This is a genomic window from Arthrobacter sp. ISL-48, from assembly GCF_018613805.1.
In the GTDB taxonomy this organism is placed as follows: domain Bacteria; phylum Actinomycetota; class Actinomycetes; order Actinomycetales; family Micrococcaceae; genus Arthrobacter.
On sequence record NZ_JAGGPL010000004.1, the window covers coordinates 112,067 to 162,994 of the forward strand.

The window sequence follows — 50,928 nt, forward strand, 5'->3', positions numbered from 1 at the left end:
GTCAGGCAAGGCCCTGGCGCCGGCAGACCTGGACGTCCTGCTGCTGGAACGCGCGCACACCCTGGGCTCCCACCCCGGCCAGGTGGCGTTTCCCGGCGGCGGCATCGACCTTGAGGAATCCCCAGTGGCCGCGGCGCTCCGTGAGGCCGAGGAGGAAACCGGGCTTGATTCGGCCGGAGTGGAAGTGCTGGGCGCCCTCCAGGAACTTGGACTGGCCCACAGCAACTTCCTGGTTACTCCCGTGCTCGCGTGGTGGGCGTCGCCGTCGCCGGTGCGGGTGGTGGACTACGGGGAGTCCGCGCAGGTATTCCGCATTCCGGTCCGTGACCTGCTGGACCCTGACAACCGAGTGACGGCCACCATCAGCCGCGCCGGCCGGACGTTCAACAGCCCGGCTTTCACGGTCAACGGCGTTCTCGTCTGGGGATTCACCGGGATAGTGCTTGACGGTCTCTTCGAGCAGCTGGGCTGGGCCGTGCCCTGGGACCGCCACCGTCTGCACCCGGTCGCCGTCTAGTCCGTTTGGCGCTCCAGCCGGCTGACTGCAAGCGTTGGGCCTGGAACGTTTGGGCTGCCGCAAGGGTCAGGCCGGTTTTCCCTACCCTTGGTTCCTAAGATCCACCACTATCCCGGTAGCGGCATTTTCGCGTACTGCATTGATCCCTTCAATCAGCGCGCCGATGTGTTTGAAGTTTGGCGAAACCGCCACAATATTCCCCTCCGCGTCTGTGAGCCGGAGCCTGTAGGACTCGTCGCCAACACGGTGAATTTCGAACCTGCCCGCCATATGCCGGACCTCCCCTGGTCATGCTTCTTTGCAATAGCCGCTGGACCGTTCTGCTACAGTCGCGTCTTGACTGTAACGCCGGCCACGTGTCCCGGGCGAGCTACTGCCGGGTACGTTACCTTTCTCGGGCAGATTGGGTCTTGCCTGGCGGTGTGACTGGAACCGGGCTGGGAAACTCGATATGGTCCCTGGCCGTCGGGCCGTAGCTGCCGGCGGGCTGTCCCACATCACCGCTCATGTCGCCCGTTTCCCTCGCGGTGCACACGGCGGCAAGGGCATCACCTGCACGACCCGGAGCCGCTATTTGGCGTGGTCATAGGAATCGACCACGGCCACACTCACGGGGAACTCGACGGGGATGGGGCCGAACAACAGCTCCTTGGCGGCGTTGGCGGCGTCCTCGATTGCCCGGATACACTCCTCAACGCCTGCCTCAGGAGCGTGGACCATCACCTCATCGTGGAGGAAGAACACCAGTTCCGCATGAACGGAACCGTCCGTGCGCATGGCGCGCAGCCGCCGTCGTAATTCTGCCAGCCAGCAGGCTGCCCAGTCCGCTGCTGACCCCTGGACCACGAAGTTGCGGGTGAAGCGGCCGCGGGAGCGGGCGATCGAATCGGCACGCCGCTGCTCCTCCGCCGTTGCGGACTGCTGGCTCTGGAACCACCGTTCGGATGGCGGCGGGCTGCTGCGGCCCAGACGGGTTGTCACCGTGCCTCCCGCCTCGCCGTCGCGCGCTGCCTGCTCCACAAAGCCCACGGCGCGGGGATAGGTCCGTGCCAGCTGCGGCATCAGGCGGCCGGATTCGCCGGTGGTCGCGCCGTAGATTGCGCCGAGCAGTGCCACTTTTGCCTTGGCACGGTCGCCGCCGAAGCCCTGTGCGGCGATGCCTGCGTACAGGTCCTTGTCCCTCGCGGCCTCGGCCATCGTGGAGTCCTGCGCCAGTGCCACGAGGACACGGGGTTCCAGCTGAGAGGCGTCCGCAACGATCAGCTTGTGTCCTGGATCGGCGTGCACGGCACCACGGATCTGGCGGGGGATCTGCAACGCGCCGCCGCCACGGGAGGCCCAGCGGCCGGAGACGACGCCGCCCACCACATATTCGGGCTGGAACCGGCCGTTGTTGACCCACGCGTCCAGCCAGGCCCAGCCGTTGGCAGTATGAAGGCGGGAGAGTTTCTTGTAGGCAAGGAGTGGTTCGATGGCGGGGTGGCTTGATTCTTTGAGCTCCCACTGCCGGGTGCTCTTTACTTCGATGCCGTTGCGGTGCAGGGCGCGCATCAGTTCCTGCGGCGAATCAGGGTTCAGAGCGGGGGAGTCGAGCAGCCGGCGGAGTTCAGTGTTGAGCGCCTCAAGCTTCGCCGGCCGGTGGCCCAGGGGCGGCCGTGGACCCAGGTAGTCGGCCAGGATCTGTTCGTGCAGGTCCTCCCGCCAAGGGACGCCCACGTGTTGCATCTCCGCCGCGATCATGGCGCTGGCTGATTCCGCGGCGAGGAGCAGCTGAAGCCGGTTCCGCCGGTTTTCGCCGGGGCTGACTGAGGCGAGGGCCGTCTGCTGGGCGGCGTATTCGGTACGCAGTTCCTGCACGGTGTGCCGAGGCGCGGCGCGGTGGCCCAGATCATCAAAGAGGGCCCCCTGCTCGGCTGGCGGGGGAGGGGGCTGGAGCAGGCGGGGCGGCTGCTGGGGATCGTCCAGCGTGATCTTTTCTGCGTTATGCGCGTATTCGGTGTGGGCTGTGAACTGCGAATACGCCAGGATGTTGGCGCACAGGCTCAGGTCATAACAGCGGTCCAGATCCACACCTGAGGCCAGCAGCGCCGGGTACCAGTCCTGCGTACGGTGCCAGATCCAGCGCGGCGGCCCGCCCTGCGGCCGGTGTTCGAGCTGGCGTACGACGGCGGCGAGCTCGCCTGCGCTGACCAGGCGGGGCTCCGGGTTGTTCGGATGCGGATCGCCGGCCTGGGTGACTTGCTGGAGGGCAGCACCGTGGGGGTGGGCAGCGAGCAGCAGGTACATGGCTCCAATTCTGCCCTGTGCAAGAGGTGCCTCTGACCCGGCCTCCACACAGGTGCGGCCCCACGTTTGTCCACATAGGGTGGGCTGCCCCTGTCCCCTGACTGTGGCCGGGGGGAAAGTGGCTCCATGAGCAGGCACCAGCTATCTCCGTCTCCCTTCGAACGGACTCCTACTGAACGGGGCACCTCACGTGGCGCGGTGCGTCATGGGTCGCCGGCCGGAGGGGTTACTCCCGGCGGGATGTTCTTGGCCCGAGGCCCGGATCCGACTGCGGAAGCGTGGCTGCCGGATGCGGCCGGCGAAGTTCTGCTCGTCACCGGGTTGCCCTTTCTCCATAGCGAAGTGGAACGGATTGTGGCTGCCGCCGGCGGGCAATTACGGGTGGTCGCAGATGTTTCTGACGCGGCAAGATATTGGGACTCGGCGGCTGCCGTCCTTGTGGGGAGCGATGTCCGTGAACTTCCGCCACGGCGGCGGGCGCCAGCGGTGCTGGTGGGGTTGAATGGGGAAGGCGACAGCCTCTGGCATCTGGCAGCGTCCCTCGGTGCGGAACGGGTGGCTGTCTTGCCTGACGCGGCCGGTTGGCTGGCGGAACATCTGAGCAGGTCGCGCTCGCCTGAGGCCGGTGGCCTGGTGCTCGGGGTGACTGGCGGATGCGGAGGCGCAGGAGCCACCACCGCCGCCATCTGGATCGCCCAGGCGGCCGCCGCCCTGGGTGCGAGCGTGCTGATGATTGACGGGGATCCCTGGGGTGGAGGGCTTGAACTGGCGCTCGCCGCAGAGGAGACGCCCGGGCTCCGCTGGCCAGACCTTTCAGAGGCCAGTGGAAGCATCGATCCGGAGCAGTTGTCCGATTCCCTGCCCAGCGCCGGAGGCTTCTCCTTCCTCTCCTGGCCCGGCAGCCGCGAGCGTCCCGCCCCGGTGGATGCTGCCGCGAGCGGGGGCGTGCTGGATGCGGCCCGGCGCGGGTATGAGTTGGTGGTCGTGGATATCGGCCGCGGCAGCGAGCCGCTGCACACCTTCGCCTGGGACTGCGACCGTATCCTGGTGGTGGTTCCGGCCCAGCTGAAGGCGGCGGTGGCCTCGGCCCGCCTGGCGCAGGAACTGCCGCCTGTTGAGGCTGCGCTGCTGGTCAGGGGAAAGGCAGGCGCCGCCCTCGACCACGCGCTGATTTCAGACGCCGTGGGACTGCCTGTCCACGGAAGGGTCCCCGAGCTACGGGGCGTGGGTGCCGCCTCGGAGAACGGGCGGCTCCTGGAGCTGGGGAAACGGCGCAGTGTCAGGCACTTTGCGGCGTCGGTGCTGGACCTGCTCGACGGTGAAATCCCGGTGGGTGAATTTCTGTGAGCGCCCGGCCCCCCATTCCGCCGTCGGCTCTGCTCCCGCCGTCGGTTGTGCGCCGGCGCCAAGCCCGCGTCCTGGATCCCCGGGTCCTTGATTCCAGGCTGCTGGAGACCGTCCGCGAATCAGTGATGGCCGACGCCGGACCGGTCACCCCGTCACGGGTGGCCGCTGCCGTCCAGGCGACCGGCAAAGTGCTGGGAACAGCCGGCTCCCTGGCCGCCGTGGAGCGGATCAGCGCCGAGCTGAACGGGCTGGGTCCCCTCCAGGAACTGACCCGCGACGTGTCCGTGACTGACATCTTTGTCAACGCCCCGGACTCCGTGTGGGTTGACCGGGGTCAGGGAATTGAACGCAGCGCGGTGTCCTTCACCAGCGAAGCGCAGGTGCGGGCGCTGGCGTCACGGCTCGTCGCGGCGGGCGGCAGACGGCTCGACGACGGGTCTCCGTGCGTAGACGTCCGGCTCGTCGGCGGATACCGCGTGCACGCCGTGCTGCCGCCCATTTCAACCGCCGGCACGCTGCTCAGCGTCCGGATCCGGCGCGAGCAGGTGTTCACCATGGACGAGCTCCGGTCCGGCGGAATGTTCGGCAGGCTTGTCCAGGACGTGCTTGAGCGCGTTGTGGAGTACCGGCTGAGCTTCCTCATCAGCGGGGCCACGGGTTCCGGCAAAACGACGCTGCTTTCCACGCTGCTGGGTCTGTGCTCTCCGGCGGAACGGCTGGTTTTGATTGAGGACGCCTCCGAGCTGAACCCTATCCACCCGCATATCGTGTCGCTGGAATCCCGGCACGGAAACCTGGAAGGAGGCGGCGCGGTGGATCTGAACGAGTTGGTCCGTCAGGCGCTACGGATGCGGCCCGACAGGCTGGTGGTCGGCGAATGCCGCGGCGCAGAGGTCCGGGAGCTCCTCACCGCCATGAACACCGGCCACACCGGCGGAGGGGGAACCATCCACGCTAACACCGCCACCGCCGTGCCGGCCCGTCTGACAGCCCTCGGAGCACTTGCCGGGCTCGGGCAGGATGCGGTCAGGCTTCAGGCGTCCAGCGCACTCGATGTCGTTATCCATGTGGAGAGGTCCGCCCAGGGCCGCCACATCGCCTGCATCGGCCTGGTGGACGACGGACCTGGCGGCCTTGCAGTGGTTCCCGCACTGGAGAGCCGAAGCGGTGCAATCACACACGGACCTGCGTGGGCTCCGCTGGCTGCCCGGCTTGGACTCGACAGCGTGGAAGCCGCGGCATGATCGTCCTTCTGGTCGCGGCGCTGACGCTGGCCGTGTTTCTGGTCCTGAGGCCGCCCGGCGGAACCGCACGGCGCTTCCGCCGGGCCACGGGTGGCAGAGGAGCGGGCGGGCTGGGATCGAACAGGAGGGCTGGCGGCCGCGGACGTCCCGCTGCCCGCGGTGCTTTCCGTCCGGAGGCCGGTCCGGTCCCTGCAGGCAAAGGCGCCGCCAGTATTTCCATGACTCTTGTGGTGCAGCAACTCGCCGCTTTGCTGAAAGGGGGCCGTACTCAGGCGAGGCTATGGGAAGAGTTGTGGCTGGTCTACGCCTCCGGCCTTGAGACCGCGTCGAATCGGCCGGCGACGATACCGGCCGGGACTTCGGGGACTTCGCCTTCGTCGCCGGGACGGCCCCGCCCGGGGCTAAGCGCGGGGTCGGTGGCCATGCTTGGAGCCGCCCAGTCCGCCGCTTTCCGGGGCTCGCCGGTTTCCGACTCCATCAGGATCTCCGCCCCGGCCGCCTTTCCACGCCTCAATACGACAGAGCCGCGGATCTGGTTTGAACTTGCCGCGTGCTTTGACATTGCCGAGGCCAGCGGCTGTCCACTGGCCGACGTCCTGACCCGGTTCGCCGCCCAACTCGAAGTGGAGGACGACGCTGAGGCCGCGCGGCAGACAGCCCTTGCCGGCCCGAAAGCAACAGTCAGCCTGCTGACGTGGCTTCCGCTTATGGGTCTCGGCCTGGGAATCGCCCTGGGGGCCGATCCGCTGGCCGTTCTCTTAGGAACGCCCCTCGGTTTGGCCGCATTGGCTGCAGGTGCCTCTCTCACCGTGGCGGGAAGGGTCTGGTCTGCCCGTTTGGTCAGTGCTGCCGCCGGAGCAGGCGTGCCATGACGGACGCCTTCCTGCCCGGACTGGTTCTCATGGTTGCCCTAATCGCCGCGTCTTGCCTGGTCCATGCGGACCACGGCCGGGTACGGAAACGGCTGCGCCACCTACAGATGGGGCAGGAGTCCGGCCGATTCGGGGACCGTCTGAACAAAGCAGGCAGCCTGGACCACGCGGACAGCAGGGACACACGGCCAAAAGCGGTCCAGGGCGGGAGCCTGCACGGTCTGCGCGACACCGCCATGATGCTGGAACTCGTGGCCGCGATGCTCGACGCCGGGTCCGGCATCGGGCGCTCCCTGGAGCTCCTGGCAGCCTCAGCATCAAGTGACTATGCCAGATCCCTTCGTCCTGTCGTGTCGGCGCTGGCCATCGGGGCCGACTGGGAGACGGCCTGGCGGAGCTCTGAAGTACGCCTGCCGGAGATCCTGGAATTGAGGGACGCGCTGGGTTTCGCTGCAATGACCGGTGCCCCATCCTCTGCCATCCTTTACGCTCAGGCTGCCAGGCTGCGCCGCGAGAGGTTCCGGGCAGCAGAGAAACGCGCAGCCTCACTGGGTGTAAAGCTGGTCATTCCCCTCGGGCTTTGTTCGCTTCCTGCCTTCATCTGCCTGGGCGTGGTTCCGGTCCTTCTTGCGCTGGTTCCCTCCGGATCCTGAACACGTCCCGCCTGGAGGTTCCCTCCCGGCGGGCGCCGTGCAGCCATCCATGGTAAATCCGGGCTCCGGGGCCAGCTGTATGAGGGGCCGGCCTCCCGGGCCAGCCGTACGAAAGCCCCGGGGCCACTGTCGTGCCTTCCTGGCCCGGAGCCGCCCAGCTGCCCAACCAGTCCTCCACAGCCTGTTTCAGCACACTCTTTTCCACTTGGGACACCTGGGCCCTTACCGCCTCCGGCGACGCCGGGAAGAGTCGAAGTAGCCGGCAACTGGGCCGGACGACAGGAAGGAACACCATCATGACAACCAACCAAAAAGGCGTGGGAGCGGCCCGGGACTCCCGGGCAGTCAGCGTGGCGGAGGGCGAGGAGCCTTTCACTCCACTGAAGGCGGAGGGCAGCGCAGACCGCGGCAACGTGGTTGAGCTCTACCCGGGTGCCAGCCGCCCGCGGCGCCGCGGCCGTACCCGCTTCATGGGTACGGAGGTCGGAATGGCCACCGCTGAATACGCCATAGCCACGCTGGCGGCAGTGGGTTTTGCCGGACTGCTGGTTTTCATTCTGCGCAGCGACGAAGTCCGCGGTTTCCTGCTGAACCTCATCCGCACGGCGCTGGCCTTGCCATGACCACGGCACCGACCGTCTCCACCTCCCGTTCCCGCGGTAACTGCAGGGGCGGGCCGGATACGGCAGCAGGAATTGCGGGCCGTTGCAGGGATCGTGGGCCGGGGCATGAGCGCGGTGCCGTGACGGCTGAGTTCGCTGTGGCGCTGCCGGCAGTCCTGCTGCTACTGGCGCTACTGCTGGCAGGCGCGGCTACTGGAATTACGCAGCTTCGTCTGGAAGAGGCAGCACGTGCCGGTGCCAGAGCCTTGGCGCGCGGTGAAGACCCAGGCGCTGTCGAGGGGATCGTCAGGAGGCTGGCCGGAGCTTCCGCCACCGGGGCTGTGGCCGCTGACGGCGAGTGGTTTGACGTCACCGTGACTGATCGCACCGGCGGCCCGCTCGGGTCAGCCATCCCCTGGACCTTGACCGCCCGGGCTTCGACTCGCAGCGAGAGTGCCGTTGCCCTGCAGCTGCCAGGGCAGTCCGCTTCATTGCCGGAGGCCGCGGGATGAGCGGTCAGATACGGGACCACCCGGAGCGGGGCTCGGGTACCGTCCTGGCGGCAGGTCTGGCCTTGTTGGTGATCACGGCGATAATGCTGATGCTTCTGTTGGCGCAGTCAGCGGTGATGGCCAGCAGGGCGGCGGCCGCAGCGGATCTGGCAGCCCTTGCCGGCGCGGATGCACTGCGCGGACTTACCGCCGGGGAGCCGTGCCTGGTGGCCGCGGATGTGGCGGGGCGCCACGCTGCCACCCTCGTGAGCTGTACACCGGGGGCCGGCCAGACCATCGAAGTCCGGACGGAACTCCTGGCCCGGACCGTGCTCGGTGCAGGCACCGGCCAGGCGCGTGCGGGACCTCCGCCCTAGCGGAGTTCGACCTCGCTTGGAGTCACCTCGATAGCATCCTTGAGCAGGACGTCGATCAGGGTAACCGCTGCGGCCTTGTCCAGCGGATTGTTCTTGTTACCGCATTTAGGGGACTGGACGCAGGACGGACAGCCGGATTCACATTCGCAGGCTTTGATGGCGTCCCGTGTGGCGGAGAGCCACACCTTGGCCTTGTCGAAGCCGCGTTCGGCGAAGCCCGCGCCGCCGGGGTGACCGTCATACACAAAAATGGTGGGCACCCCGGTGTCGGCGTGGATGGCCGTGGACACCCCTCCGATATCCCAGCGATCACTGGACGCCACCAGCGGCAATAGGCCGATAGCCGCATGCTCAGCGGCGTGCAAGGCCCCGGGGAACTGAGCCTCGATGAGCCCGGCACCCGTCAAGGAGCGGTTTTCCACCACAAACCAGACGGCTTTCGTAAACAAGTCCCGGGCTCCCAGCTCCAGCGGCTCCTCACCCAGGATCTCGTTCGAGATCAAGGCCTTGCGCTGGAAGGACACCACCTGGGTTGTCACTTTTACGTCGCCGAAATGGACTGCAACATCGCCCCACTGGACCGTCCGCTGAGTCTCAAGCACCTCGATCTGCGTCACGTCCCGGGCTGTGGTGTAGTAGTCCGGGTTAGCCCGCCGCACCACCACGCAGTGGTCATCTTCGTTCAGGTCCTCAACGACGTAGCTGTCGCCCTGGTGGACGTAGACGGCTCCTGTGTGAGCCTGGTAATGGGTCTGGGGTGAGTCCATGGTGCCCAGCAGGGAGCCGGTGTCTGCATCCACGATGCTCACCGGGCCACCGCCGTCTGCCCTCAAATTAACCATGGCGGCAGCGCTCTGGGAGTGCGTCCAGAACCAGCCTGCGGGACGCCGGCGAAGGTACCCCTGGGCCACGAGCTGTCCCAGCAGTTTCCCGGCAGTACTGCCGAATAGTTCGAGTTCGGCCACGCCCAGGGGAAGCTCGTCCGCCGCCGCGCAGAGATGGGGTCCAAGCACATATGGATTCGAAGGATCGAACACCGTCGCCTCAACCGACACGTCGAAAATTGCCTCGGGATGGTTCACGAGGTAGGTGTCCAAGGGATCGTCACTGGCCACAAACGCGGCGATGGCGTCCTGGCCCGCCCGCCCCGCCCGGCCTATCTGCTGGAACAGGGACGCCCTGGTACCCGGCCAGCCTGCCACCAGCACGGCATCCAGCCCGGAGATGTCGATCCCCAGCTCCAAGGCGGAGGTGCTGGAGACCCCCAACAGCTCGCCGGAACGCAGGGACCGTTCCAGGGCGCGCCGCTCTTCCGGCAGGTAGCCGGACCGGTAGGCGGCCACCCGCTGCGGCAGGCTGGGATCCACCTCGTCCAGGAGGCGTTTGGTGATCGCCGAGATCGTCTCTGCTCCGCGGCGCGACTTGATGAAAGCGATGGTCCGGATCCGGGAGGAGACCAGGTTCGCGAGCAGGTCAGCTGTTTCAGCGACGGCGGTCCGCCGCTCCTTGGCACCGTTTTCGCCCTTGAGCTCGGTCAGGGCGGGCTCCCAGAAGGCCACCGTGGTTGAGCCGTGCGGGGAGCAGTCCTCCGAGACTGCCCGTACCGGCGCTCCGATCAGCCGTCCGAAGGACTTGGCCGGCTCCGAGGCTGTCGCTGATGCTGCAATGAATATCGGCTCCGGGTAGGACGTTCCCGCACCGTAGTACGCACAGATCCGGCGCAGCCGGCGCATGAGGTTGGCCACATGCGAGCCGAACACTCCGCGGTAGCTGTGGGCCTCATCCACGATCACATACCGGAGTCTGCGGAAAAATCCCGCCCACCAGGCGTGGTTCGGGAGGATGCCGAAGTGGAGCATATCCGGGTTTGCAAGGATGAAGTTGGCGTGGTCCCGGATCCAGCGGCGGGACGCGGGGTCGGTGTCGCCGTCGTAGGTCTCGGCCCGGACGGTTGGCAGCTTCAGGGAGCGGATCGCTTCGAGCTGGTCCGCGGCGAGAGCCTTGGTGGGGGAGAGGTACAGGGCTACGGCGCCGTCGTCGTGGATCTTTCCGGGTTCGGACAGCACCCGGAGCTCCGAGCGGTGGATGGCATCCAGTGCGGGCAACTGGTAAGCGAGGGACTTTCCTGAGGCGGTACCGGTCGCGATGACCACGTGGTTACCGTCATGGGCAAGATCGGCCGCCTGAATCTGGTGGCGGTAGGGCTCGTGGATGCCGACGGCGCTGTAAGCGGCGACCAAATCAGGATGCACCCAGGCCGGCCACGCTTCATGGAGAGCGGGACGGGCAGGAATGGTGCGGACATGACGGAGCTGTTCCGGATCCGGGCCGCGGCCCAGCAAAGGAATCAGGGAGTCATGGGGGTTCACCCCAACATTCTTTCACCCGAAAAATAATCGGCCCGAAAACTAAGGAGTCCGGATCACGAGGTCCGGGTGTATCCAGCCCCGGTCATTCCATCCGTGTCATGCAACAGAAAGATCAGAACCCTCTTCGGACGCGGACAGCATCAGCACGCGGCAGACAGCTGACCAGCCCAGGTGGGAATACAGCTTCTGCCCGTCCAGGGACGCCAGCAGCAGGCCGTTCTCCACATCGTGCGCGAAAGCCTGGGCGGCCAGCGCCTTCATGATGAAGCTGCCCAGGCCCCGGCGCTGGAAAGCCGGCTCGGTGACGATTTTGTCGAAGATGGCCGTCTTCCCCAACACAAAGACCCTGCCGCTGGCCGCAACAGTCTCACCTGAGCGGACCACGGCGTGATGCACGCCGTCCAGCTCGGACGTGGTGAGGGAGAGGTCGTCGTCGGAGAGCCACGGATCTTCCGCATCCTGGGTTTCCATATCCACGATCATCATCGACTGCGAGGCCGAGGTGACGTTCAGCCTGTGCGTCTCGGCCAGCTGCGTGTAACGGGCGGCGTCGTTGCTTAGGATGGTCAGAACCCGGGCCGGAGCTTCGGCGGCCTTTGCTGCCAATGCGGCGAACTCGTCGTCGGAAGGGTCGTGGGCGAAATACTCCCATTCCCCGGTGGTATCAGCCCGCAGGGCAGCGGGAAAGCGGCCCTCCGTGGCAGTCTGGTAGCCGCGGCAACCGGCCCAGCCGGCCACCCAGACTTCAAGAAGGCGGGTAATGTCTCCAACCATGGCGTCCGGACTCATGTGATGAGACTATTCCAGCCCTGCCACAAGCAACAGAGTTTCACTGCGTGGATGTGACCCCTTATGCAATTGTGATGCGGGCAAGCCAGTACCCTTAAATACGTGGCTTTGAACCGAATTGTGCTCTTTTACGGCTTTACCCCCATCGCGGATCCGGACGCGGTCCGGCTCTGGCAGCGCGCCCTCTGCGAGAAGCTCGGGCTCACGGGACGCATCCTTATTTCAAAAGACGGCATCAATGCCACAGTCGGCGGCGAGATCGGCGCCGTCAAGCAATACGTGAAAACCACCCGCGAGTACAGGGGCTTTCACGGCATCGACGTGAAATGGTCCGACGGCGGCGCGGGGGACTTCCCCCGGCTCAGCGTTAAGGTCCGGGACGAGATTGTCTCCTTCGGCGCCCCAGGTGAACTCAAGGTCGATGCGACCGGCGTGGTGGGCGGCGGCACGCACCTCACGCCCGAAGAGTTGCATGAGCTGGTGGACGCCAGGAAGCAGGCCGGGGAGGACGTAGTGTTCTTCGACGGCCGCAACGCCTTCGAGGCGCAGATCGGCCGGTTTAAGGACGCGGTGGTCCCCGATGTGGCTACCACGCATGATTTCATCGAGGAGCTCGACTCGGGTAAATACGATGCGCTCAAGGACAAACCGGTGGTCACCTACTGCACCGGCGGCATCCGCTGCGAAGTACTCTCCAGCCTGATGGTGAACCGCGGCTTCAAGGAGGTCTATCAGCTGGACGGCGGTATTGTCCGCTACGGGGAAACATTTAAGGACCAGGGCCTGTGGGAGGGCTCGCTGTACGTCTTCGACAAGCGCATGCACCTGGAGTTCAGCGAGGATGCCAAGACCATCGGCGAATGCGTGCGTTGTGCCGCGCCGACCAGCAAATTCGAGAACTGCTCCAACCTCAGCTGTCGCACCCTTACGCTCTACTGCGCCGAATGCGCTTCGAGTCCGGAGACCTTGCGCTGCCCAGAAGGCTGCGCTGCCTGAACCTGTGCTGCCTGAACCTGCGCTGCCTGAAGAGGCACACCCCGGGAGCACCCTCAGAACCGTGTCAGCCTGATTGCGTAGTTGGCCGCGTACCGGGCCTCCACCCGGAAAGTCAGCGCCGATTCCCGCGAAAGGTAAACCACGTTCTCCCGGCTTAATCCGCAGCGCAATCCCAGATCCACCAAGGTGTATTCGTCGGTCCGGACGGTGAAGGTGACCCGCCGGTGGCTCTTGCAGACCAACGCCAACGCGTACGTTCCGACCGGCAGGTCCTGGGCTTCCTCCGTCCGGACCTCCCCCGGGGTCAGCAGGCCTGCTGCGACGTGGATGACCTCCCGTTCCGTCTCGGGCAACGCTTCCTTCAGCCAGTCGCCGAGTTCAGCCTCGGTGACAGGCTCGTCCTCCAGGGCGTCATTGAGGAACGCAGGATCCGGAACGGCCGGCGCCGCCGTGCTGCGGTCAAGACGGCTCGGGCCCTCGTCGTAGCTGTATTCACACCCCGTCAGCGATGCTCCGGCCACCAGGGCGCCAGCGGCCCAAAGCGCGACGGCGGCCCTGGCACGGGGGCGCGTCCGGGCCATTCGCGGCGGGCAGGAGCCCGGGAGGGGAATCCCATTGCGGCGCGATGGCGCCCCTCGGGCGGCGGGCATACTCCGACTGTAGGCCGGGCGCTGATGGTAAGCCAGAGGTGTGCCTACCCTCGACAGGACTAGGGGGTACCAGGCGTATTGCCGGTACCCGCCGAGACCGGGCCCGACCGCAAATCTACGAGCAATTCCCTCGGGACACCGCAGGCAACACTGAGCCTAAGCGCTACCCGGACTCGACGAGCTGGTAGGCAAACAGTACGGGCGCATCCACGCTGGATGCACTGATTTCCAGCGGTCCGGATTCCGCAAGAGTGACCTTCACACTCTCCCGGGTGCCGTAGCAGGCCGCCCCGAGATCCACTACCTCACGTCCGCCCGAGGTCACAGCCAGGAATGCCTTGCCGCCGCCTTCGCACGCCAGCGTCAGGGTATAGGTGCCAGCGGGCACATCCCGGTTGCGGACCACCGGCTGCGCGTTGAGGATCTTGCCGGAGTCCTCCGCCACGGTTCCCCCAGCGGACGGCAGCGCAGTGGCCTGCCAGGCCGGAACATCCGCATTCTCTACCGAAAGCTGCTGGGCGCAACCGGAAACAGCCACCAGGAGGCCGGCAGCAGCAACCGCTGAGAGGGCGCGCGGAAGGGAAGGAGGAACCAGAACCATGCCTCCAACTTACCCGGCAATCGCTACCCGGCGATCAGCTCCTGCACCTCGCCCTGGTGCAGTGCCACATAAACGCGGTCCCGTAGCGCATTGGCCTCCTGGTCCGTTAGGGTCCGGTCCAGCGGCTGCAGTACCAGCCGGAGCAGTACGTTCACCTCGCCGGGAGCCATACGCAGGCGTTCGACGGCGGCCGGCGGCAGCACCGCCGTCGGCGTCACAGCTTTGACCTCCAAGGCGGCAAGTATCTCAGCGTCCGCTCCCAGGGCTGTGCGGGCCAGGTCGCCGAGGAGCTCGACGTCGGCCCCGGCTTCCGAGGACAGCACGAGTGAGAGGTCCCGCCGGATTTCCGGCATGGCCGAGACGGGACGGTACGGCGAAAGGTCCAGCAGTTGCGCCCTGACGTCTGGATGGCGTGAGCGCAGGAGCCGGATGTCCGTGATCCCCTTCCGCAGCATCAACGCCCGGTCCAAACCCATGCCGAGGGCAAGGCCCGCCCAGCGGCGGGGATCCAGGCCTGAACCACGCAGGACCGGCGCGGCAACAAGCCCGCACTCGGCCATTTCCAGCCATTCGCTGCGCCCGTCAGGCTGACTCACCAGCACATCCAGCTGCATTCCTGCCGCGGTGTAGTTGTGCCGGGCCGGGGTGGCGCGCCACTGGACGCCGGGGTGCTCGGAGGGTGGGAGCACGGCTTCCACCACGGCGGCCATCATGGTCTCGAGGTCGGACGGTCCCAGCAGCCCGCGCGCCTTGAGCCGCCAGAGATCCAGCTGGTGCGGAGCCCCCACGTGGGTGCGGTCAATCGCGTCGCGGCGGTACACGAGCCCCGGAAGCACATGCAGCATGTCGTAGTGGCCCAGCTCGCCGCGGAGTGAATCCAGCAGGGCGGGAATGCCGGCGGACGTATGGCTTCGCAGCATCACTGTAGGGCTCACATGGCGGGAATAGCGCGAGTCCCGGGTAACGTCGTCGGGCGAATATCCGAGCCGGTCATAATTGTCGGCCGTGGCCACCAGCGGATTCAGCCGGTGGGTGACCGACGGAACGCCCCAGAGCCGTTCCAGTGCTGCAACGACGTCGGCGAGGAGCAGCTGCATGGCGTGCGGGCCCCCGTCGGGATTGGAAAGGTCGCGCAGGGACAAAGCGGAGTCGAGCTGGGCAAGTGAAAGGTAGTTCTTCATGTCGGGTCCTTGATTCATCGGTTGCGGGAGGGGGACATCACCCTCAGCCGCTGCGCCGCACGGACCCCGGCAGCTCCAGTCAGGCGCGCGATGGGAAGCCCGTGCGGCCGGTAAGCGGCCGAGGGCTGATAAATCGCTGCTGCGTGTGCATGGGTCCATGATACGCCCGCCCTCCCGGGGCCTCTTGACCTTGACGCTACGTCAACATTTAGAGTCGAGTTATCGGCCCAAGGAGCGGGGAAGGAGGAAGCGATGGACTGGTCCATTCAGGACATAGCCCGGATCGCCGGCACCACCAGCCGGACGCTGCGCCACTACGACGACATCGGCCTGCTCAAACCCAGCCGCACCGGGCATAACGGCTACCGGTATTACAACCAGGCCGCGCTGGTCCAGCTCCAGCGCATCCTGCTCCTCCGCGGGCTGGGGCTGGGGCTGCCGGTGATCAGTCAGGTGCTCGACGACGAAGCGGACGCCACCAAGGCGCTCGCCGGCCACCTGGAGTGGCTCAAGCAGGAACAGGACAGGCTGGCGCGGCAGATCGCGTCGGTCACGCAAACCATCGAAGCAGTGAAAGGAGGTGGCGAAATCATGGCGGAAGACATGTTCGACGGTTTCGACCACACGCAGTACAAGGACGAGGTGGAGGAGCGCTGGGGCAAGGACGCCTATGCCAAGGGTGACTCGTGGTGGCGCGGCATGAGCGCCGACGAGAAGAGCGCGTGGAAGCAGCGGTCCCGGCAACTGGGTGCCGACTGGATTACCGCCGCCACCTCCGGCATCGCCCCGGACAGCGCGGAGGCCCAAGCGATGGCCAAGCGGCACGTCGAGTGGCTGACGGGGATCCCGGGTACGCCGGCGTCGGATGTGGCTGGTGAAGTAAACGACGGCGGGAAGGCTCGCCTCAAGGCCTACGTCACGGGCCTCGGCGAGATGTACGTCGCCGATGCGCGGTTCGCCGCCAATTACGGCGGCCAGGACGGCGCGGCCTTTGTCCGGGACGCGCTCGCGTTTTATGCGGAGCAGAACCTGTAACCCGCCGCCAATAGACTTGACCGGTGACTGACTCCACGCATTTTTCGGCCGGCAACACCCCAGATGCTCCCCGCAGCGACCTCCCCGGGCTGCTGACGTCGCTGGCCGCTGACCTGCGCCGCGTGGGGTACACGCTCGACGGTGTGGCCAACCTGCTGGGTGACTCAGCCAACCGCGCCCTGGATCGGGACCAGCTCATCCCCGCCCTGCTCGCTACTGAAAACTCCACCCGCGAGGCAGGCACCGCGGGGCTCGCCGCCGTCGTCCGCCTCTGGCTCCTGGCGGTACCGCAAAGGCGGGAAACGCTCGACGCCGCCCTTCCAGAGATCCGTGCGGAGGGCCTCCTCGAGCTGGGGCTCATTGAGCCCGTGCCCGGCTCGGGGCTGTTGGCCGCGAAGGCCGATCTGCGGCCGTATGGCTGGGCGGGAGATCCCGCAACAGACACTGATGGAAGAGGCGGCGCGGAGCTCTGGGTGGCGAGTGACCTCGCAGCGCACCAGCAGACCGGGGTGCTCCGGCACGACCACGTGCTGGGAATCGGCCAGGCCTCGACCACGCTAGTGCAGACCACCGTCCGCCGGAACGTGGCCAGGGCCCTGGACCTGGGCACGGGCTGCGGTATCCAGACGTTCCACCTCCTGCTCCACGCCGGGCACGTGACCGCCACGGACATATCCGAGCGGGCACTTGCCTTCACCCGCTTCAACCTTCTCCTTAATGCGGCTGCGCTGCGCCTGGACACTGACCACCTCGAGGACCGGGTGAGCCTGCGGTTGGGATCCCTGCTGACTCCCGTGGCCGGTGAAGAGTTTGACCTGGTGGTGTCCAACCCGCCGTTCGTGATCACGCCGCGAAGCCTTGCCGAGGACGCCTCGGCCCAGTTCACGTACCGGGACGGGGGCCTGCCCGGGGACGAAATAGTCGCCTCGCTCGTGGCGGCGTTGCCTGGAGTACTGGCCCGGGGCGGGACCGCGCAGCTGCTGGGAAACTGGGAGATTCCCGCCGGAACTACGTGGTCGGAGCGGCCGCAGGAATGGGTCAGCCCGGACACGGACGCTTGGTTCATCCAGCGCGAGCAGGTGGGCCCGGAGCAGTATGCCGAGACCTGGCTCCAGGATGCCTCCGAGTCCCGCGACCGCCGGCATTACCAGGACGCCTACGCCGCCTACCTGGCCGACTTCGCCTCGCGGGACGTGGAGGGCATCGGATTCGGCATGGTCTTGCTGCGCCGTCCGCCCGTTCCTGGGCCCGGCTCCGCCACCATCAGCCGGTTCGAGGAAATCACGTACCCCATCGAACAGCCGATCGGCCCCCACCTGGGCGCCGCCGTCGAACGTTCAGACTGGCTCGCCATCAACAGTCTGGAGGACGCGCACCTGCTGGTGGCGGACGACGTCACGGAGGAACGCCACCAGCGCCCGGGTGCGGAGCACCCGGGCGTAATCCTGCTGCGCCAGGGCGCCGGGCTGCGCCGGACCAACCTGCTCAGCACCGAGCTGGCCGGGTTTGTCTCGGCCTGCGACGGCGACCTGTCCGTGCGGCAGATCATCGGCGCCCTCGCGGCACTGTTGGGCGGCAGCCTGGCCGGGGAGGACGGGTTCGACGGCGACGCCTTCCGCGTCGGGCTGCTCACCGAGGTGGGTAACCTGGTGCGGGACGGCTTCCTGCTGCCGGCCTGATTGCTTTAGCTCCGGTCGATCCGGTCCCTCCGGCCGATCCGGTTGCTCCGGAGTGATATCAAGCGTTCGCTTCACAGCTGAGGGGTGCTGGATACACTGGTGCCGTGAATACGGAATCCGCAGGACCGGCAGCCACGGCCGGGCGGCAGAACCGTGCCGAGGCCACGGTGGAAATCACCGATCCCAAGGCGATCCGCGCCCTGGCCCACGCTGCCCGGCTGGAGGTCATCTCCGAGCTGTTTTCCACCCAGGTCAGCCGCACGGCCACGGAACTTGCCGTGCAGACCGGGCTGACCCCCAGCGCCATGAGCTACCACCTGCGGGCGTTGCAGAAGTGGGGGATCGTGGTGCCGGCCGGCGCGTCAGGTGATGCCCGGGAGCGCCGCTGGAAGGCCGCCGGAACTGACTTCACCATCAACTCCGGCGGGGGACCGGCCAGCCCGGAGTTCGCTGTCCTGGACCTGGAACTCGATGCGTTCCGACGCCGCGCTGCCGCCTACGCCCGGGCCCGCGACGAACGCCGCCGCAGCGGCGCACCTGCCGAGGCGCCCACCGCCGTCGCCCTCGCCACCAGCTTGCTGTACCTCACCCGCGAACAGCAGGCCGAACTGACCGAACGCCTGTTCGGGCTGCTCAGCGAGTACGAGCTGGATGATCCGCACCGGATACCCGAGGGAGCCGAACGGATGGCCGCCATGTGGTCGCTGATTCCGGACGACCGTTCCGTCACCGCGCAGACCATTGCTGCCGCAGCAGAAGGGCCAGCTGAAGACGCACCGGGCACTGTGTAAACGCCGGAAATCCGACTCTTCACCGCCAGACGAAAAGCCGCACGTTTTCCACAGGAATGCGCATGTTTGTCCAAAATATGGTGAACTAGGCCAATATGGGCTCATCTGCCCCAGCAACCTTTTTCTGTAGGAGCACCGTGCCAAGCAAGGCCAAAAGCGGCAAGAAACTCGTGATTGTGGAGTCTCCGGCCAAGAGCAAGACCATCGCCAAGTACCTCGGCGAGGGCTTCATCGTAGAGGCCTCCATCGGTCACATCCGCGACCTGCCGCAGCCGTCCGAGCTCCCGGCCGAACTGAAGAAGACCTCGGTGGGCAAGTTCGCCGTCGACATCGAGAACGACTTCAAGCCGTATTACGTCGTGTCACCGGACAAGAAGAAAAAGGTGGCCGAACTCAAGGCCCAGCTCAAAGACGCCGACGCTCTTTATCTCGCAACCGATGGGGACCGCGAGGGCGAGGCCATCGCGTGGCACCTGCTGGAAGTGCTCAAGCCCAAGGTCCCGGTGTACCGGATGACATTCGGCGAAATCACCAAGGAAGCCATCCACCGCGCCATGGACAACCTGCGCGATGTTGATGCCGCCCTGGTGGATGCCCAGGAAACCCGACGCGTGCTGGACCGCCTGTACGGTTACGAGATTTCCCCTGTCCTCTGGCGCAAGGTGGCCCGGGGGCTGTCCGCCGGCCGCGTCCAGTCAGTGGTCACACGCATGGTGGTGGACCGCGAACGCGAACGCATGGCCTTCAAAGCGGCGTCCTACTGGGACCTCACCGGCCAGTTCGGTGCCGGTTCGGGTTCATTCAAAGCCAAGTTGGCGGCGCTCGACGGCGCCAAGGTGGCCACCGGCCGGGACTTCAACGACGACGGCGAACTCGTCTCCCGCAATGCGGCCCACCTCAACGAGGAGCTGGCCACCTCGCTGGCAGCAGGCCTGCAGGACGCCGACTTCCGCGTCCGGTCAGTGGACACCAAGCCGTACACGCGCCGCCCTGCTGCGCCGTTCACCACCTCCACGCTCCAGCAGGAGGCAGGCCGCAAGCTGCGCTTCTCCTCCAAGAGCACCATGCAGGTCGCCCAGCGCCTGTATGAAAACGGCTATATCACTTATATGCGTACCGACTCCTCGGCGCTGAGTGACGAGGCCCTCACGGCCGCCCGCCGCCAGGCCTCCGAGCTGTACGGCCCGGAATATGTCCCGCAGTCGCCCCGCGTCTACACCAGCAAGGCCGCGAACGCGCAGGAGGCCCACGAGGCCATCCGTCCCGCGGGTGACTCCTTCCGTACGCCTGCCCAGGTGGCCAAGCAGCTCTCGGGCGACGAGTTCCGCCTGTACGAGCTGATCTGGAAGCGCACCGTCGCCTCGCAGATGGCCGACGCCAAGGGCTCCACCGCCACGATCCGCCTCGGTGCCGTGGCTGTCAGCGGCTCTGCCAAAGGCAAAGACGCCGAATTCTCCGCCTCCGGCACTGTCATCACGTTCCCCGGCTTCCTTGCCGCCTATGAGGAAGGCAAGGACGAAAGCCGCGGCGACGACGATTCCGACGAAGCCCGCCGCCTGCCGAACGTGGCCAAGAACGATGCCCTGACGGCGTCGGAAATTGTGGCTGTAGGCCATGAGACCTCCCCGCCGCCACGCTTCACCGAAGCCTCCCTGACGGCGGAACTGGAAAAGAAGGGCATCGGGCGTCCGTCCACCTATGCCTCCACCATCTCCACCATTCAGGACCGCGGCTACGTCCGGAAGCAGGGCTCGGCCCTGGTCCCGAGCTGGATCGCGTTCTCCGTGATCCGACTCCTGGAGCAGCACTTCACGGACTACGTGGACTACGAATTCACGGCCGACATGGAAGGCGACCTGGACAAGATCGCCAACGGCCAGGCAGTGGGTTCCGCCTGGCTCAAGCACTTCTACTACGGCGAAGACTCGGACCCCGGCCTGCTGAGCATTGTGAACAACCTCGGCGAGATCGATGCCCGCGAGATCAACTCCGTTCCCATCGCGGACGGCATCACTCTGCGGGTGGGCAAGTTCGGCCCTTACCTGGAAAGCTCCATCCCGACCGTGGACGCCAAGACCGGCGAGATCGTGGAATCCTCGCGTGCGAACGTTCCCGAGGACCTGGCTCCTGATGAACTGACGGCAGCCAAGGCCATCGAACTCATGGAAACAGCGGCACCGGAAGAACGCGTGCTGGGTGCTGATCCGCACACCGGGCACACTGTCGTGGCCAAGAACGGCCGCTATGGCGCCTATGTCACGGAGGTCATCCCCGAGATGACCGACGAACAATTGGCCAACCAGCCTGTGGAGTACTACAAGAACGGCAAGCCCAAGCCCCCGAAGAAGCCCGTCAAGGCTAAGCCCCGCACGGGCTCGCTGTTCGCGTCCATGTCGGTTGATTCCGTCACCCTGGATGAGGCGCTGCAGCTCATGAGCCTGCCCCGGGCACTGGGCGAGGACGCCGAAGGGAACCTCATCACCGTCCAGAATGGACGTTTTGGCCCGTACCTGAAGAAGGGCACGGACTCCCGTTCGATCGGCTCCGAAGAGGAAATCTTCACCATTACGCTGGAGCAGGCCCTGGAGATCTACTCCCAGCCCAAGCAGCGCGGTGCGCGTGCCGCGGTGCCGCCGCTGGCTGAGTTCGGGCCGGACCCTGTGTCGGAGAAGAACATCGTGGTGAAGGAAGGCCGCTTCGGGCCGTACATCACGGACGGCGTCACCAACATCACCGTCCCGCGCACCACGTCCCTCGAGGAACTGACCCGGGAACGCGCCGTCGAACTCCTCGCGGAAAAAAGGGCCAAGGGCCCGGTCAAGCGGACCACCACGGCCCGCAAGGCACCGCCGAAAAAGAAGGCCGCCGCCAAGAAGTAGGGGCGCCGGCACCGGGTTCGCCGGAAGCGTGCGGGTCCGCCGGAATGTTCCAGCGAGCCCGCAGGCTTCCGGCGATTTCGCGTTAGGGCGGACACTCCCGTTTGCGCCCCGGCTCCCCGACGTGATCGAGTAGATACATGACTGAACAGCCCGCGCACACGGATCTCCAGCCCCTGAACGACCTCGAAGAGAAGCTCGCCCAGGGCGGACAGCCCGACGCCAGCCCGGTGGACGTCATCCTGTCCTTCCTCAACAGCGAGGTCTACGTCGTGAGCACCGAAGGGCCTGAAGGCGAGGACTCGCAGGTGGAGCCGCTGGTGCTGGCGAATGCCGACGGCGATCCTGTCCTGGCGGTCTTCTCGCACCCGAGCCGTGTGGACGTGCAGTACCTGGAGGCTGCCCCTAATGTCCTTGGGACCCAGGGCGCCGCCATCATCGCCAACATCGGCGAAGAGCTTGGCATGGTGATCAATCCGGGCGCCGCCTTTGGCTTCGAGATCAATCCCGAGGGCGTGGCCAACATCAAGCGCGACTTCAAACGCGCCGATGAGCTTCCCGACGGCGAGGCCACGGACCCCGTCGCAGACTGACTTCTGCTGCGCCGGTTGTGAGCCAGGTGCCCGCCCGGGCAATAATGGCTGCATGCGGCTAGGCGTCCTCGATATCGGGTCCAATACTGTCCACCTCCTCCTGGTGGATGCCCACCCTGGCGCGCGTCCGGTGCCATTCGCGTCGCACAAGCGTCCGCTCTCCCTGGTGCAGTACCTGGACGGTGACGGCAACATCACCGACGACGGGCAGCATGAGTTGACCGAGTTTGTCCTGGAAGCCTGGGAGTTCGCGGCCAAGCACAAAGCCGAGGACCTGCTGGCCTTCTGCACCTCGGCCATTCGTGAGGCGACCAACGGTCCGGCGGTCCTTGCCCGAGTCAAGCACGAAACTACCGTGACACTGCAGGAACTGACGGGCGACGAAGAGGCGTCGATGACCTTCTTCGCAGTCAGGCGCTGGTACGGCTGGGGAGCCGGGCCCATCCTGAACCTGGACATCGGTGGCGGGTCCTTCGAAATGGCTTTCGGCCAGAACGAGCTTCCCGAAGTCGCCACCTCCGTGCCCCTCGGTGCGAGCCGTCTCACCCGTGACTGGCTCACCGAGGACCCGCCATCGGCAAAAAGCGTGAAAGAGCTGCGCCGCTACATCCGGGCGTCGCTCAAACCAGCCGTCAAGGAGTTCGAAGGCCTGGGCCGGGCAAACCTCGTAGCAGGGACGTCCAAGACCTTCCGCTCACTGGCCAGGATCGCCGGCGCGGCACCCAGCGCTGCGGGCCCGTACGTAAAGCGTGAACTGAACGGCATCGACCTCGGCGTCTGGGCCCAGCGCATCTCAGCGATGAAGACGGAGGACCGGTTGCACCTGCCGGGCGTTTCTGAGGCGCGCGCCAACCAGCTGCTGGCGGGCGCGCTGGTGGCCGAGGCGGCCCTGGAAATGTTCAACTTCAAGAAGGTCAGGATCTGTCCCTGGGCTCTGCGCGAAGGCCTCATTCTGCGGCGCCTGGACCAGCTGGTCTTTGCCGGTCCGCTGGATCCGGCGCCCCATGTTGTGACACCCGAGGGGTCCCTCGCCATCTGAGTCTGCCGCGGCGGTGTGCTGGCACAGGCGGGTTAAAACAAGTTTGCTTGGTGCGAGGAAGCCGCAACGCGAAGGCAGGCTTGACGCGAAGACCGGGTTAACGCGAAAGCGCCGGGGCCCGCAGCAGGAAAATGGGGGAAAACCTGCTGCAGGCCACCGGCGCTCCGGGCAAACATCCCCATGCTTGCCGCATCACTCGCACCCTCAATGAGGCAATACCTACGTTAGGGACCTAAGTTGTGAGCGAGCTGCAGCGAACATGGGAGTCCGCTGTGAATCGCTGCAGGAGTACTTTTCTGCAGGGCGGCGGTCGAACTGCAATGATGGATCCATGAGCAACCGAATCGCATTCCTTGGCTGTGGATCCATGAACGAAGCCATCCTCAGTGGCCTGCTGGAGGGTGGAACAGACCCATCCGACATCGTGGCCACTGTCCGGCGGGCAGACCGGGCGGCCGAGCTGGCCGAACGCCACCACGGGATCACCGCCATCGCCGGCGAGGAGGAACCGGACAACAACAAGCAGGCCGCCAAGGGCTCCGCCGTCGTCATTCTTGGCGTCAAACCGCCGGGGATCGCCGACCTGGCCAGGGAGATCAGCGGATCGCTCTCGCCCGGGACCATCGTCATCAGCGTCGCCGCAGCTGTCTCCCTGGCGCAGCTGGAAGCCGCGCTGCCGGACGGCCAGCCGGTCATCAGGACCATGCCCAATACGCCCGCCAAGCTGGGCCGCGGCGTCGTTTCTGTATCCCCCGGCAGCCACTGCACACCGGAGCAGCTTCAGAAGGCCAAGGACATCCTCAAGTCGGCGGGAACCGTGGTTGAGGTGCCGGAGGACCAGGTGGATGCGCTCTCAGCCATCAGCGGTTCAGGACCGGCTTACGCGTTCTACCTGGCGGAGGCCATGGCTTCCGCCGGCGTCGAATTAGGCCTGCCCCCTGAGCTGTCACTGCTCCTTGCCCGGGAAACAGTGGCTGGCGCAGGCTTCATGCTGGCCGAGCCAGGGGCCGATCCATCGGCCCTTCGCAAGGCCGTGACCAGCCCCAACGGCACCACGGAGCGCGCCATCGCGACTTTCGATGACCGCGGCATTCCGTCGATCATCGCTGCCGGCGCCCGGGCGGCCGCGGACCGCGCGGCGGAGATCACCAAGCAGCTCGGCTGATTGTCCCGCTCCAGTGGCCCAGCTGACGGGCGTTAGGGCCGGGCCGCGAAGCGCTCCAGCAGATCAACGTGGCCGGATACGATCAACATGTCGCGGGAAGATACTTTGGTCTCCGGGCGGGCGTAGGTGAAGTCCTCGCCCGGGGATTTCACGCCCACGATCGTCACACCGTACTTGGACCGCACTTTGGATTCGTCCAGCGTGAACCCGACCGTTTCACGTGGCGGGTACATCTTGACGATGGCGAAGTCGTCGTCGAACTCGATGAAGTCCAGCATGCGGCCGGAGACGAGGTGGGCGGCCCGGACGCCGGCGTCAGCCTCCGGGTAGATGACGTGGTTGGCGCCGATACGGGTGAGGATTTTTCCGTGCGACGGCGTGATGGCCTTGACCCACAGGTGCTCGATGCCCAGGTCCACCAGGTTCACGGTGATCAGGACCGAGGACTCGATGGACGTCCCAACGCCCACCACCGCGGAACTGAACTCCTGCGCGCCGAGCTGGCGCAGAGCGTCGATGTTGGTGGCGTCAGCCTCCACCACATGGGTGAGGAGCGGAGCCCACTTCTGGACCAGGGTCCGGTCGCGTTCGATTGCAAGCACCTCGCGGCCCTGTTTCACGAGCTGTTCTGCGGTGGAGGAGCCGAAGCGGCCCAGCCCGATCACCAGGACTGGCGCGTTATGGGCGGGGCGGTTGGGGGCGCCTGAGGAATTAGCCAATGATGGGCCTCTCTTCCGGGTAGTGGTACAGCTGGCTGCGCTGGCGCAGTGCCAGGCCGGCAGCAAGGGTAACGGTGCCCACACGGCCTGCGAACATCAGGACGGCAAGGACATAAACGCCCGACGGTGGAAGTTCCGCGCTGAGATTCGTACTCAACCCGACCGTGGCGAAGGCCGAAATGGTTTCAAACAGCACCCGGTCCAGGGACGCTCCACTGATCTGCAGGAGCAGGAAGGCGCAGACGGAGACAAGTGTGGCGCCTGCCACGATCACTGAGATTGCTACGCGCATGGTGCCCTGGGGGATGGTCCGGCCGTAGACCTTGACATCGGCATCGCCACGGGCCTCGGCCACAATGGCAAGGAACATCACGGCGATGGTGGTCACCTTGATGCCGCCTGCGGTGGATGCCGAGCCACCTCCGGCGAACATCAGGGCATCCGTAAGCAGCATGGTGGTGGATTCCAGATGGTTCTGTTCCACGAGGTTGAAGCCGCCGGACCTGGTCATGACGGAGGCGAAGAGTGAGTGCGTGAATTTGTCGGCGATGTTCATGGGCCCGATGGTCCGGGCGTTGTCCCACTCCATGAGGGCCCACAGCACGGTGCCTGCCGCCAGCAGGATGAAGGACACCTGGATGGTCAGCTTGGTGTGCAGGTTCCACTTCTTCCAGTTGAGCCCGTTCTGCTGCAGGACCATGACCACGGGGAAGCCCAGGCTGCCGAGGAACACGCCCAGCATCAGCGGAACCAGGATCCACAGATCCGTCTCGTAAGGCACAATGCCGTCCGAATGCGGGGTAAAGCCGGCGTTGTTGAAGGACGAGATTGAGTAGAACACGCCGTGCCACAGGGCCTGCCAGAACGGCTCACCCAACAGCAGGAACCGGGGAACCAGGGCCAGGGCCAGCACACCCTCGATCACCACGGAGGTCGTGATGACAATCCGCAGCAGGGTGCCCACCTCACCCAGGCGGCCTGCGTTGTTCATGGCCTCCTGGGCAATGAGTTTGCCGCGGACACCGAGCTTCTTGCTCACCATCAGGGCCAGCAGCGAAGCGAGTGTCAGTGTGCCCAGGCCGCCCACGAAAATGCCGACCAGGATGATCACCTGGCCGAAGAAGGACCAGTGCACCGCCGTCGAAACCACCGTCAGGCCGGTGACGCACACAGCGGATACCGCTGTGAACAGCGCCTGGTGCAACGGCGTGGCTGCACCGCTGGCTGACGAGATGGGCAGCGAAAGCAGGAAAGTGAACACCAGACAGACGGTGGCGAACGCGCTGAGGGCAAGACGGGCGGGCGAGGTGTTGGCGATATCGTCAATGACGTCGCGGAGCCGCGTGAAGATCCAGAGGCCTTCCCGCTCCGGTCCGGCGGCTTGCCAACTGGCGGGGTTCCGGGGCCTCGACTGGCTTTCCGTCATCTGTGGCTTGTCCTCGGTAGAAACTGTTCCTTCAGTAGTAAACCACTAAAGGGCGCCACATTGCCGGGCAGGAGGAGATGGCGTGCTCGGGTAGCCTGTGATTGATGACATACCTGCCCGGTCTCACCCTGCCCGCGCCGCCAACGGTGGTGGTGTGGAACTCCGCCATGACCGCCTACAATTTCGGCCCGGGCCACCCGATGGCGCCGGCGCGGATGGATCTCACAGCGCGGCTGGCCAGGAGCCTTGGGCTCCTGGACCTGGCCCACGTCACCGTTCAGGCCCCGCACGTAGCGTCCGACGCCGAACTGGCGACCGTGCACTCACCGGAGTTCGTCGAGGCAGTGCACCGCGTCAGCGAGGACCCGGCGTCGCCGGACGAAGCCCGGGGCCTCGGCACGGAGGACGATCCCGCCTTCGCCGGAATGCACGAAGCCGCCGCACGGCTGGCCGGCGGATCCCTGCTCGCGGCGTCCGCGGTCCTGGACGGCTCCGCACTGCACGCGGTGAACTTTGGTGGCGGGATGCACCATGCTGCCCGGGAGCGCGCCAGTGGCTTCTGCATCTACAACGATTCAGCCCTTGCGGTCCGTAAACTGCTCGACGGCGGTATCCGGCGCGTGGCATACATCGACGTCGACGCGCATCACGGGGACGGGACGGAAAGCATCTTCTGGGATGATCCCCGGGTTCTGACCATCTCGCTGCATGAAAGCGGGCTCACGCTTTTTCCGGGCACGGGCTTCGCCAACGAGATCGGCGGTCCGCAGGCTGCAGGCAGCGCGGTGAACGTCGCCCTGCCGTCCGGAACCGGCGACGCCGGCTGGTTGCGCGCCTTCCACGCGGTGGTGCCGCAGCTCGTCACTGCTTTTGAACCTGAGGTCATCGTGAGCCAGCACGGCTGCGACTCGCACCGCCTGGATCCCCTGGCGCATCTCAACATCAGTGTTGACGGACAGCGTGAAGCCGCCACCGCCATCGGGAACCTGGCCGCCCGGCATTGCGGCGGCCGCTGGATCGCAACCGGCGGCGGGGGCTACAACGTCACCGGTGTGGTCCCGCGGTCCTGGAGCCACCTGATCGCCATCGCAGCGGGGCGCCCCGTGCCCCTGCGCGCCCCGGTGCCGGAGGACTGGCGCTCGTATGTGGAAGACAAGTTCGGCACCGCCACGCCCGCGCTCATGGGCGATGACGTGGAGCTGTGGTGGCGGTCCTGGGAAGTGGGGTTCGATCCCAATGACGGGGTGGACCGGACCGTCATGGCCACACGCAAAGCAGTGTTCCCGCTGTACGGTCTGGATCCCTGGTTCGACTAGTCCCGGCCGTTGTCGCGCACCTGCCATTGCGCCTTTCACAGCAATGGCGCGGGCCGAAATAGTTGATGCCTTTCGGCGTATATGTCGCTAGGGTGGGAGGCATGGTGACAGACGACGTATTTGCCGTCATTGCGGAAGCAACCCGGCGCGACATCCTGGTATCCCTTCGTGGAGGGGACAAGGCGGTGGGGGAGCTGGTGGAGGAGTTGTCGGCCAGCCAGCCCACTATTTCGAAGCACCTGAAGGTTCTCCGCGAAGCGCAACTCGTGAGCATGCGTGCACAGGGCCAGAAGCGCTACTATGCGCTCAACCCCAAGCCACTTGAGGGGATTGCCAGCTGGCTGGAGACGTTCGACGTCGGCCGGGCGCCCGCCGCCGGAAAGCCACAGGAGCAGACGACTGCGAAGGTTCCCGCGGGGAAGGACGGCAAGACGCCTCTGCAGTCCGTGACGGACCCTGATGGCGTGGCCGCTCATACGGTAGCGGCCGGCGTCCTGGCCCAAGGAGGCGCCGAACTGAGTCCCGCCGTCGTCATTCCGGGCGGCACCGTGGCTCCGCTCAGCGATGACACCGTTCCGCAGCAGATCGGCCGCACCGTTGGCCGCGCCGCCACGAAGGCTGCGGACCTCCTGGCCAACCTCCCCAACCTGCCGAAGTTCGGCCGCAAAAAGTAGGCCCGGACTCAAGTAACTAGCAGTAAGTGTCTAACTAGCAGTAAGTGTCGGTTTGAGGGCACAAAAGGACACTTACTGCCAGTCAGTTCCGGGAGAAGGGCTATTTGCCGAGCAGGCGGACGTGGTCCGGCGTGAGGTCCGAGATCTTGCTGACGCCCAGCAGTGCCATGGTGCGGGCCATGTCCTTCTCGAGGATCTGGATGGCCCGGTCCACGCCCGCCCGGCCGCCTGCCATCAGGCCGTAGAGGTAGGCCCGCCCAATCAGAGTGAAATCGGCGCCCAGTGCCAGGGCGGCCACGATGTCCGCGCCGCTCATGATGCCGGTGTCCAGGATGATGGCCGCGTCCGAGTTGTCCGCCTCGAAGGCCTGCTTGACGGCCGGGAGCAGGTGGAACGGGATGGGTGCGCGGTCCAACTGGCGGCCGCCATGGTTGGAAAGCACCACGCCGTCGGCACCGTGGTCTACCACCTTGCGGGCATCCTCAACCGTCTGGATGCCCTTGACCACCAGCTTGCCCTTCCAGGTTTCACGCAGCCAGTCCAGGTCCTCGAAGGTGAGGGTGGGGTCGAACATGGAGTTGATGAGGTCCGCCACGGTACCGGTGTAGCGGGACAGCGAGGCGAAGGTCAGTGGCTCGTGGGTGAGGAAGTTGAACCACCAAGCCGGGCGGTAGGACGCGTCCAGCACAGTCTTGATGGTGAGGGCCGGCGGGATGGTCATGCCGTTGCGGACGTCCCGGAGTCGGGCGCCGGCTACGGCTGTGTCCACCGTGACCATGAGCGTATCGTTGCCGGCCTTGGCGGCACGCTCAATCAGTTCCAGAGAACGGTCGCGGTCTGTCCAGAGGTAGAGCTGGAACCAGTTGCGGCCATTGGGGGCAGCCGCTGCAACGTCCTCAATTGAGGCGGTACCCATCGTGGAGAGGGTGTAGGGGATCCCTGCTGCTTCTGCTGCCTGTGAGCCGGCGTATTCGCCTTCCGACTGCATCATGCGGGTGAAGCCCGTGGGCGCGATGCCCACGGGGAGCCGGGAGGGCTTGCCGAGGATCTCCGTGCCCAGGTCGATGCTCGAGACGTCCCGCAGAATGCCGGGGCGGAACTCAATGTCAAGGAATGCTTCCCGGGCACGGCGCAGGGTGATTTCGCCTTCGGCTGCGCCGTCCGTGTAGTCGAAGGGTGCCTGGGGGGTGCGGCGCTTGGCGATGTCCCGGAGTTCCCAGATGGTGCTGGCGCGCCTGAGGCGGGCTTCCTTGCTGAACTCTGGCTTCTTGAACTGCATGAGGGGAGCAAGATCGGAGTACTTGGGGATCCGGCGCTTGAGCGCCGCGGGTAGCACGGAAGGAGATGCGGGGCCGGGAGAGGCAGTGCCAGTGGCCGGGATGTCCGTCGCGTCCGGCGCCGGCGTGGCTTCCGGGTTGTTCGGCTGGATGGTGTGGGTCATGGCTTCCTCCGCTGGTGGGCTGGCCGACAGTGGCCGCATCTGTGGTCTAACCACACTGTAGGCCATGTGGTCCGACCACATCAACTAGGATGGCCCTATGCGAACCCACCAGCTTGTCCTGCACTGGATCGAAAGTAGGCTTTCCGAGGGCCAGCTGACCGTGGGCGGCCGGCTTCCCGCGGAGCGAACCCTTGCCGAACAGCTCCGGGTTTCCCGGACATCCGTGCGCGAGGCCATCCGGATCCTTGAAGCCATGGGGGTGGTCCGGGCCGGGGTGGGGTCAGGTCCGGAGGCGGGAACCGTAGTCATCTCTGATCCGACGGCGGCGCTCGGCTCTGCCCTGCGGCTGCACGTTGCCACTCAGCACCTGCCGGTGGCGGACATCGTGGAGACGCGCGTTTTGCTGGAGTCCTGGGCTGTGGCGAAAGCGAGCCCGGACGCGCCGGAACTGGAAGAGGCGGCCACGCTCCTCGACGGCATGGCCCGCCAGGATCTCGGAGTCAGCGACTTCCTGGCGTTGGACGTTCGTTTCCACCTGGCCCTGGCCGACGCCGCCGGGAACGCCGTGGTGAGCGCCATGATGGGGTCGCTGCGGGAATCCATCCAGGGGTATGCCGCGCAGCTGACGGCCAATCTGCCGGACTGGGAGGCCACGGCGTCGCGCCTGCGGGTGGAGCATCATGAAATTCTTGCCGCCGTAAGGAACGACGACGGCGCACGTGCGGCCAAGCTGGTGGCTGCCCACATCGAGGGGTACTACAAGGAGGCCGGGCTGGGTTCCGGTCACACGGAGCAGGGCCGGCCTTAAAGCGGATCTTTGCGTGCGAGGGAGCTCTGTTAGCGCGGCCCGATCTCCAGGACCTGGCGGGAGGTTAGCCGTGTACCGCTGACCGGGCAGCCCTCGCTGGGCCCGTGCTGCCCCGGACCTCCAGACGGGGCTGGTACCTGCTGCCGGGCACGTCACTGCTTTCCTTCCGGATCAGCGCCCTCATCTGGTGCCACGCCTGTTGGCCGAGCTCGGTGATGGGTACCGCGGCAGTGGTGAGGGTGGGGGTGGTGTACCGGGCGAAGGGGATGTCGTCAAAGCCCGTAACGGAGATATCTTCCGGCACCTTGACGCCGCGTTCATGAAGCCCGCTCAGGAGGCCCATGGCCACCAGGTCATTGAAGGCCAAAATGCCCGTGGCGCCGCTGTCCAGGACGGCATCCACCGCCCGGTGGCCTGTGTCGAAGTCCGAGCCGCCTTCCAGCATCCGGACCTCTACCTGCGGGTGGGCTGCCTTGAAGGCCGCCAGGCCCTGGAGCCGGAGCCCGTTGGACGCGCTGCGGGCCGGCCCGGCCAGGAATGCCAGCCGGGTGTGGCCGAGCCCGACCAGATGTTCTGCCAGGTCCTGGACTCCCTGGCCATAGTCCACCACCAGGCTGGGCACCCCGGCAGTCGCCGTTGTCCTGTTGATCAGGACGAGGGGGTGCAGGGACGGTGCTATTTCCTCAAGTTCGGCGTCGCTCATGCGTGGTGCGCACAGGACCAGGCCGTCGCACCTGCGCCTGGCCTCGCCGGCCAGGATGGCTTCCTCGCTGGACACCTCGAAGGTATCTGCGATCAGGATGCGGTAACCGTCCTGGGCTGCTGCCCGGCTCAATCCACGCAGGATCGCCTGGAAGGTGGGGTTGGCGAGGTCCGGCACCACGATGCCAATGGTGTCCGTTTTGCCGAGTGCCAGACTGCGCCCGACGGGGTTCGGCTGATATTTCAGCTCTGCCGCAGCCGCGCGCACCCGTGCCGCGATGTCCGGGTCAACCGTGAAGTTTCCGTTCATCACGCGCGAAACCGTGGCATGTGAGACCCCGGCCTTAACGGCAACGTCTGCGATGCCGATCCTGCCGGTTGCCGATTTCCTCACCATGGTCTGCCTTTCGTAAGCCCCTGGAGCCAGTGTGCCTGCCCGGGCGGTGCAGGATCAGGGACCAGAGGTGTCATGAGTGAAAGCATATAACGCTATCGGAAACCGATTTCTGCCCGTTTTGCGATTTGAGGGTTGCGGCGCCGCTTACCTGTGACCCACCCTTCTGGAAGTCCTGCCAGAAAACGCTTTCTCCCACGGGGGATAATGGTTGACGGGACCGCGCATCTCTTGATACAAATCATATAGCGGGTCGAGAAAACGCTTTCTCACGAACTCGCCACAAAACCATCCATCAAAACCCAGCAGCACACGGCACCACCCCCCCCGCACCAGCCAGGCCGCCACCGGCCCAGTGTTAAGCCATTGAAAGGGACCACCATGGTCAACACAGCCGAGCCGAGTTCCGTCACCGCGGTCTCCGGCTCCGAATCCGTTACCGGGACCACCGCGGAAGTTGCTGCCGGCACGGGCCGTTCCGCCAAGGCGCGCATCGCACTCATCGGCACCGGCGGCCGTTCGGAAATGTATATCCGCGCCATCTTTGGGAAGCACTCGGACACCGCCGAGCTCGTGGCGTTCTCGGACGTCAACCCCGGCCGTGTGGAGTTCTACCAGAAGCTCATCCAGGAACTGGGGGCGCCCGGTCCCGTTGCCTCCTTCGATCCAGCGGACCTCACTGCCTTCATCCAGGCCAACAACGTTGACCGCGTCGTGGTGACCACACCTGACTACACACACGCGGACTACATCGTGGAGGCACTCACGGCGGGCGCCGACGTCGTCGTCGAAAAGCCGCTCACCATCGATGCCGAAGGCTGCCGCCGGATAACCAAGGCCGTGGAGGAGACCGGCCGCAACGTGGTTGTCACCTTCAACTACCGCTACTCACCACGCAACAGCGCGCTCAAGGAGATCATCCAGAGCGGCGTGATCGGCAAGGTCACCTCCATCGATTTCAGGTGGGTCCTGGACACCGTCCACGGCGCGGACTACTTCCGCCGCTGGCACCGTGAGAAGAAGAACTCCGGCGGCCTGCTGATCCACAAGGCCTCCCACCACTTCGACCTCGTCAACTGGTGGATCAATGATGTGCCCGAGCGCGTCTTCGCCTCTGGCGGCCTGAAGTTCTACGGCGACAAGAACGCCGCCGAGCGCGGACTGGGCCCCCGTCCGGAGCGCGGAACGCCCGACGCCGGCGCTCCCGCTGCCGTCGAAAAGGATCCGTTTTCGCTGGACCTCCGTGACGATGAGCGGCTGAAGGCCCTCTTCCTCGACAACGAGCACTACGACGGTTACCGCCGCGACCAGGACGTCTTTACCGGCGGCATCACGATCGAAGACAACCTGGCCCTGGTGGTTGAATACCAGGGCGGTCCGCGCCTGAGCTACTCGCTAAACGCCCACAGCCCCTGGGAAGGCTACCGCGTGGCGGTCAATGGCACCGAAGGGCGTGCCGAGCTGGAGGTGGTGGAACGCGCCGCAGTCCTCAGCAGCACGGACAAAAAGACAGTCGTGGACCCGAGCGCCACCCCCATTGAGGAAGAGGACGCCATTCGCCGCAACGGTGAACGCCTGGTGGTCCAGCGCCACTGGGAAGCCGCCTACGAGGTGCCCATCGTCAACGGCGAAGGCGGCCACGGCGGCGGCGACGAGCTTCTGCTCTCGGACCTCTTCAACGGTCCCGGCGAAGACCCGCTGGGACGGCCCTCCGGCTACCTCGACGGCCTCCGCTCCGTGTCCGTAGGCATTGCCGGCAACCTCTCGCTGGAATCGTCACTGCCGGTCCGCATCGAGGACCTGGACCTCGGCGTCGACCTCCGGCGCGGCAACCAGGCCCGGCCTTCAACCTAAAGGAACATCATGAGCAGGATTTTTGTGACCGGCGGCTCCGGCAGGCTGGGGCGCAGCGTTGTGGCGGGGCTCGCGGAAGCAGGCCACCACGTGATCTCGGTGGACCGGGAAGCTGTCCCTGCGGACCAACTGCCCGCCGGTGTTGTCCAGGAGACGGGTGACCTTCTGGCGCCGGGAGAGGCCTTGCGCCTCATCCGGAAAACCACGCCCGACGCCGTCATCCACCTTGCGGCGATTGCAATCCCGTTCAGCGCGCCGGAACATGTCATCTTCGCCACCAACACCCGCCTCGCCTATGCCGTGATCAGCGCGGCCACGGAGCTGGGGGTAGGCAAGATCATCACCGCCAGCAGCCCTACTGTCCTGGGCTACGGCTCGCCGGCGGGCTGGCTGCCGGAGGGATTCCCCGTGGATGAGGGCACCACGCCCCGCCCCTGGAACGCCTACGCGCTGTCCAAGCTGATCGCGGAACAGACCGTGCAGATGTTTGCCGCGGCGCAGGGAAAGGAAATCCGGTACGCGGCGTTCCGACCCTGCTACGTGATCTCGCCGGAGGAATGGGAAGGCGCGCCCACCCAGCAGGGCCACACCGTGGCCGAACGGCTCGCTGACCCGGCGCTGTCCGCCCCCGCACTGTTCAATTACGTGGATGCCCGGGACGTGGCGGACTTCCTGGATGTGCTGCTTCAGAAGATGGAGCACATCCCCAACGGCGAAACGTTCTTCGTGGGTGCCGCGGACGCGCTGGCCACAGCGCCACTGGCCGAGTTGATCCCGAGGTTCCTGCCCGGCAGCGCCGAGCTGAGTGCCGGGCTCACCGGAACGGCTCCGGCATTCTCCATCGCCAAGGCCCGTGACCTGCTCGGCTGGCAGCCCAAGCGCAGCTGGCGGACTGAACTCAAGACAGGGACCACCCCCAATGAAGGGACCGCTGCCGCGCTCGTCGCGGCAGGAACCGGATCCAAGGAGACACCATGAAATTCGACGGCGTTCTGTTCTTCCCCGTCACCCCGTTCACGCCCGAAGGCTCGGTTGATGTGGACGTCCTCAAGGAGCATATTTCTTCCAGGCTCCCGTTCGGCCCCGGTGGTGTGTTCCCTGCATGTGGCACCGGCGAGTTCCATGCCCTGAGCATTGAGGAGGTGCGCACTGTGGTGACCGCCGCCGTCGAGGTGGTGGCCGGCCAAGTGCCAGTGGTTGCCGGTGCCGGCGGCCCGCTCGGCCATGCCATTGCCGCAGCCCGCGTGGCAGAAGAGGCCGGCGCCGACGCCCTCCTGGTCCTGCCGCCCTACCTCGTCACGGGCCCGACGGAAGGGCTCGTTGCATACATCGAGGCAGTGGCGGATGCCAGCAGCCTCCCGGTGATCGTCTACCACCGCGGCAACGCCAAGTTTACGGCCGCCTCGATGGCCCGTCTCGCCGCCAACCCGAAGGTGATTGGCTTCAAGGACGGCCTCGGCGATGTCGGCCTGGCGCAGGAGATCGTGTCAGCGGTGCGAGCCACAGGACGGGAGGACTTTGCGCTGTTCAACGGCCTGCTGACCGCCGAATTGACGCAGGGGGCCTACCGCGGACTGGGCATCCCGCTCTACTCCTCGGCAGCTTTTGCCATGGCTCCCGAGATCGCCAAGGCGTACTACGACGCGTATGTTTCCGGCGATGAGGAACGCCGGAACGCCCTGCTGGAGGGCTTCTATGCCCCGCTGGTGCGGCTCCGCGACCAGACTCCAGGCTTCGGCGTCTCTCTGATCAAGGCCGGCCTGCGGCTCGGCGGACTGGCTGTTGGCCCTGTGCGCCCACCGCTGGTGGACCCCACGGAGGACCAGCTGGTCCAGCTGAAGTCTATCCTCGCCAAGGGCTACGAGCTGGCTGGCCGCTGATGAGCGTGCCAGTCGCCGAAGCCGTCCGGACGGGGCCCGTCATCACGGGTCTGTCCACGCGGCTCATCACCGTTCCGCTGCGGCGCAGCTGGGGAGTGGAAGCACCCGAAAACCATGTCATCGTCACCGAGATCCGCACGGACGACGGCGGTGCGGGGCACGGGTTTTCGTGGACGCCCACCATTGGTCCGCAGGCGGTCAAAGCCCTCCTGGACTACGACATCGCCCCTTTCGTCACCGGCCTCCCTGCGAACCCGGAGCTGGTGTGGGATCCCCTGTGGAAGCGACTGCACGAGGCCGGCGGCGGGGGACTGACAACCATCGCGATGGCGGGCGTGGACCTTGCCCTCTGGGATCTCCAGGCACGCCGGGCGGGAACTTCGGTAACCGGACTGCTGGGGCAACGCCAGGAGTCGGCCGAGGTGTACGGCTCGGGCGTGAACCTGCACTACACGCTGGACGAGCTCGTGGAGCAGGTCCGGCGCTGGGTGGCCGCCGGACACCGTGCTGTGAAAATCAAGGTGGGCAAGCCCGACATCCGCGAGGACGCAGAGCGTGTGGCGGCGGTCCGGTCCGTGCTGGGCCCGGACCGCAAGCTCATGATCGACGCCAACCAGCGCTGGGACCTGCCCACCACCCTCCGCGCCTTGGACATACTGGCTGGTTACGGGCTGGAGTGGCTCGAAGAACCGCTCCGCGCGGACGATCTGTGGGCCTACCGCAGGCTGCGCAAGCATTCGCTCGTGCCCATCGCCCTGGGCGAAAACCTGCACACCATCTACCGCTTCCGCGATTTCATCCAGGCGGAAGCGGTGGACATCATCCAGCCGAACATCATCCGGGTGGGCGGGATCACTCCGTTCCGGCGGATTGTCGAGCTTGCCCGGACCAACAGCATCCGGGTGATGCCCCACCTGCTTCCCGAGCTTTCCGGCCAGCTTGCGTTGACCTTGGCGGAACCCACCCTGGTGGAGGATGTCGAAGATGCGTCCTTCGAGCAGTTGGGCATCCTGGCCGCGCCGTCGCCGGTCCGGTTCAGCAACAGCCGCGTGACGCTTGTCGACCAGCCGGGCCTCGGCCTCCGCTTTCGCGAAAGTCCGGAAGCCATGGGCGCCGACACAATGAACGCAATCACCATGAACTTAGGCACGAACTCCGACATGAAGAACAGGAACTTCCAGTGACAACTGCAACCCTTTCACTTTCAGAGCTCACCGCTGCCGCCAGCAAGGCGGCCTCCACTGCGGCGGCTGCCTCCGATGCCGAGCGTGCCGGCTGGCTCAACGCTGTTGCTGATGCGCTGGATGCCAACACGGCTGAACTCGTGGAGATCGCCGACTCGGAGACCAGGCTGGGCTCGGTTCGCCTGACCGGTGAGGTGGCCCGCACCTCCGGGCAGCTGCGCCTCTTTGCCCGCGTGGTCACCGAGGGTTCCTACCTGGAGGCCGTGATTGACCACGCGGATCCCTCCGCCATCCCGCCTAAGCCGGACCTGCGACGCATCCTCCGGCCCATCGGCCCCGTAGCGGTCTTCTCCGCATCGAACTTCCCGTTCGCCTTTTCCGTGGCCGGCGGCGACACCGCCTCGGCGCTGGCAGTGGGCTGCTCGGTGATCGTCAAGGCGCACTCGGGCCACCTGAAGCTCTCCGAACGCACAGCCGAGGTCGTCACCGGGGCTCTGCGCTCTGCAGGTGCTCCGGAAGGCCTTTTCTCCTTGGTCAGCGGCCGCGAGGTGGGCACAGCCCTGGTGCAGGATCCTGCCATCAAAGCCGTGGGCTTCACCGGATCCATCCCCGGTGGCCGTGCACTCTTCGACCTCGCCGCCTCCCGGCCGGATCCCATCCCGTTCTACGGCGAACTGGGCAGCCTGAACCCGGTAGTCATCACCGGCGCAGCCCTGGCTGAGCGTTCCGGCGAGCTCGCGGCGGGGCTGGCAGCATCCTTCACTCTGGGTGCGGGCCAGTTCTGCACCAAGCCGGGCCTGGTCTTTATTCCGGCCGGCACCCGTTTTGCCGCAGAGCTGGCAGAGGCCAGCAAGGACAAGCCGACGGCGGCAATGCTCACCACGCGAATCGCGGACGCCTACCCGGACGGACTGCGCAGCGTCGCTGCGGTGCCGAATGTGGTCATCGTCAGCGGCACCGCGGACCAGGACGCAACCCGGGACGGCGCGGCACCGGTCGTGTTCTCCACGTCCGCCGCAAACGTTTTGGAACGCCCGGACGAGCTGCTGGAGGAGTGCTTCGGGCCCACCACCATGCTCATCGAGTACTCGGGCAAGGAGGAACTCGCCAATGTCCTGGCGAAGGTCCCGGGAAGCCTCACCGCCACCGTGCACGCCCAGCACGGTGAGGACGTCTTGGGGCTCGTTGAGCAGCTGTCCGGCCTCGCCGGCCGGGTCCTGTTCGATGGCTGGCCCACCGGAGTTGCGGTGAACTGGGCCCAGCAGCACGGCGGCCCCTACCCTGCCACCACCTCGCTCTTCACCTCGGTGGGCGCGACGGCGGTCCGCCGGTTCCAGCGTCCGGTGGCCTACCAGGACGCTCCGGAAACGGTCCTGCACCCGGCGCTGCGCGAAAGCAACCCGCTGGGCATCCCCCGGCGCGTTGACGGCGAACTGATGCTGCCATAGCCCGAAGACCCAGGCCGGCGGCCTGGGTCTTGAGACATACGCGCCTGCGGCTACCCGACAGGCTGGGCTTCTGCCGTGTCGGCCAGGAGCTGCCGGGGTAGGGGATCGAGGTGACTGATGCCGGAGGGAGTGATCCGCAGGACCCGTGCCGTGGAGATGTCGTAAAACAGCCCCGCTACGTGGATCCGCCCGGCCTCCAGCCCTTCCTGTAGGCCAGGGCGGCGCTGGAGCCGTTCCACCTGTACTGCGACGTTGACCATCGCAAGCTGGTCGACGGCGCCGTACCCGGCATCCGCTGCGGCCGCCTGGACCGGATGCCCATCGCGGAAAGCAGCCAGGCTGGGCCTGGCGTGATCGAGCCAGACGTCAATGGCTCCGCGGGGTCCGGAGCCGGCCGGCGCATCGGACGCGCTGTCCATGCCGGAAGCGTCCGGGTCGGCGTACAGCGCCGTCATGGCCCCGCAGCCCGAATGACCGCAGACCACGATGGATTTCACCGACAGCTCGTTGACGGCAAAGTCCAGGGCAGCCTCAATGGACGCATCCCGCCCGTTGTCCCCCACGACGTTGCCCACATTCCGGACAGTGAAGAGGTCCCCGGGTCCGCTGCTCGTGATCAGGTTTGGCACCAGACGGGAGTCCGAGCAGGCGACGAACAGTGTGTCCGGGTCCTGGAATGAGGACAGCTCCTGCACGTGGGGCCGTACGAGGTGGGCGTTGCGCCGATGGTAATTGTCCACGCCTGTGAGCACCGAATGCAGGGGCGGCGCGGGGACGTCCGGCGCTGCCGGGTGAGCGGCCACGATGCGACGCTGCCAGCTGCGCCAAGGCGCAAATCCGCCCCGAAGCGCCGAACGCGAGGTGCCGCGGCTGGGTGGTCCGGCCTGGGCGCCGTGGAGCGTTGCGGTTCCGCTTTCCTCGATCACCACTGTGCCTCCGGTGGCCACATGCCTGTTGCGCCAGGCATCCAGCGTGTCGTGGACGGGGTGATCGAGGAAGTCCACCTCCAGCTCAACAGTGACATGGGAGCCGGCCGGAACAGATGCCAGCACGGTACTCAGCCTCGGCAGCGAGAGGAAACTGCACGATCCATCGATGACCACCCGCCAGCGTCCCCCGTCTTCGGTTTCGAGCTGTTCAGCGTGAATGCTGGCCCGCGCTACGCGCCAGAGGACAAGTCCCACGGCCAGAAGCAGGCCGGTCAGTACTCCCGCGAGCAAGTTGACGAACACCACGCAGAACAGCGTCACGCCGTAGACAGTGAGGTCGCCCGTCACCCGGGCTGTCCTGATGTCCGCAAGCCGGACCAGCCGGGAGCCGATGATAATCAGGAGGCCTGCAAGCACGGCCTCCGGAACACGTTGGATCAGGCCGGCCAGCAGCAGCGAGAAAACCAGCACCCAGACGCCGTGGAGTATGGCGGACTTCCGGGTCCGGGCGCCCGCCTCAACGTTGGTGGCGCTGCGCACGATGACGCCGGTGACAGGAAGTCCTCCGAGCAGCCCGGAGGTCACGTTGGCCGCGCCCTGGCCCAGGAGTTCGCGATTGAAATTGGTTCGCTGTCCGTGGTGCATCTTGTCCACTGCCACCGCGGAGAGCAGTGACTCCACGCTGGCGATCAGGGCGACGGTCACCACGCCAATGACCACAGCAGTCCAGTTCCCGTCTGGAACCTGGGGAAAGGACAGTGCGTCCAGCAGCGAGCCGTCGAAGGTGATCCTGTCCACGTTGAACGGCAGGGAAAGGGCCGTTGCGGCGATGACCGCAACCAGTGGCCCAGGAATCCGGCGGACGGCGGAGGGAAGGTACTTCCAGCCGACCAGCACGATGATGACGACTGCGCCCAGGGCTGCAGCCGGGATGTTAGCCGCGGAAACGCTTCGCGGGATGGCGGTGATGTTCTCCCAGGCAGAGCTGGCGGATTCCGAGCCCAGCATCACGTGCAGTTGCTGGAGCACGATGGTGATGCCGATGCCGGCCAGCATGGCATGCACCACCACGGGCGCTATGGCCAGGGCGACACGTCCGATCCTGGCCACGCCGAACAACGCCTGGAGTACGCCGGCTGCGGCGGTGATGGCACACGTGGCCTGCCAGCCGAACTGTTCGATCAGGCCCGCGACGATGACTGTCAGACCGGCGGCGGGTCCGCTGACCTGCAGCGCTGAACCGCCCAGGCTCCCTGCCACAATCCCTCCCACGGCCGCGGCAATCAGGCCGGCCATTACAGGGGCACCTGACGCGGCTGCTATTCCCAGGGAAAGGGGAACGGCGACGAGAAATACCACGAGGGACGCAGGGAGGTCCCAGCGGAGTCCGTCAGTCAGGCGGCTTCGGAAGCCTTTGGAAGGAGCTGGGCCAGATGGCCCTGGCTGATTGGCGGAGGCGTCCTGGTCCTTTGGAGAAGCGTCCTGGTCAGTGGGGGTGGGTGGATCCGTCATGGCGGCTGCTGATGGCATTGCCGTCCCTTCGCTGGTACGTGGCGGTCCTGTGTCACGCTATTGACCGGTACGTTCAGCCCGCAAGGACATAAAGAGTGAGAAGAAACACGCCGAAAAACCGCGCCGGACTGACAAAACGGCAGCTGAACAGCTGTCCGCAGGCTGTCCCGATAGAAGCACTGCCCCGGCTTTGCGAGCGGAAGACCCGCCTGCCGAATTTAACCCGGGAATCAAGTCAAATCTGCTTTTTGGGGCTTCGTCCCGGCCTGCTTACCTGAGTGTTTAGTGGATAAAGTCGAAGGAAACGGCCGTTGGTCTATACCAGTTACAGTTTATTGCGGCCCGGGTTGCCTTTCCTGCCTCGTCGTGCGTGGGTCCTGTCGGTCCACCGCGCCGTCGCGAAGTGGGTCAGAGCTGCAGGGTGAGCGGCCGGTTAAGGCCGTTTACCGTGGTGGAGGGCCAGCGCTCGTCGGCGGTCAGGACCGTGAGGCCCGACTCTGTGAGCTGGACCGTGTCTTCGATCTTGACCCCCGGCGCGGAGGGGTTCCAGGTGAACGGCTGGTTCAGGACTACAGTGTCCGCGACAGCGGCCGTAACGCGGGGGTCACGGCCGGCATAGCCCGCAGGCCCGCCCTGATGGTGCTGTTCCCATTGGTCCGCCCCGAATCCGTGCCGGACATAGGCCGCCTTGATCTCGGCGAAGATCTTGTCCAGCCGTGCACCGGGAACGGTGGCGTCGAAAATGTCCGCTTCCACTGCGGCGATCCGGGCTTCCGCGTCGCGCTCACCGGCGGTGCTGCCGTCGAACGTCACCCAGCGGGTGATGTTGGCGACGAGTCCGTCACGGCGGGCACACACCACGGCCATGGCGCGGCGGCCCAGCGGCGAGTGTGTGGCCAGGGGATGGCGGAAGTCGCTCCGCGTGCTGCCGCTGCACAGGAGGACCAACGGCTCGGCGCCGGCAGCGACGACGCGGCCGGCCAGTGCCGAGACCAGCTCGAACTCCGTGGTGCCGGGCCGGGCGGCGGAAAGCACATCTGTCATCACACCAGCCAGTTCGGCGCCAAGACCGGCGTAGCGTGCGCTTTCACCGGGCAGTAGCTGCTGCCGCGCCGCCCTCAGCTCCGCGCTGACGTCAGCCTCGGCCAGCGGCTTGCCGGCCGTTGTGTTGCCTCCCCGAGCGATCCCGACTTCGGCCGCGGCCTGCACCAGGTCCCCGTACCAGGGCACCGGATGCAGGGAGACGCCCGCCGGGAGTTCCTCCGCCGCGATCCGACCGGCCTCGTTGCTGAAGGTCACCAGGTGGTCACCGTCCCGGTCCACGAGCATTGCTGCGATGGGGTCGCCGGCGAGGCTGATGTGGACGCGGCTGCCGTCCAGGTACCAGGCCAGAGCCGTGTGGGTAGTCAGCAGCAGGGAGTCCCGGCCCTTGGCATCGAGAATGTCCAGCACCCGGCGCCGCTTGATGTCCCGGTCTGCCGGGACCCCCGGTGCACGGCGTCCGGCAGCATCCTGGGTCAACGCAGCGGTGGTGGTTGTCTGGCTCATGACTGTTTTCCCCGCTGGTTGATCAATCTTTCGATGTCAGGCGTTTCCAAAATCCCGTCAGCTATGAACATGGTGACGCTGCGCCGCACCGGAACACCTGGCTCAGCGGTGACCGGCGTGTCCCAGGCAAGTGATTGGCCCACGCCGGGGTATCCCTCGACCCGAACGAACCACGGATCGTGGGACCCTTCTGAGGCGACAAACACCACGGTGGCATCGCCGTCACTGAACTTCCCGGACCAGGCGAGCCACGGAGCCACACTCCCGTGGACTGCGGCCTCGCCTGCTCCTGTTGGGGTCCACACGGTGGCTCCGGCGCATTCCGGGAACCGCCAGAAGAAGCCGCTGTAACCACCCTTGTGGCGGCCGTTGGACCCCGGGCTGCCCAGGCTCACCGGCCGGTCGCCGGCGGGGGAGAGGGCAAAGTCCAGCCCCAGGCGCCAGACGGAAGGACCGACGGCGTCCCACGTCCACGTGCGCTGCTCGTGTAACACGGGCGCGCCGTCGGGGCCGTTCCAGGACAGGGTCTCCTTCAACTGGCCGTCCGCTTCAGAGGAGGCGCCGCCAGATGAGCCAAGGCGCACGATGCTCCCGTGGTCCGGGCGCCAGACGTATTCGCCCGCCGCCCGGGTGTAGGTGCGGCCGCCCCAGAAATTGATGCCGTCCACGTCCTGGAGAGCCACCCCGACGCCAAGATGCCACACGTGGTCCAGGGGTTGGTGGTCGGTGACAACCGTTCCGGCGAGGGTGCGGACCGGGTGGAGGTAGGGCCGCGGCGACGATACGGAGCGGATGCGGCTGCCGTCCTGATAGTCCGCCACGGGATGCCCGCCGACGCTGAGCGTCCGGACCGGGGGCACGCTGCGGGCCCACGGGAGGCCCAGCTCGGCAAAAGTGGCCTGGGCTGTGGCGGCGCGCTCGATCAGCCCGGCGATTCCGTGGACCACGGGGTTCGCGTCGTCGCCCTCGCCCTCCCAGCTGATGTGTTCGACGCCGATTTCCTGCGGAACAGGCGCTGTACGGATGGCTTCGAGTACACATGTGAACGCACCGGTGCCGGCAAGGCTGCAGAGAAGCGGCGCACCGGTGATCCGCGCATCAAGCAGGTTCTCCAGGAGGTCGGTCCGGCCGAAGGTCTCCCGGCGCTCGCCGTCCGGCGTGGTGATGACCAGTTCGTCCTCGGTGTAGAAGAACGTGATGTCGCCCCGCGTCCCGTGGACGGTGACTGACGGGCGCTGTTGTTCGGGCGCACAGAGAGTGAGTGCGCACAGCAGGGTCTTCCCGCCTGCGGTGCGGACGCGGATCACGGAGGTGTCATCGCTCTGCGTGTCGTGCGCGCGGTACAGGTCGGTTTCCACGGATGCCACGTCGGCAACGGTGTGTGCACCCGCCATGCTCAATGCGGTGGCAACGGCATGCGCCAAGGCGTTGGTGGCGACACCATCCACCACGTCGATGCCGTCCAGGCTCCGTTTTCCGGCCCAGCGTGACCGCTTGAAATAGCCCTTGGTCCGCACCCACATTCCCTTGGCGCTCAGGCCCAGCACGTCGCCGATGCCACCGGATTCGATGGTGTTGCTGATTTCCGGCAGGGCTTGCGACCCGAGGCTCTGGAAGCCCACCTGGACCAGCCGTCCGGCCGATTTGGCCGCCGCCAGGAGATCCTGGAACTGTGCCATGGAGGCCACGGGCGGCTTTTCGACATACACGTCAGCGCCAGCGGCGAGCGCCGCCAAGGCAAGGGGCGCGTGCGTCTGGATGGGTGTAGCCAGGATGACGACGTCGGGGACCGGCCCGGCGGCGAGCAGCTCGTCCAGGGTGTCGTGGATGCCGACGGATTCCGAGAGCCTGCCCGCCTGCGGGGGATTAGGGTCGGCAACAGCGACCAGCTCTATGGCCCCTGCCGCCTCGAGCCTGGCCAGGTTCGCCAGGTGATGTTCACCAAAGCCGTGCACGCCTACCAGGGCAATGCGCGGGCGGGTTGCGGGGGCGTGGATTTCACCTGCCGCTGCGGAGACGTCGGATGCCGCAGGCGCGGGTTGTTGGGTCATCAAGAGTCCTCGGTTGCTAAGGGGTGGGCAGGGTTGAAAGATTGAGGGCGCGGTCGCTTCCGGCGCCCAGCGTCGTGGAGAGATAGCTGATGGCTTCATTCTGCATCTCCGCCGTGAAGATGTGGGGGCCAGGCCAAAAGCTTCCTGTATAGGTCGACTTCCCGTGCAGTGCCGACAGCGTCCGGTGGGCGTCGCGCATGCCTTCTTCCGGGAAAAGTTCGTCCGCCAGGGCGTACTGCACCAGGAAGCCGTCGGCCCCGGACCTTGCTGTCAGCTCAGGCCAATCGCCCAGCCGCCACAATCCCGGCGTCTGGAGCAGCCAGGAATGCGCATCAAGGTAGGCAGGCAGGAGCGACTGGAAGGTGGCCATCATGCAGGTCACCACGTAGTTTCGGATCCGGGGGCTGAGGGCCGCCAGCGTCAGGGAACGGCCGCCGCCGCCGGAGAATCCGATGCATCCGAGCCTGTCCGCATCCACGCCGGGCAGCCCGGCAAGGATCTCCAGGGCGGCAAGGTCGTCGTGCGCCACCATTCCCGCCAGGCTGGTGCCCAGCAGGCCTGCGGCCTTGGCGACGGTGTCCTCATGGAATCCTGCGGCGGCGTTGTACAGTTCCGCGTCGGAAGGTACGACGCCGTCCTCCCGCCACTGCGAGTTCCGCGCCTCCAGCGCGGAGGCCGTCCGCCATGGCGGCACGGAGAGATCAAAGCGCCGGCTGCCCCAGGCGAACGTGTCGTGGGCGAGGACGGCAAAGCCGCCGCGGGCGACGTCCGTAGCCAGGGCGCGGCCGTCGTAGTGGCCGGCCCGTGCAGAAGCCGCGGACGGGTGGGACTCCGCGAGCTCGACAAGCCTGTCCGCCCCGCCGAACTTGTTGCCGCCGTGGCAATGCAACGCGAGGACGCCCGGCAGCGGTCCCGAACTGCCGGCAGGCCGTACCAGCCAGGCCGTGGTGCGGGGGCCGAATCCCAACTGCCAGCTGAGCTGGGAGGTGGTGACGCCGTCGTACGTTTTCTCCCACAGGAGCGTTACGTCCGGTTTGCCGGCCCCTTCCGGAACGCCGAGGACGTCCGAAAGCTCCTGCGCTGCCGGAGTGGCGGCCCGGTAGCGGGCATGCGTCTGAACGTAGGCAGGCCAGTTCTCATAGCCGGCGATCGCGCTGGGCCGGACCCGCTGCGTATTTGTGCTCACTGACCTGCCTTGTTCGGACGGATGTGCGTTCTTAGGGACGTGTGGTTCGGGGTTTGCCTGAAGGTCAGCCCAGGTTCTGGTTGACCTCGGAAATGAAGCCCTTGGCAGCTTCCCGCGGGCTGACCTTTCCAAACAGGACGTCGGTATTGAATCGGTTGAGGACTTCCAGCGTGGCGGAGGATCCGGCAGGGAATGGAATCGGAGGTTCGATGTCCATCGCGGCAACCCGGTCCAGGAAGGCGGCTTCCTTTTGCTGGGAGTCCTTCAGCAACGGGGCAATGCCTGCCTTGAGCTCGGTGTTGGCCGGCATGCCGCGGTCGCTCTTGATCTTGGTGGCCGCGTCCATGTTGTTGACCAAATAGTTGATGAACTGCGCGGTTTCCTTGGGGTGTGCGGACTTGGCCGAGATGGCGTACTCCATGGAGGACCGCAGCCAGGCGCCGGGCTGCTTGCTCTCGCCCGGCAGCTTCATCATGACCAGCGGGGAACCCGAGTAGGACGTCATCTGGTTGCTCCAGGAGATCTTCATTCCCTGCTTGCCCTGGCCGATGAGCGTCATCTCCGGCTGCGCGGAACCGTCCTCCACAATCTGGGAAGCAGACGGTGCGCCGCCGGTGTCCATAAGCTTCTTGTTCAGTTCAAACCATTCCGTGACGGTGTCCTCGCTGATGCCCAGCTTCGTTCCGTCGTCGGTGTAGAGATCCTCGCCGTGCTGGCGGGCCCACACCGCGAGGAAGGAGTCATTGGCCATGGGAGTGGTACCGAAGGTTCCCTGCGGCGAATTCCTGGTGATCTTTGCAGCAATCTCAGCGTAGTCGTCCCAAGTCCAGGTCTCGTCATTCGGGAGTTCCACGCCGGCAGCTTTGAACACCTGGGGGTCGATGACCATGGACATTGAATTGACGCCTGCGGTGATGGTGTAGTGGGTCCCGTCGATCTTGCCCAGGTCTACGGTCCCTTCGGCAAACTTTGAGGTGTCGATCTGGTCCTTGACCTTGTCCAGGTCCAGCAGCACCCCTCGACTGGCGTATTCGCTGGGGTAGGAACCGCTCATGGTGAAGACGTCAGGGGTTGTGCCACCGGCGATCTGGGTGGCCATCTTGTCCCAATAGGAACTGAACTCGGTATTCTCACCCGCCACCTTGATGGTGGGGTTGGCGGCTTCAAAGGCCTTGATGACTTCCTGGGTTGTCTTGGCCCGGGAATCGTTGCCCCACCAAGCGAACCGGATGGTGACAGGGTCCTCTACCGTTCCCGCTTTGCCCGAGGCCCCGCCGCCCCCGCCGCAGCCGGTAAGAACCATTGCCAGGGCTGCCGTTGCTCCGGCAACCCCCAGTACTGACTTCTTGAGACCAAACCGCATTGTCCTGCCTCTCAGGCGCCGATTTATGAGTAGAGTGATTTATGATGCAGAAAACGCTTTCTCAAAAACTAACAAAGGGCTATACAGGAGTCAAGAAACCGTTTACTTTGGTACGGAGCCGCTTTTCAATGTCCCGCTGGACGGTGGCAGGATCGGACAACTGTATCTGCGTTCCGCCTTGACCAGAGTCTGGCCACCTGAGGCGGTACGTACATGGATTGCTTCAGGGCAATCCCCCAATACGTGGAGGGCCACGATGACCAAAGGAGACCACATGGCCGCTATGCACATCCCCAGGGCGCCGCGCCTGGCCAGCCTATCGGCAGGCTCGCCGCCTGCAGCAGGCCTGCTGCAGGAAACGGAGCAGCCGCAGTGAGTGCCATCAGTGAACTCAATTCCCTTACCAAGCGAAAGGGACCGGCGACGGCAGAGGAGAAGAAGGCCAACGGCCGCGATAACAAGGCCGCGTACATCTTCCTGCTGCCGTGGCTCGTGGGACTGGTTGCCATCACCATCGGGCCGATGCTGATGTCCCTGTACTTGTCCTTCACCGACTACAACCTGCTGCAGCCGCCGGAATGGACCGGTCTGGACAACTTCATCAGGATGTTCAGCGACGCCCGGCTCCACAACTCGCTGCGGGTGACGTTCACCTACGTTTTCGTGGGAGTTCCGCTGCAGCTGGCTGTGGCCCTCGTGATTGCACTCGTGCTGGACAAAGGCCTCCGGGGGCTTCCGTTCTACCGTTCCGTGTTCTATTTGCCGTCGCTCCTGGGCGGCTCGGTCGCTGTTGCCATCCTCTGGAAGCAGATCTTCGGAACCACTGGCCTGGTGAACCAGGTCCTGGCAATGTTCGGAGTCCAGGGCCCGGGTTGGATTTCCGATCCCAGCACTGCACTGGGATCCATCATCCTGCTGCACGTATGGACCTTTGGTGCCCCCATGATCATCTTCCTGGCAGGCCTCCGGCAGATCCCGGTGATGTACTACGAGGCCGCGAGGGTGGATGGCGCAGGTACGCTCCAGCAGTTCTGGCGGATCACCCTGCCGATGCTCAGCCCCATTATCTTCTTCAACCTGGTGCTCCAGATCATTGGATCATTCCAGTCCTTCACGCAAGCGTTCATCGTCTCCGGCGGGAATGGCGGCCCGTCGGACTCGACGATGTTCTTCACGCTGTACCTGTACCAGAAGGGCTTCGGCCAGTTCGACATGGGTTACGCCTCCGCAATGGCGTGGTTCCTGCTGGTCATCATCGGCGTGTTCACCGCCATCAACTTCATCGCTGCAAAGTATTGGGTTTTCTATGACGACTAAGCTTGAGACGCTGCCAACTCCGGATAAGAAATCTGCCGGTAACGGCAAGCCAACGAACCACCGCAAGCCGACGAGGGCCCGGGAATCCCGTGGCACGCTGGCTTTCAGCCGGGCTGCACGCACGAAGGCCCTGATCAAGCACGCCATCCTCATCCTCGCCGGCGGCCTCATGATCTATCCGCTCCTGTGGATGGTGGTCTCCTCGCTGCGGCCCAACGAGTTGATCTTCCGGGAGCCGGGTCTCTGGCTCAGCACCCTGGAGATGAGCAATTACACGGATGGCTGGTCCGCGCTGACCCACCCGTTCGGCCACTACATGCTCAACTCGGCCATCGTGGTGGTGGGCTCCATCCTTGGGAACCTGATTTCGTGTTCCATGGCGGCCTACGCCTTTGCCCGCTTGCAGTTCACCGGCAAGAAGCTGTTTTTCGGCATCATGCTGCTGACCATCATGCTGCCCTTCCATGTTGTGATCGTTCCGCAGTACATCCTGTTCTCGCAGATCGGCTGGGTAAACACCTTCTGGCCGCTCCTTGTGCCCAAGCTGCTGGCCACGGACGCCTTCTTTGTCTTCCTTATGGTCCAGTTCATCCGGGGCATCCCCAAGGACCTTGATGAAGCTGCAAGGATCGACGGCGCCGGGCACCCGCGCATCTTCCTGCGGGTGATCCTGCCGCTGATGGTGCCCGCCCTGGCCACCACCACCATCTTCACCTTCATCTGGACGTGGAACGACTTCTTCGGAGCACTTATCTACCTGACGGACCCGGACATGTTCACCGTTCCGGTGGCCTTGCGCGCCTTTGTAGACTCCCAGTCGGCCACCAGCTGGGGATCGTTGTTCGCGATGTCCATCGTGTCCCTGCTGCCGGTGTTCCTGGTCTTCCTTTTTGGCCAGCGGTTCCTGATCAAGGGCATCGCAACCACGGGCATCAAGTAGGCCGCGGGTTCCCGTTGTCCACCGATGGCCCGTCAGAGGGCGGGCCATCTTGCGGCGTGCTGCCGCGGACCCGCATCAAGGACCGCCCAGTGGATGGTCCAGAAAACTAGACGGTCAGAAAACTAGACGGTCAAGAAAACAAAGCTTGTACTACAAGTGGTCTACTTGTAGTATCAGATTCAGGAAAACGCTTCCCCATCCCTTTCCCCCAGCAACAAGATCAAAGAAGATCGGAGTACCCAGTGCCGCTTTTTCCCCGCTCTGACTCTGCCGCTAAGAAACACCCGGTAGAGACACCCTCTAACGGCGCCACGCGCCGACTACGTAAGACGGGCTTGGTTGCCGCAGCGGCCGCCGTCGTCCTTGCCCTGAATGCCTGTGGTGGTGGAGCCGCACCGCAAAGTGCAGACGGCAAGGTAGAGCTGCGCTTCTCCTGGTGGGGCGGCGACAAGCGGGCCCAGCTGACGCAGGCCGCGATTGCTGCATTCGAAGCCGAGAACCCGAACATCAAGATCAAACCGGAGTACGGCGACTGGAGCGGGTACTGGGACAAGCTGGCCACCCAGGTGGCCGCCAACGACGCCCCGGACGTCATCCAGATGGACGAGAAGTACATCACTGAGTACTCCAGCCGAGGGGCCTTGCTGGACCTCTCCAAGTACGACATTGACACATCCAAGCTCGACGAAGCCGCCCTGAACGCAGGAAAGGGCCCGAAGGGTCTGACGGGCATCGCGGCCGGCATTAATGCCGCCACCATCCTGGCCAACCCTGCTGTTTTCAAGGCCGCGGGCGTTGCGCTTCCGGACGATAAGACCTGGACATGGGAAGACTTCGGGCGCATTGCCGCGGAGGTCACGGCCAAGTCGCCGAAGGGTACGTATGGTGCCGCCGCTTATGGCACAGACGAAGCCTCGCTGGGCGTCTGGCTCCGGCAGAACGGCAAATCCCTGTACACCTCGGATGGAAAGCTCGGCTTTGAGCCGGGCGACATCGCTGAGTGGTGGGCCTTCCTGAAGGAACTCAGTGAGAAGAAGGCGGTGCCTTCGGCATCCGAGGTAGTCGAGGCCGAGGCGGCGCCGCTGGATCAGAGTGGGCTGGCCACAGGCAAGAACGGGATGGCCTTCTGGTGGTCCAACCAGGAGCCCGCCCTGGAGAAGGCTGCTGGCAGTGAACTGCAGATCCTACGGTTCCCGTCCACGACGGGGAAGGCGGCGGATACGCAGCTCTGGTACAAGGCTTCCCAGTTCTGGTCTGCGTCCTCACGGACCAAGCACCCTCAGGAAACAGCCAAATTCATTAACTTCCTGACCAACAACACGAAGGCAGGCGAAGCTCTGCTGGCCGACCGAGGGGTATACCCCAACTCCGATGTCCGGGCTGCCATCGCATCCAAGCTGACGCCTGCCGACACCAAGGTTGTCAACTTCATCGACCAGATCAAGGACGAACTCGGCGAGGCCCCGGCACCGCCGCCAAAGGGTGCCGGTGCTATCCAGGAAATCGTCAAGCGCTACACCTCGGAGGTCCTCTTCAACAGGCTGTCCACGGACGAGGCGGGCAAGAAGGCCGTGGATGAAATGAAGTCAGCCATCAGCAGCTAGGTTTCATTCGCTGACAAGGCCCCTGAGCAAGCCTGCGAACGTCCCGAATATTTGGGGGGACGTCCGACGGCGGGTGGCAGCTTCCGTCCCGGCTGGAACCTTTGGTTCCGGCCGGGACGGAGTTGTTTAAGGCGAGGCTGTTGAGTGTGGGCTGTCGGGCGGTGGCTGTTTGAGGCAGCCTGGCCGGGGCGCGGTCGCCGGCCGCGTTTATCCATCCCAGAGGAGGGCGCGGGAATGTGCGTGGGGCTTCGCGTCGGCGTGGGGTATTTGCTTGCCACGGTTATTTGCATGGCCGGCGTTATTGACCCGGGTTATTGAAGTGGTGGTGGTGGGGGTTTGAAGTAGTGGTTTTGTTGGGGTTTTTGGTTGGGGTCGATGTGGGGTGGGGGTGTGTACCAGGGGGTGCCTTGGTTGGTTTTGATGGTCCATTGTTCTTTGTGGATGAGGTGGTGGTGGTGTGGGCATAGGAGTGTGCCGTT

43 protein-coding genes (1 of these 43 running past the window's edge) are annotated in these 50,928 nt (G+C 65.7%); 27 read left to right on the forward strand and 16 right to left on the reverse strand.

What is annotated here, in order from left to right; translation table 11 throughout:
- Positions 1-517: the 3' portion of a CoA pyrophosphatase gene (locus J7E83_RS09365; RefSeq protein WP_214961327.1), read on the forward strand. The gene continues 161 nt to the left of window position 1, outside the view; only the last 517 of its 678 coding nucleotides appear in the window; the start codon falls outside the window, past its left edge; it ends in the stop codon at positions 515-517.
- Between the two features lie 81 nt (positions 518-598).
- Here J7E83_RS09365 and J7E83_RS09370 read toward each other — a convergent pair whose 3' ends face one another.
- Together J7E83_RS09370 and J7E83_RS09375 are read right to left on the reverse strand one after the other, a co-directional pair.
- Complete coding sequence (locus tag J7E83_RS09370) at positions 599-787, reverse strand: DUF1508 domain-containing protein (protein WP_214961329.1); 189 nt, start codon at positions 785-787, stop codon at positions 599-601.
- A 300-nt stretch (positions 788-1,087) separates the two neighbouring features.
- The gene (locus tag J7E83_RS09375; protein ID WP_214961331.1) at positions 1,088-2,803 is read right to left on the reverse strand and encodes a bifunctional 3'-5' exonuclease/DNA polymerase; all 1,716 of its coding nucleotides are present in this window, start codon (positions 2,801-2,803) and stop codon (positions 1,088-1,090) included.
- Between the two features lie 240 nt (positions 2,804-3,043).
- Between J7E83_RS09375 and ssd the strand changes: the two genes are divergently transcribed.
- The 7 genes from ssd to J7E83_RS09410 all read left to right on the forward strand — a co-directional run bounded on the left by ssd (position 3,044) and on the right by J7E83_RS09410 (position 8,389).
- Entirely contained in the window at positions 3,044-4,150 is a 1,107-nt protein-coding gene (ssd, locus tag J7E83_RS09380; protein WP_214961333.1) for a septum site-determining protein Ssd, read from the forward strand.
- On the forward strand, positions 4,147-5,394 hold the full coding sequence (locus J7E83_RS09385; protein ID WP_396020526.1) for a TadA family conjugal transfer-associated ATPase: 1,248 nt from the start codon (positions 4,147-4,149) through the stop codon (positions 5,392-5,394). Before ssd ends, J7E83_RS09385 begins: the two co-directional genes overlap by 4 nt.
- On the forward strand, positions 5,391-6,266 hold the full coding sequence (locus J7E83_RS09390) for a type II secretion system F family protein (protein ID WP_214961335.1): 876 nt from the start codon (positions 5,391-5,393) through the stop codon (positions 6,264-6,266). Before J7E83_RS09385 ends, J7E83_RS09390 begins: the two co-directional genes overlap by 4 nt.
- Entirely contained in the window at positions 6,263-6,919 is a 657-nt protein-coding gene (locus J7E83_RS09395; RefSeq protein WP_214961337.1) for a type II secretion system F family protein, read from the forward strand. The genes J7E83_RS09390 and J7E83_RS09395 overlap by 4 nt, the downstream gene beginning before the upstream one ends.
- A gap of 296 nt (positions 6,920-7,215) precedes the next feature.
- Positions 7,216-7,542 carry a DUF4244 domain-containing protein gene (locus tag J7E83_RS09400; RefSeq protein ID WP_214961339.1) on the forward strand — a complete coding sequence of 109 codons (327 nt, stop codon included), beginning with the start codon at positions 7,216-7,218 and terminating at the stop codon, positions 7,540-7,542.
- Positions 7,543-7,661: 119 nt separating this feature from the next.
- The gene (locus J7E83_RS21405; protein ID WP_311379623.1) at positions 7,662-8,033 is read left to right on the forward strand and encodes a TadE family type IV pilus minor pilin; all 372 of its coding nucleotides are present in this window, start codon (positions 7,662-7,664) and stop codon (positions 8,031-8,033) included.
- The gene (locus tag J7E83_RS09410; protein ID WP_214961342.1) at positions 8,030-8,389 is read left to right on the forward strand and encodes an Rv3654c family TadE-like protein; all 360 of its coding nucleotides are present in this window, start codon (positions 8,030-8,032) and stop codon (positions 8,387-8,389) included. The genes J7E83_RS21405 and J7E83_RS09410 overlap by 4 nt, the downstream gene beginning before the upstream one ends.
- Here the strand turns inward: J7E83_RS09410 and J7E83_RS09415 are convergent.
- Both J7E83_RS09415 and J7E83_RS09420 read right to left on the reverse strand, forming a co-directional pair.
- Positions 8,386-10,758 (reverse strand): DEAD/DEAH box helicase, encoded by a 2,373-nt coding sequence (locus J7E83_RS09415; RefSeq protein WP_214961344.1) that lies wholly within the window; start codon positions 10,756-10,758, stop codon positions 8,386-8,388. The two genes, J7E83_RS09410 and J7E83_RS09415, sit on opposite strands and share 4 nt — an antisense overlap.
- A 96-nt stretch (positions 10,759-10,854) precedes the next feature.
- Positions 10,855-11,547: a GNAT family N-acetyltransferase gene (locus J7E83_RS09420; protein ID WP_214961346.1), complete on the reverse strand. Its 693-nt coding sequence runs from the start codon at positions 11,545-11,547 to the stop codon at positions 10,855-10,857.
- Between the two features lie 102 nt (positions 11,548-11,649).
- Here J7E83_RS09420 and J7E83_RS09425 point away from each other — a divergent pair, with 102 nt between their 5' ends.
- Positions 11,650-12,543, forward strand: coding sequence for a rhodanese-related sulfurtransferase (locus tag J7E83_RS09425; RefSeq protein WP_214961349.1), 894 nt, complete (start codon positions 11,650-11,652; stop codon positions 12,541-12,543).
- Between the two features lie 53 nt (positions 12,544-12,596).
- On the opposite strand, the gene J7E83_RS09430 is transcribed toward J7E83_RS09425, so the two are convergent.
- From J7E83_RS09430 to J7E83_RS09440, 3 genes are all read right to left on the reverse strand, one after another.
- Positions 12,597-13,193 carry a hypothetical protein gene (locus tag J7E83_RS09430; RefSeq protein ID WP_251043673.1) on the reverse strand — a complete coding sequence of 199 codons (597 nt, stop codon included), beginning with the start codon at positions 13,191-13,193 and terminating at the stop codon, positions 12,597-12,599.
- Positions 13,194-13,356: 163 nt separating this feature from the next.
- The gene (locus tag J7E83_RS09435) at positions 13,357-13,794 is read right to left on the reverse strand and encodes a hypothetical protein (protein ID WP_214961351.1); all 438 of its coding nucleotides are present in this window, start codon (positions 13,792-13,794) and stop codon (positions 13,357-13,359) included.
- A 23-nt stretch (positions 13,795-13,817) separates the two neighbouring features.
- Positions 13,818-14,975 carry a hypothetical protein gene (locus J7E83_RS09440; RefSeq protein WP_214961353.1) on the reverse strand — a complete coding sequence of 386 codons (1,158 nt, stop codon included), beginning with the start codon at positions 14,973-14,975 and terminating at the stop codon, positions 13,818-13,820.
- Positions 14,976-15,227: 252 nt separating this feature from the next.
- Here J7E83_RS09440 and J7E83_RS09445 point away from each other — a divergent pair, with 252 nt between their 5' ends.
- The 7 genes from J7E83_RS09445 to proC all read left to right on the forward strand — a co-directional run bounded on the left by J7E83_RS09445 (position 15,228) and on the right by proC (position 24,153).
- Positions 15,228-16,010, forward strand: coding sequence for a MerR family transcriptional regulator (locus tag J7E83_RS09445; protein WP_214961354.1), 783 nt, complete (start codon positions 15,228-15,230; stop codon positions 16,008-16,010).
- Between the two features lie 23 nt (positions 16,011-16,033).
- Positions 16,034-17,689 (forward strand): methyltransferase, encoded by a 1,656-nt coding sequence (locus tag J7E83_RS09450; protein WP_214961356.1) that lies wholly within the window; start codon positions 16,034-16,036, stop codon positions 17,687-17,689.
- 104 nt (positions 17,690-17,793) lie between these two features.
- Complete coding sequence (locus tag J7E83_RS09455) at positions 17,794-18,480, forward strand: helix-turn-helix transcriptional regulator (protein WP_214961358.1); 687 nt, start codon at positions 17,794-17,796, stop codon at positions 18,478-18,480.
- A 137-nt stretch (positions 18,481-18,617) separates the two neighbouring features.
- Positions 18,618-21,359, forward strand: coding sequence for a type I DNA topoisomerase (gene topA, locus J7E83_RS09460; RefSeq protein ID WP_214961360.1), 2,742 nt, complete (start codon positions 18,618-18,620; stop codon positions 21,357-21,359).
- A gap of 137 nt (positions 21,360-21,496) precedes the next feature.
- Positions 21,497-21,949 carry an SseB family protein gene (locus J7E83_RS09465; protein ID WP_214961363.1) on the forward strand — a complete coding sequence of 151 codons (453 nt, stop codon included), beginning with the start codon at positions 21,497-21,499 and terminating at the stop codon, positions 21,947-21,949.
- A 52-nt stretch (positions 21,950-22,001) separates the two neighbouring features.
- Positions 22,002-22,988, forward strand: a complete 987-nt coding sequence (locus tag J7E83_RS09470) for a Ppx/GppA phosphatase family protein (protein ID WP_214961365.1) — start codon at positions 22,002-22,004, stop codon at positions 22,986-22,988.
- A gap of 331 nt (positions 22,989-23,319) precedes the next feature.
- Positions 23,320-24,153 carry a pyrroline-5-carboxylate reductase gene (gene proC, locus J7E83_RS09475; protein WP_214961367.1) on the forward strand — a complete coding sequence of 278 codons (834 nt, stop codon included), beginning with the start codon at positions 23,320-23,322 and terminating at the stop codon, positions 24,151-24,153.
- Positions 24,154-24,185: 32 nt separating this feature from the next.
- Here the strand turns inward: proC and J7E83_RS09480 are convergent, their stop codons facing one another.
- Together J7E83_RS09480 and J7E83_RS09485 are read right to left on the reverse strand one after the other, a co-directional pair.
- Entirely contained in the window at positions 24,186-24,872 is a 687-nt protein-coding gene (locus J7E83_RS09480) for a TrkA family potassium uptake protein (RefSeq protein WP_214961369.1), read from the reverse strand.
- The gene (locus tag J7E83_RS09485; protein WP_214961371.1) at positions 24,865-26,298 is read right to left on the reverse strand and encodes a TrkH family potassium uptake protein; all 1,434 of its coding nucleotides are present in this window, start codon (positions 26,296-26,298) and stop codon (positions 24,865-24,867) included. The genes J7E83_RS09480 and J7E83_RS09485 overlap by 8 nt, the downstream gene beginning before the upstream one ends.
- A gap of 104 nt (positions 26,299-26,402) precedes the next feature.
- Between J7E83_RS09485 and J7E83_RS09490 the strand changes: the two genes are divergently transcribed.
- Positions 26,403-27,614, forward strand: a complete 1,212-nt coding sequence (locus J7E83_RS09490) for an acetoin utilization protein AcuC (protein ID WP_214961373.1) — start codon at positions 26,403-26,405, stop codon at positions 27,612-27,614.
- Between the two features lie 101 nt (positions 27,615-27,715).
- Positions 27,716-28,288, forward strand: coding sequence for a helix-turn-helix transcriptional regulator (locus tag J7E83_RS09495; protein WP_214961375.1), 573 nt, complete (start codon positions 27,716-27,718; stop codon positions 28,286-28,288).
- A 100-nt stretch (positions 28,289-28,388) separates the two neighbouring features.
- Here the strand turns inward: J7E83_RS09495 and J7E83_RS09500 are convergent, their stop codons facing one another.
- Positions 28,389-29,729, reverse strand: a complete 1,341-nt coding sequence (locus J7E83_RS09500) for an alpha-hydroxy acid oxidase (RefSeq protein WP_285289331.1) — start codon at positions 29,727-29,729, stop codon at positions 28,389-28,391.
- Positions 29,730-29,826: 97 nt separating this feature from the next.
- On the opposite strand from J7E83_RS09500, the gene J7E83_RS09505 reads away from it, so the two are divergent.
- On the forward strand, positions 29,827-30,537 hold the full coding sequence (locus J7E83_RS09505; protein ID WP_214961377.1) for a FadR/GntR family transcriptional regulator: 711 nt from the start codon (positions 29,827-29,829) through the stop codon (positions 30,535-30,537).
- A gap of 64 nt (positions 30,538-30,601) precedes the next feature.
- Here the strand turns inward: J7E83_RS09505 and J7E83_RS09510 are convergent, their stop codons facing one another.
- The gene (locus J7E83_RS09510; RefSeq protein WP_214961379.1) at positions 30,602-31,636 is read right to left on the reverse strand and encodes a LacI family DNA-binding transcriptional regulator; all 1,035 of its coding nucleotides are present in this window, start codon (positions 31,634-31,636) and stop codon (positions 30,602-30,604) included.
- A 378-nt stretch (positions 31,637-32,014) separates the two neighbouring features.
- Between J7E83_RS09510 and J7E83_RS09515 the strand changes: the two genes are divergently transcribed.
- The 5 genes from J7E83_RS09515 to J7E83_RS09535 are packed head-to-tail and all read left to right on the forward strand — an operon-like array spanning position 32,015 to position 37,999.
- Positions 32,015-33,487, forward strand: a complete 1,473-nt coding sequence (locus tag J7E83_RS09515; protein ID WP_214961381.1) for a Gfo/Idh/MocA family oxidoreductase — start codon at positions 32,015-32,017, stop codon at positions 33,485-33,487.
- A gap of 9 nt (positions 33,488-33,496) precedes the next feature.
- The gene (locus J7E83_RS09520) at positions 33,497-34,465 is read left to right on the forward strand and encodes an NAD(P)-dependent oxidoreductase (protein ID WP_214961383.1); all 969 of its coding nucleotides are present in this window, start codon (positions 33,497-33,499) and stop codon (positions 34,463-34,465) included.
- Positions 34,462-35,367 (forward strand): 5-dehydro-4-deoxyglucarate dehydratase, encoded by a 906-nt coding sequence (locus tag J7E83_RS09525; RefSeq protein WP_214961384.1) that lies wholly within the window; start codon positions 34,462-34,464, stop codon positions 35,365-35,367. Before J7E83_RS09520 ends, J7E83_RS09525 begins: the two co-directional genes overlap by 4 nt.
- Positions 35,367-36,551 carry a mandelate racemase/muconate lactonizing enzyme family protein gene (locus J7E83_RS09530; RefSeq protein WP_214961386.1) on the forward strand — a complete coding sequence of 395 codons (1,185 nt, stop codon included), beginning with the start codon at positions 35,367-35,369 and terminating at the stop codon, positions 36,549-36,551. The genes J7E83_RS09525 and J7E83_RS09530 overlap by 1 nt, the downstream gene beginning before the upstream one ends.
- Positions 36,548-37,999 (forward strand): aldehyde dehydrogenase (NADP(+)), encoded by a 1,452-nt coding sequence (locus tag J7E83_RS09535; protein ID WP_214961388.1) that lies wholly within the window; start codon positions 36,548-36,550, stop codon positions 37,997-37,999. The genes J7E83_RS09530 and J7E83_RS09535 overlap by 4 nt, the downstream gene beginning before the upstream one ends.
- Before the next feature lie 50 nt (positions 38,000-38,049).
- Here the strand turns inward: J7E83_RS09535 and J7E83_RS09540 are convergent, their stop codons facing one another.
- The 5 genes from J7E83_RS09540 to J7E83_RS09560 all read right to left on the reverse strand — a co-directional run bounded on the left by J7E83_RS09540 (position 38,050) and on the right by J7E83_RS09560 (position 46,588).
- Entirely contained in the window at positions 38,050-40,458 is a 2,409-nt protein-coding gene (locus J7E83_RS09540) for a bifunctional SulP family inorganic anion transporter/carbonic anhydrase (RefSeq protein ID WP_214961390.1), read from the reverse strand.
- 390 nt (positions 40,459-40,848) lie between these two features.
- Positions 40,849-41,988: a Xaa-Pro peptidase family protein gene (locus tag J7E83_RS09545; RefSeq protein ID WP_214961392.1), complete on the reverse strand. Its 1,140-nt coding sequence runs from the start codon at positions 41,986-41,988 to the stop codon at positions 40,849-40,851.
- Positions 41,985-44,039, reverse strand: a complete 2,055-nt coding sequence (locus tag J7E83_RS09550; RefSeq protein WP_214961394.1) for a DUF6807 family protein — start codon at positions 44,037-44,039, stop codon at positions 41,985-41,987. Before J7E83_RS09550 ends, J7E83_RS09545 begins: the two co-directional genes overlap by 4 nt.
- A gap of 16 nt (positions 44,040-44,055) precedes the next feature.
- Positions 44,056-45,225, reverse strand: coding sequence for an acetylxylan esterase (locus tag J7E83_RS09555; RefSeq protein WP_214961396.1), 1,170 nt, complete (start codon positions 45,223-45,225; stop codon positions 44,056-44,058).
- Between the two features lie 64 nt (positions 45,226-45,289).
- Positions 45,290-46,588, reverse strand: a complete 1,299-nt coding sequence (locus J7E83_RS09560; RefSeq protein ID WP_214961398.1) for an ABC transporter substrate-binding protein — start codon at positions 46,586-46,588, stop codon at positions 45,290-45,292.
- Positions 46,589-46,960: 372 nt separating this feature from the next.
- Between J7E83_RS09560 and J7E83_RS09565 the strand changes: the two genes are divergently transcribed.
- The 3 genes from J7E83_RS09565 to J7E83_RS09575 all read left to right on the forward strand — a co-directional run bounded on the left by J7E83_RS09565 (position 46,961) and on the right by J7E83_RS09575 (position 50,449).
- Positions 46,961-47,905, forward strand: a complete 945-nt coding sequence (locus J7E83_RS09565; RefSeq protein WP_214961400.1) for a carbohydrate ABC transporter permease — start codon at positions 46,961-46,963, stop codon at positions 47,903-47,905.
- Positions 47,895-48,845, forward strand: a complete 951-nt coding sequence (locus tag J7E83_RS09570) for a carbohydrate ABC transporter permease (protein ID WP_214961401.1) — start codon at positions 47,895-47,897, stop codon at positions 48,843-48,845. The genes J7E83_RS09565 and J7E83_RS09570 overlap by 11 nt, the downstream gene beginning before the upstream one ends.
- Positions 48,846-49,087: 242 nt before the next feature.
- Complete coding sequence (locus J7E83_RS09575; protein ID WP_214961403.1) at positions 49,088-50,449, forward strand: ABC transporter substrate-binding protein; 1,362 nt, start codon at positions 49,088-49,090, stop codon at positions 50,447-50,449.
- Positions 50,450-50,928 lie beyond the last annotated feature (479 nt).

Excerpts from the sequence above, each read along its gene's own strand:
- J7E83_RS09370 (WP_214961329.1), bottom strand. The coding sequence starts at position 787 with ATGGCGGGCAGGTTCGAAATTCACCGTGTTGGCGACGAGTCCTACAGG.
- J7E83_RS09375 (WP_214961331.1), bottom strand. The coding sequence starts at position 2,803 with ATGTACCTGCTGCTCGCTGCCCACCCCCACGGTGCTGCCCTCCAGCAA.
- ssd (WP_214961333.1), top strand. The coding sequence starts at position 3,044 with ATGTTCTTGGCCCGAGGCCCGGATCCGACTGCGGAAGCGTGGCTGCCG.
- J7E83_RS09390 (WP_214961335.1), top strand. The coding sequence starts at position 5,391 with ATGATCGTCCTTCTGGTCGCGGCGCTGACGCTGGCCGTGTTTCTGGTC.
- J7E83_RS09395 (WP_214961337.1), top strand. The coding sequence starts at position 6,263 with ATGACGGACGCCTTCCTGCCCGGACTGGTTCTCATGGTTGCCCTAATC.
- J7E83_RS09400 (WP_214961339.1), top strand. The coding sequence starts at position 7,216 with ATGACAACCAACCAAAAAGGCGTGGGAGCGGCCCGGGACTCCCGGGCA.
- J7E83_RS09410 (WP_214961342.1), top strand. The coding sequence starts at position 8,030 with ATGAGCGGTCAGATACGGGACCACCCGGAGCGGGGCTCGGGTACCGTC.
- J7E83_RS09420 (WP_214961346.1), bottom strand. The coding sequence starts at position 11,547 with ATGAGTCCGGACGCCATGGTTGGAGACATTACCCGCCTTCTTGAAGTC.
- J7E83_RS09430 (WP_251043673.1), bottom strand. The coding sequence starts at position 13,193 with ATGCCCGCCGCCCGAGGGGCGCCATCGCGCCGCAATGGGATTCCCCTC.
- J7E83_RS09435 (WP_214961351.1), bottom strand. The coding sequence starts at position 13,794 with ATGGTTCTGGTTCCTCCTTCCCTTCCGCGCGCCCTCTCAGCGGTTGCT.
- J7E83_RS09440 (WP_214961353.1), bottom strand. The coding sequence starts at position 14,975 with ATGAAGAACTACCTTTCACTTGCCCAGCTCGACTCCGCTTTGTCCCTG.
- J7E83_RS09445 (WP_214961354.1), top strand. The coding sequence starts at position 15,228 with ATGGACTGGTCCATTCAGGACATAGCCCGGATCGCCGGCACCACCAGC.
- J7E83_RS09465 (WP_214961363.1), top strand. The coding sequence starts at position 21,497 with ATGACTGAACAGCCCGCGCACACGGATCTCCAGCCCCTGAACGACCTC.
- J7E83_RS09470 (WP_214961365.1), top strand. The coding sequence starts at position 22,002 with ATGCGGCTAGGCGTCCTCGATATCGGGTCCAATACTGTCCACCTCCTC.
- proC (WP_214961367.1), top strand. The coding sequence starts at position 23,320 with ATGAGCAACCGAATCGCATTCCTTGGCTGTGGATCCATGAACGAAGCC.
- J7E83_RS09485 (WP_214961371.1), bottom strand. The coding sequence starts at position 26,298 with ATGACGGAAAGCCAGTCGAGGCCCCGGAACCCCGCCAGTTGGCAAGCC.
- J7E83_RS09490 (WP_214961373.1), top strand. The coding sequence starts at position 26,403 with ATGACATACCTGCCCGGTCTCACCCTGCCCGCGCCGCCAACGGTGGTG.
- J7E83_RS09495 (WP_214961375.1), top strand. The coding sequence starts at position 27,716 with ATGGTGACAGACGACGTATTTGCCGTCATTGCGGAAGCAACCCGGCGC.
- J7E83_RS09500 (WP_285289331.1), bottom strand. The coding sequence starts at position 29,729 with ATGACCCACACCATCCAGCCGAACAACCCGGAAGCCACGCCGGCGCCG.
- J7E83_RS09505 (WP_214961377.1), top strand. The coding sequence starts at position 29,827 with ATGCGAACCCACCAGCTTGTCCTGCACTGGATCGAAAGTAGGCTTTCC.
- J7E83_RS09510 (WP_214961379.1), bottom strand. The coding sequence starts at position 31,636 with ATGGTGAGGAAATCGGCAACCGGCAGGATCGGCATCGCAGACGTTGCC.
- J7E83_RS09515 (WP_214961381.1), top strand. The coding sequence starts at position 32,015 with ATGGTCAACACAGCCGAGCCGAGTTCCGTCACCGCGGTCTCCGGCTCC.
- J7E83_RS09520 (WP_214961383.1), top strand. The coding sequence starts at position 33,497 with ATGAGCAGGATTTTTGTGACCGGCGGCTCCGGCAGGCTGGGGCGCAGC.
- J7E83_RS09525 (WP_214961384.1), top strand. The coding sequence starts at position 34,462 with ATGAAATTCGACGGCGTTCTGTTCTTCCCCGTCACCCCGTTCACGCCC.
- J7E83_RS09530 (WP_214961386.1), top strand. The coding sequence starts at position 35,367 with ATGAGCGTGCCAGTCGCCGAAGCCGTCCGGACGGGGCCCGTCATCACG.
- J7E83_RS09540 (WP_214961390.1), bottom strand. The coding sequence starts at position 40,458 with ATGCCATCAGCAGCCGCCATGACGGATCCACCCACCCCCACTGACCAG.
- J7E83_RS09545 (WP_214961392.1), bottom strand. The coding sequence starts at position 41,988 with ATGAGCCAGACAACCACCACCGCTGCGTTGACCCAGGATGCTGCCGGA.
- J7E83_RS09550 (WP_214961394.1), bottom strand. The coding sequence starts at position 44,039 with ATGACCCAACAACCCGCGCCTGCGGCATCCGACGTCTCCGCAGCGGCA.
- J7E83_RS09560 (WP_214961398.1), bottom strand. The coding sequence starts at position 46,588 with ATGCGGTTTGGTCTCAAGAAGTCAGTACTGGGGGTTGCCGGAGCAACG.
- J7E83_RS09570 (WP_214961401.1), top strand. The coding sequence starts at position 47,895 with ATGACGACTAAGCTTGAGACGCTGCCAACTCCGGATAAGAAATCTGCC.